Here is a 53079-nt window from a genome sequence, read left to right as displayed (position 1 = left end):
GGGAGGCCCGGAGCCACGGCTCCGGGCCTCCCGCCCCTCGGTGATTTCCGTCGTGCTATCCGACCGGAAGGAACGGCACCAGCAAGGTGGTGAGGAACAGGACGAAGGCTCCGCCGATGCGGGTGGACAAGGCGGCGAAGGGCATCAGGTGCATGCGCTCCGCGGCGCTGAGCACCGAGACATCGCCCGAGCCGCCGGTATCGGCCATGACCAGCCCCGGGGTGATCGCCGCTTCGACAAAGTTGAACTTCAGCAGCCACCCCACCAGGCCGGCGACTGCTCCGGCCACCATGACGGTGAAGACGACCAGCACCATGAACATCGGATCGCCCAGCGACGCGAGGACCTCGTTGATGTCGATGAAGGAGATGCTCACGCCCACCAGCAGGGCGGGAACCATGACCGCGGTGATCATCTCGCCCCAGTCGGTGGTGGCTTCCTCCAGATCCTTGGGCAATAGGCCGAAGATCTTCAGCGCCGAGGCGGCAATGATCATCCAGGCGTAAGGATGCAGGATCTCGAAGTAGGCGCCGAGCAACTCGCCGAGGACGAACAGCACCGCGGTCAGGGCCAGGCCCTTGCCCAGGGTCAGGAAGCTGGCGACGGTGCGCTTGGGAGGGGTGACCAGTTCCTTGCTCTTGCCCTTGAACCGCATCAACTCGCCGTTGCCGCTGAAGCCCACGAAGAGCTGCTTGCGCTTGCCCAAGCCGTTGAGGATGCCGGCGAAGAGGATGCAGAAGATGTTGGCGACGACCACTGCCGACATCAGGTCGCCCATGAAGGCCGAGGAATCCTGGCCCGTGCGGGCGGCGTACATCTCGCTCATCGGCACCGCGCCCAGGCCCAGGCCGCCAGCCATCACCGGTGCGGCGACGGTGAGCACCGAGGTCCAGAACCCGTAGCCGGTGGCGGCACCCACCACTCCGGTGAGGGTGAAGGCCAGCAGGATGCAGGCCAGCAGCGGAATGGCAAAGCGCGGCCCGGCCTTGATCAGCAAGGCGCGCGGCGCGCCCAGGATCGAGCCGGCGATCACCGCGGCCACGAAGAAGTCGAGGAATCCGTGCGTGGTGACGAAATCCGTCACGACGGTGATGATTGCCTCGGGCATGAATCCGTAGAAGATTACCAGGGCCGGGATGAACGTGCACAAGATGGTGGGAAGGCCGAAGTCGCGCACCACCGGGAAGAGGTTGCCGAACCAGATCAGCAATCCGCCCAGCAGCATCGAAACGGCGAAGCCCGGCAGCATGCCGCCTGGAAGATTGCCGGTAACCGCCGCGATGAGCACGACGGCGGCCATGATCACGTAGAGCCAGATGGGCATTCCCGCAATGGCGAAGTGCCGCGGGTTCGAGTGGTGGGAGCCTTTGGGCAGCTGGGCCTTTTCGTTCAGCCGCTGCAGGACGTCCTGGTCTTCGTCCTGGACAGGACGGGGAAGCTGGGCTTCCTGGTTGGTCTTTGACATCGTATTCTCCCGATGTTTCGTGGCTTGCAATGCTACCGGCTTCTTTGCGCGGAATGCAGTTGCTTTGCCTGCTGCGAGGGCAGGCCGAGTTGCCTAGTGGATGGAGAGGGAATCTGGTTGGACGGGTGGTGCACTGGAAATGGTTGCGCGGGCCAGATCGGTGGCCTTTGCGAGTCCTGCAGGATCAATCCCGGTCGTGTGCCCTTCGGCATGCAGGAAATCCACGAGTTCCCCGGTCGACAGGTTTCCTGCCGCGCCCGGAGCGAAAGGGCAGCCGCCGTAGCCGCCCAGTGCGGCATCGAAGCGGGCGATGCCCGCATCGATGGCCAGTTTCACGGTGTCCAGTGCTTGGCCGTGGGCATTGTGCAGGTGCAATGAGTAGGCCAGGTCGGGCTCGGCATCCTGGATGCGCTTCACGTTGCTGATCAGGCGTCGCGGCGGAGTGGTGCCGAGCGTGTCGGCCAGCCCGATGTCCGTGATGCCCATGGACTTGAACGCGCGCACCAGCCGCAGCAGCCGGGACGGGTCGATCTCCCCCTCAAATGGACAGGTAAAAGCGGTAGAGATCCCGGCAAAGAAGCCGGGCTGCGGGTGTGCGGCGACATCGGCGGCGAGCGAGTCCAGGACCTGCTCGATTCCGGCCCCGGCATTCGCATTGCTGTGCGCCTGGCTGGCCGAAGCGACCACCTGCACTTCGCTCGCGCCGGCGGCCACGGCCCGGGCGATGCCCCGCCCGTTCAGGGCCAGGACCGTGAAGCGGACTCCCGGTTCGCCGGACAGCGCGGTGACCACGTCGTCGGCGTCGGCCATTTGCGGCACGCGTTTCGGGTTGACGAAGGAGGCGATTTCCATGCGCCCGATCCCGGCGGCAGTCGCAGCCCGGGCGATCTGGACCTTGCCGGCAGTGGGAACGATGACCGGTTCGTCCTGCAGTCCGTCACGCAGGAACACGTCAGTGATCTCGATCTGCATTATTTCACCGCTTTGCTGCCCATGGCCGCAATCTGCCCGGCATCGAAGCCGGTCAGGCCCATGAGGACTTCCTCGGTATGCTCCCCCAGATCCGGGCCAACCCATTTGACCTCTCCCTGGTGACCGGGAATCTTTGGCACCACCCCCGGAAAGCGGATCAACTCCGGATTCCGGTCGACAACCACTTCATGGGTTTCGATCATCCCGCGAGCCTGGTAGTGCGCGTCCTGGGCAATGGAAGGAGCGTCGTAGACCGGTGCGGCAGGGACCCCCGCGGAGTCCAAAGCGGCGAGTACCTGCTGCAGCGGCAGGGACCCTGTGAAGGCTTCGATAGCTCCGTTGAGCTCTTCTTCGCGGGCACCGCGGGCCTCGGTGGTCATCAGGGACTGGTCACTGGCCAGGTCCTCGCGGCCGATGGCGCGCATCAGCCGGGTGAAGACCGAGTTGGAGTTTCCGCCGATGACCACTTCCAGGCCATCCTGGCACGTGTAAGAGCCGGTAGGCACGACGCCGGGAAGCCGTCCGCCGGTGCGCTCTCGCACCATGCCGTACGCATCGTAGTCCGGAACCAGTGATTCGAGCAGCGAGAATACGCCCTCGTAGAGCGCCACGTCGACGACGTTCTGTTCCTGGTTCCTTCCTCCCTTGGCCTTGTTGAGCATGAGCATCAAGGCGCCGATGACTCCGTATAGTCCTGCAACGGTATCGCCCAGGGATGCGGCGGCACGTCCTGCGGGACGATCGGGTTCGCCGGTGATGTAGCGCAGTCCGGCAAATGATTCTGCGGAGCTGCCGAATCCGGCACGGTCCTTATAGGGGCCAGTCTGCCCGTAGCCCGAGATCCGCACGAGAACAAGATCAGGGTTGATTCCGCTGAGCACTTCCGGACCCAGCCCCCACTTTTCCAGCGTGCCTGGGCGGAAATTCTCGATCAGCACATCTGTGGTCTTGATGATTTCCTTGATTGCCGTCGCACCAAGCTCGCTGCGCAAATCAAGTTCGACGGATTTCTTGTTGCGTGCGATGGTCCGGAAGAGCATGGAGGTTTGGCCGCGGGCCTTGCGCCAGTCGCGCAATTCGTCGCCGCCATCGGGCCGTTCAATTTTGATCACTTCGGCGCCAAAATCGCCGAAAATGCGGGCAGCGAAGGGCGCAGCGATGAAGTTTCCCAGTTCCAGCACGCGCACGCCGGCTAATGGCTGGTTGTTCTCGCCGAGGTTCAGCTGATTGGCCATCAGAATGACCCCTTTTCGTGTTAATTCAGAGATAGATTTTCCCACTGATTGGGATCTGTATCCCTTTCAGCGGTAAGACTGTAACAAGTGAGCCACAACACAGCAAGGGTCAATTGAAATAAAATGACTGCCCTCGACCTCCGGCGAGGCATGATATCCGTCTGGGATCGAAGCCAAGGCATGGTCCGCCAATTGCTGGCATGCCCAGTCGCAGGGTGAAGGCACCCCACCACTGCGCTCAGAATTTCAGCACCACACGGATGCCTGCTGCCCAACAGCGGCGCGTGGATCCCGACGACCGCATCTCAGCAATTGGTGCCGCGTTCCGATTCAGCGCCGCACACCGGCACCACTGGCTGGCGCCACGAGGCAAAGGCCAGTACCGTGCCGATCGCGCCGATCCCGACCAGAACCACGGCGACGCCCCACAAGCCGATTGACGCGCCGAGGACACCGGCCACCGGGTAGGTCAGCAAGAAGCAGGCATGGGACAAGGAAAATTGCGCGGCGAAAACCCCCGGGCGCGTCTGCTCTGTACTATTGCGGCGCAATAGCCTGGACGAGGGCGTGAGGATGCTTGCAGTCGCCGCACCCAAAGCCATCCATAAGCCAAGAAGCCCGGCCCATTGCCCGGCTCCCTGTGCCCAGCCGATGACCGTAGCACCAATGAGCAGCAGCAGCGGCATCATTACGGCGCCGGCGAGCATCACAGTGCTGTCCTCGAATCGCTCCAGCAACCCCGGCATGCCCAGTGCCACCGCCATCGAACCTGCACCATAGGCTCCGAGCAGCAAGGCAACATCCACCTGCGAACGGCCCAGCTCCCCCTTCACCAGCACCACCGTGTTGACGATGACCATGGCGGAGACCGCGGCAACGACCAGATTCAGCGCCATCAGGCTGCGCAGTTCGCGTGCCGACCAGAACGCCCGGGTTCCGCCGGTGAGTCGATGGAAGAACTGCATCCTCTGCGGCGGCGGGATCAACGGGAACCGGGTCGCGGCAACAAGCAGAGCCGATGCGGCAAAGCCGATCACGGTCCCGGCAAAGAGGTTGTGGTAGCTGGTGACAGTCAACAACGCGGCCGCCAGCATCGGACTGGCCAACGACTCCATGTCATAGGCCAGACGCGACAGGGACAGGGCCTTCGTATATTCCCGTTCTCCAGGCAGGATGGAGGGAATGACCGCCTGGAATGCGGGGGTAAAGGTCGCCGATGCCGATTGCAGGACAAATATCAGCACATAGATCTGCCACGCTTCACTGGCGAAGGGGAGGCAGAGCGCCACCAGTCCACGAATGACATTGGACCCGACAAGCACCGGTTTGCGCGGAATATGGGACACCAGGGCGTTGACCAATGGTGCAACCGCCACATAGGCGACCATCTTGACGGTCAAGGCCAGGCCGAGCACCAAGCCCGCGTCGTTGCCGGCGATATCGAAAGCCAAAAGGCCCAGCGCTACGGTGAGCAAGCCAGTGCCCAGAAGCGCAATCATCTGCGCGCCGAAGAGCTTGGCGTACGCCTGGTCCCTGAGAACTGAAAGCATCTTGGCCGCCCCCGTCTTCTTTAGTCCTAGGTGTTTGGCGCTTCGTGATGCAGCGGCAATTGGCCGTTGGATACAGAATGCTCTGCCTGCTTGATCGCTTCGCTGACCAGGCGTGCGGGGTGCTCATCGGTGAGGCTATACAGGACCTTGGTTCCGACTTGGCGCGTGGTCACCATGCGCGCCATGCGCAAGCGAGCCAGGTGCTGGGAAACCCCCGAAGGGCTCTTCTCGACGAGCTCTGCGAGCGCATTGACCGAAAGCTCTCCGGCACGGCGCAGATGCAGCACAATCCGGATTCGGGTGGCGTCGGAAAGCAGTCCGAAGACTTCCGCGGCCAGCTCCACGAAATCCGAGGAGGGATCCGGAGCATAAATCTTATTATGTGCATGCATGCTAATAGACTAATGCTTTTCCCTGGCACTGCCTAGAGCACACCGGAAGTATTCAGCCTTCGACTCGAACTAGAATTGGAACCATGACTGCAACGCTCGTGGCCAAGGACCTTGCCGGTGGCCACGCCCACCGAACCCTCTTCTCGAATCTGAACTTCACCGCCTCGCCCGGTGATGTCTATGGCGTGGTGGGCGCCAACGGCGCCGGCAAATCCACGTTGCTGTCGCTGCTAGCCGGGGCCGCAACCCCGCAGGCCGGAACCGTGAGCACTGCCCCGGATTCCGCGTTCATCGGCTGGATGCCGCAGGAGCACGAGCGCATTCCAGGTGAAACCATTGCCGCGTACTTGGCCCGCCGGACCGGTTGCGCCGCGGCCACCACCGCCATGGAGACGACCGCCGAAGAACTGGGCAGCGGCAAGCCGGGCGCAGATGATGCCTACAGCGCCGCCTTCGATCACTGGATGGCCTCTGGCGCCATGGATCTTGAAGACCGCATCCCCGAGGTGCTGGCCAAGCTCGGCTTCACCCTCCCGGTCGATACCGAGATGACTGCTCTGTCCGGCGGCCAAGTTGCCCGCGTTGCCCTGGCGGCCTTGCTGCTCTCCCGCTTCGATGCGGTATTGCTCGATGAGCCGACCAACGATCTTGATCTTGAAGGCCTGGAGCATCTGGAGAACTTCATCAAGTCCCTGCGCGCACCGGTGATCCTGGTGTCGCATGACCGCGAGTTCCTCGCCCGTTGCACCACCGGCATCATCGAACTGGACTTGGCCCAGAATCAGGTAGCCACCTATGAAGGCGGCTACGACGCGTATCTCGCCGAACGGGCCGTCAAGCGGACGCACGCGCGTGAAGCCTACGAGGAGTTCGAAAGCCAGAAGGCGGATCTCGTCTCCCGTGCCCGCACCCAGCGCGAGTGGTCCTCGCAAGGGGTGCGCAATGCCATGCGCAAGGCGCCGGACAACGACAAGATCCGCCGACGTGCCAACACCGAATCCTCGGAGAAGCAGGCAGCCAAGGTGCGCCAAATGGAATCGCGCATCGCCCGTCTTGAGGAAGTGGCCGAACCGCGCAAGGAATGGGTTCTGCAGTTCTCCATCGCGTCGGCCCCGCGCGGATCCTCGGTGATGTGCACGCTCAACGAAGCCTCGGTGTCCCACGGCGATTACACGTTCGGGCCGGTGTCGGTTCAGGTCAATGCCGGGGACCGGATTGGCATCACCGGCCCAAATGGAGCAGGCAAGTCGACCTTGCTGAACCTGCTGCTGGGCAAGCTGGCTCCGCACAGCGGCACCGCTTCCCTGGGCAGCTCGGTGAGCATCGGCGAAATCGACCAGGCGCGCACCCAGCTTCCCGGTGATCTGCCGTTGGGCGAAGCCTTCGAAAAGGAAGTTCCCGAGTACTCCGCTGCCGAGGTCCGCACCCTGCTGGCCAAGTTCGGCTTGAAGGCAGACCAGTCCTCTGCATTGGTCGATTCGCTGTCTCCCGGCGAGCGCACCCGCGCATCGATGGCATTGCTCCAGGCCCGTGGGGTGAACCTGCTGGTGCTCGACGAGCCGACCAATCACCTCGACGTGCCGGCCATCGAACAGCTCGAAGAAGCACTGGAAGCATACACTGGAGCGTTGCTGCTGGTCACCCATGATCGCCGGCTGCTGGAGAATGTCCGCCTGTCCGCCCACTGGGAAGTTGCCGAAGGGCAACTAACTGCCCATTTCTAGGGTCTGGCTTGGGCACGTCTTACATAGGCAATTTCACAGCAATCCAACGTAGGATTGGCATCATGGGAGCCGAGTTTTTCAGTTCTTTCGACTGCGAGGTCGACGCCTAGTACCCAAGGATATTTTCTTGAGAAGCACTGCAACACTCCATTCCCAAGGGCCTACACTCAAGCCGGGCGACCCCAAGAGCTTCTTCCACGTCAAGAAGCTGGTCACCGAAGCCGGATTGATTGGCCGCCGACGCGGGCACTATCTCGGCCTGGGCATCGTGCTGACGGTGCTGCTGGCTGGCACCGTTGCCGGATTCATCCTCCTTGGCGACAGCTGGTTCCAGTTGCTGATGGCAGGGGCCTTGGGCCTGCTGCTCACCCAGTTCGCTTTCCTGGCGCATGAGGCGGCACACCGCCAGATCCTCGCCTCGCACAAGCGCAATGACAAGCTGGGCCAGTTCCTGGCCAATATCGTCGTGGGCATCAGCTACCAGTGGTGGATGAACAAGCACAACAAGCATCATGCGACGCCCAATACCGTGGGCAAGGATCCTGATATCGAGTGGGACACCATTTCCTTTCAGACCGAGGATGCCAAGCGCCAGCGCGGGTTGCTCAAGTGGATCACCAACCGCCAGGGCTACCTGTTCTTCCCGCTGCTCACCCTTGAGGGCTTGAATTTGCACATGCACTCGATCATGTACTTGTTCAAGGCTGAGCGGGTCAAGAACCGCAAGCGCGAAATGACCGGTGTTGCACTGCGCATCGGAATCTACCTGGCCATCGTCTTCTACTTCCTGCCAGTAGGCATGGCTTTCGCCTTCCTGGGCGTGCAGCTGGCAGTTTTCGGCATCTACATGGGTGCATCCTTTGCCCCGAACCACAAGGGCATGCCGATGGTTCCCCAGGACGCCCGCATCGACTTCTTCTCCCGCCAAGTACTGACCGGACGCAACGTCATGGCCAAGTCCAGCTGGGGAAACCGCGTGCTATCCCACGTTTACGGCGGATTGAACTACCAGGTGGAGCACCACCTGTTCCCATCCATGCCGCGCGCCAACCTGGCCGGCGTCTCGCGCATCGTGCGCCAGTACTGCGAAGAGCATCAGGTGCCCTACACCGTGGCCAGTGTCCGTGAATCCTACGCACAGGTGATCACCTACCTGAACAAGGTAGGGCTATCGGCCCGGGATCCTTTCGAGTGCCCGATGATCTCCGGTTACCGCGTTAGCGCATAGCGTCTGCGCCAGGCGCATGAGCTAGGAATTGCTGCCACCATAGGCAAGGGTTCCCAGCTCTTCGCCGTTGGCGTCAAGAACAAGCATCTTGTTGCCCTCCTCCAGCTTGGCGGTGGCGGCACGCGAAAGCCAGTCATCCACGCCTTCGCAGTACATCTTGGTCGAAGCCAACGCGCCGAATTCCAGCTCTTCGGATCCGCTCCATGTGCCGGTAATGCGGTTGCAGCCATCACTGCCGGCGACCTTGCCGTCCGCTGAAAGTTCCAGCCACGGCTGGCCTTGTTCCTTGCTGCCCCACAAACCTGCCGGATCCTGCAGTATCACGCTGGTCTCGCTTTCAGTAGGCTGGCTGGCGCCAGACCCGCTCCCGGTAGATGCGCAGGCGGCAACGCCACAGGCCAGAGCTACTGCTGCGCTGCTCAGGAAGAATCGCTTCATGGTCCCAGCCTAGGTCCAGAATCCTCCGCTGACCAGCACCGAATTATGGCTGGGAGTCTACTGGCTGGGTTGGTTCCTTCGGCCCGGCGATCTCGATAGCCCCGGTCACCGTACGCTGCGCGCCGGTGCTGGCCGGAACTACTTCTTCAGCTTCAGGCTTGGCGTGCGCGGCATGGCCATGGCGCAGGTCGATGACGCCGACCACGAGGGTGGCCAAGACCAGCAACGAAATGGCAACAAAGGAGAGCGACATTGCCAGCGAATAGCCGGCAATATGATTCATGCCGTAGAAGACAGCGGTGATCACCGCAATGCCCACGGCCGTGCCCACGCGCTGGGAAGTCTGCATCAAGCCTCCGGCGCTGCCGGAGTTGGCCACGGGAACTTCCATCAGGGTCAGCGCCTGGTTAGGCGAAATAATGAAGCCCTGCGCCACTCCGATGAAGGCCAGCGAAAGCAGCATCCACCAGATGCCCAGCACCCCGCGCTCTTCCAATAGCACCACGGCAATAGTGGCCAGCAGGCCGAACAGTGCGCTGAGGATGCCGCCAATAACCAATTTCCGCCCCAAGGTCATCACGTAGCGTCCGGCAATATCGGAGCTGAAGGCCGACAGCAGTGCGGCCGGAAGGCAGATCAAACCTGCTTCCAGTGCGCTGAAGCCCTGGGATTGCTGGACATAGATGGCCACCAGCACCCAGACGCTGGAAACCCCCATGAAGTAAAGGCCTGCGATCAGCGTGCCATTGGTGAAGCTGCGGATCTTGAACAAAGCCAGTTCCACCATGGGTTCACGACCGCGCTTCTTGTACTTCTTCTCCCACTGGACCCAGAGCACCAGGAGCAGGACTGCCAATGCCAGAAGCGACCAGAGCCACGGGGTTTCGCGTCCCTGCACGAAGGGCAGCAGCAGGGCGAAAATGCCTACTGCCAGCAGCAAACCGCCAACTGGATCCAAATCCACCTTGCCCGTTGGCTTGCTGAACAGCGGCTTGGGCAGCCACAGCAACGCCAGGACGATGGCCAGCACTCCTACCGGTACGTTGATCAGGAAGGTGGAACGCCAGCCGGCGTCTTCGCCAAACCAGTTGATCAGCAGTCCGCCCAGCACCGGTCCGATGGCGACCGAGAAGCCAACAGCTGTGCCCAGCAGGCCGTAGGCCCGGCCGCGGGCAGCGCCACGGAAATGCTGCTGGATCATGCCCATCACCTGTGGGTTGAGCAGGCCGGAGCCAATGCCCATGATGAACCGGGCAATATTCAATACCAGCGGGTCAGCTGCCAATCCGGCCAGGACGCTGGCCGCCGTGAAGATCGCGACGCCTGCCACGAACATCACGCCGCGGCCCAGCAGGTCGCCGGCGCGTCCGGCGGCTACCAGCACCACGCCGAAGGTCAACGCATATCCGGCCAGCACCCACTGCAGGTCGGCCTCGGTGGCGTGCAGCGTGGAACCGATGGCTGGGAGAACCACGTTGACGATGCTGACCGACACCAGGGACATGAACATCGCGGCGAGCAGCACACCCAGCAATCGCCACCGGGCTCCGGCCGAGAGTTCTTCAGCAACTGGTGCCGCATGCGGCTTGCTCTGGGACATGGGCCAACTTTCACACGAATTCCAGGCCGCAGATTCCTGCGGCCCTGCACCCTACAGCGCCAGCCGGTTGGCTATTATTCCCTGTCGACGTGCTTTTTCACTGTTCGGGATTCTCGGCGGTGCGATTGAGCTCAAGCATCTGCGCAATGGCCAGCAACCTCAACTCGATAACTTCCTCGAAGAGGTCGTCGCTGTCTTGCTGAGGCAACTCGAGGGATTGGCGTGCCAGCGGCGTGGGAACTTCCGGGTAGGCGTCAAGCAATTGGAGCGGCACCAGCGAGCTCACGTAGTCCGGGCTGTCTTTCGAACGGCGGTCGTAGTAGTAATCCACATGCATCACGAAACCCAGGACGTCCCGTTCCAGCGCGCGGACCAGCGCTACAGCCTGCTTGAGCGTCAATCCGATATCCACGTAGAACGCTAGGATCCGTTCCATCAATTCGTTGCGGAATGGGCCGGGCTCGACCTTGAGCTTTTCGTCGAGCGCCATCTGCGATGCCCGGGGGTAGGCGCGGTAGGCCTTGCGCGTCGCATTGTAGGCTTCGGTCACACCACGCTTCCAGTCGTTGCAGTCGAATTCAATCAGCGGATTAATCGATATGAATCGCGATACAGCGAGGTTGATGACTTCCTGGCGGTCAGCCACGTAGTTGTACAACGCCCGCGGGGTGACATTGAATTCGGTCGCAAGACGATGCATGGTCAGCGCGTCATAGCCCTCGGCACCGGCTATTTCCAATGCCTTCTGGGCAATCTGATCCTTGCTCAGGGTCTGGAACTCGGAGTCCTTGCGCGGGCGCCCGCGACCTCGTTTTATAGGTTCAGGAGAGGATTTTTCCTTATTTTCGGCCATGCCAAGAGGATATACGCATTCCCTATGGAAAATCCCATAAAGCACCACAAGACCTGAAAACGCTAAAACAGGGCCAGCAACTTCCTGGCCCGCTCATGCCACATGCCCGCGGCTACCGCGAGATGGCCTACGGCGAAGCCCATCCCGCCAGCCAGCCATGGCCACGCTAGAACTGCGCCGTAGGTTCCGGGCAGCGCGGCGACGAATCCAGCAGCCATCACCAGCAGGCCGGCTGCCACCAGGGCAATATGGGCCAGCTTCCAGCGGAACGGCAGCAGCAGCGCCAGCACAGCCAGCAGCGCGGCCGGAGCCGCAATCAGCCACGGTGCACCGCTGAATCCAGCCAGCCCCTGGTAGCTGGCATACCCGACAACAAGGATCAGCAGCACGGCAGCGCAGATGAGCCAGGCTGGCCCTGGCCTGGCCATGGAACCACGCATCATCAGCAGCGGGGTGAATACCTGTGCCCAGAGCAGCACGGTGACCGGGACGAAGTAGAGAGCGAGCGTTCCGCCACCGGCCACGCAGATGGCGGTCATGATCACCGCCCCTAGGATCTGGATGATGGTGCCGGCAATATTCGGAAGCCACAACGGCACGAGGCTGAGGATGGCCGGAATGAAGGCCAGCCAAAGCAGCTGCGAGCCGATCAGCAATTCAAGTTCCCCCAGGAAGCCGCTTGCTCCCCCGGCAACAAATCCGAAGCCTTGTCCCCCGACCAAGGCGGTCTGGGGCGGGGCGAAGAGCACCACCATCAGGGTGAGCAAGGCAAGCGCGAAGATTGGCCATGCCAGGATGCGGGTGAGGAAGTGCTTGCCGCTGCTGACTTCCAGGGCTTCGGGCTCATGGCGTTCGAATTTGCGCGCACGCGATGCAGGCTCGCCAAGCAGGCGAACCAGATCGCGTTTGCGGCGTCCGCCGCCCGGCAGGCGCAGTATCTCCTGCTTGGTGGTTTCAATGACCTCGTTGCGTTCTTCCAGCGACAGGAAGTCCAAGGCCCGGCGAAGTTGCTCCAAATAGTTGCGGGCGGCGCGCGGCAGGTAGGGCTTCATGCCATTTACTCTACGTGCTCCGAGCGCTTGGCCAGCGCAGGAAAAGGGGGCAACGCCAGTGGCGTTGCCCCCTCTTCGAGCAGCGTAGAGGTGCTCGAGCGCTACTTGCCTGCGCCGGCGGTGAGCCCGCCGACAATGTACTTCTGCAGGAACAGGAACAGCGCCATCACCGGGATTGCTGCCAGCACCGCGCCGGCGGCGAAGACCGACCAGTTGGAAGTGAACTCCTCCGAGACGTAGGAGTACAGGCCCACGGCCAGCGTCTGGTTCTCCGGGGAGACCAGGATGACGGAGGCGATGACGAAGTCCGAGGTGCTGGAGATGAAGGACAGCAGGCCGACAACTGCCAGGATCGGCGCCACCAGGCGCAGGATCATGGTGAAGAAGATGCGGGCGTGGCCGGCACCATCGATCTTCGCCGCTTCATCGATTTCCACTGGAACGGTGTTGAAGAAGCCGTACATCAGGTAGGTGTTCACTCCCAGTGCGCCGCCCAGGTACACCATGATCAAGGCGATCTGGCTGTCGATGCCCAACACCGGGAAGACATCTCCCAGCGAGGTGAGCAGGATGAAGATCGCCACCACTGCCAGCAGCTGCGGGAAGATCTGCACGATCAGCAGGCTGACCAGGCCCACGCGGCGCCCGGTGAAGCGCATCCGCGAGAAGCTGTAGGCGGCCAGCGCCCCGAGGAACACGGAGGCGGCGGCGGTGGTCAGGCCGATGAACAAGGTGTTCACGAACCAAGCACCGAAGGGACGCTGCTCGTTCTGGAACAGCTCCACATAGCTGTTGAAGCCGACGGTGGTGAAGAAGCCGTTGGAGGACAGCAGGGTGCCGTTGGGGTTCAGCGATGCCGAAAGCACATAGAGCAACGGGAACGCCGCATAGATGCACAGGGCTACGCCGATCAGGTGGCGCCAACCGGTGGTGGCGAACCATTTGCCAAAGCCTCGCCGCGGTGCCCGTTCCCTGGACGCGCGTGCCGCGGGACGGCCGGTGATTTGGGTGCTCATTAGTTCAGCTCCTCCAGTGCCTTTGTCTGCTTGAAACTGATAATCGAGATGATCGCGACGATCACGAAGATGATGATGGAGAAGGCGCTGGCCAGGCCGTAGTCGCGTTGCGAGCCGACGAAGGCCACCTTGTAGACCATGGAGATCAGGATGTCGGTGGATCCCACGTTCAATCCTGCATCCTGCAGGCGCGGCCCGCCTTCGGTGAGCATGTAGATCACGTTGAAGTTGTTGAAGTTGAACGCGAAGGAGCTAATCAGCAGCGGAGCTACCGAGACCAGCAGCAGCGGCAGCTTGATCAAGCGGAAGATCTGAAATGGCTTCGCCCCATCGAGGGTGGCCGCTTCGGAGAGCTCATCCGGAATGGACTGCAGCGCGCCGGTGCAGACCAGGAACATGTACGGGAAGCCGAGCCACAAGTTCACCCAGAGCACCGAGAACTTCGCCAGCCACGGGTCGGTCAGCCACGGGATCTGCGCCCCGCCCAGCAGCACCTGGTTGATGAAACCGAAGTCGCGGTTGAGCATGCCGGCCCAGACCAGGCCGCCCAGGAACGCCGGGAAGGCGTACGGGAGGATCGAGATGACACGGTAGATCTTCCGCCCCTTCATGCGCATGTCGTTGAAGACGATTGCGAGGAACAGGCCCAGGAAGAAGGTGGTTGCCACCGACAAGAAGGCGAAGGCGAATGTCCATACGGTGACGGAGAACAGGGCGTTGCGGATCGAGGAGTCGGTGACCGCGCGGGTGAAGTTGTCGAAGCCCACGTTGATGGACCAGCCGGGCATCAGCTGCGTGCCATCTTCGGCGGTGTACGCGCCGACGCCGGTGTCCTGGTACACCACGCCGGTCTTCTGATCGGTCATGGTGTCGGCGGCTTCGTCGTACTTCAGGGACGAGGTGTACTGGTATGCGGTGCGCCCGTCGCTGGTGCGCAGGGTGCCATCGGCAGGGTTCTCGCTGACCGGAACGGTCAGCGAGGTGACCTCCTGCTGGCGACCCAGCAGATCGCCGAAGGCCAATTCGGAGTAGTCCCCCAGGGCTGCAGGATCGACCGGGGCGAACGGCTTATCCGCGTCGCCGAGCATTTGCTGGCCATCGCGCTCGATGAGCATCGCCAGCCCGTCCTGCCCGTCGAGGATGGACACCGGGTAGCCAGCGCTTCCCTCGACGCGGTTCTGGTTGGACTGCAGCAGCGCGGTGATCGCATCGTCCTTGTCCGAGTTGTGTCCCGACCCGTAGTTGGTGAAGGCGATGTATCCCGTGTAGCCGATCACGAAGACCTGGAAGATCAGCAGGAAGATGGTGCCCGGCAGCAGGTACTTGGCCGGCAGCCAGCCGCGCTTGAAGTAGATCACGTTGATCAGCACGGTGATCACGGCGATCGCCGAGGCGATCACCCAGGCTTCGCGTCCCAGCGCGGTGAAAACCGCGAAGATGGCTGTCGCATCGACGATTGCCACCAGGATGATCTTGGCGAGCATGGCGCCAACGGAGGTGCTGGTGGCGTTGGCGAAGCGCCTGGCCGCCGGTGACAGCTTGGGCTTCCTCTCCTCGGTGCTTGATTGCGGCCCCTGGTGGGCAGTCTTTGTCATCTTCCAGATGTCCCTGTCGATCAAGTGCAGCTAATGCTGCTGGATTGCAGGCGCTGGGGCCAGAAGGATCGCCTTCCGTCCCCAGCGCCATCGGTGTGCCTGGTGGCAGGCGGTACTACTTGGAGATGGCCTTCTCGATGTCCGAGGTCATCTGCTTCCAGCGCTTGGCCGGATCAGCCTTGCCGGAGATGATCTCGGCCTCGGCCACACCCCAGAACTCCCATACGGCCGCCATTTCAGGGATGTTCGGCATCGGAACGCCGTTAGCGCCGACCTCGCCGAAGGAGGCGATGGTCTCATCGGACTTGGCAGCTTCGAAGGCCGCCTTGTTGGCTGGCGGTCGGTTGCCTACCTCGTACAGCTCGGTCTGAACTTCCTCGGTGCCGATGTAGTTGGTCAGGAATTCGGTTGCTGCCAGCAGGTTCTCGGTCTTCGAGGAAACGAAGAAGCCCTGGACTGCGACGAAAGGCTGGGCTGGTTCGCCACCAGCCGATGGAATCGGATCGATTTCCAGATTGATGCCAGCGTCTTCGACAGCGTCCACGTTCCATGGACCGGTCAGGAAGAATGGCGAGTCGCCGGAGACGAACTTCTCCTTGGCAATGTCCCCGTCGATGCTGGTCTTCAGGTTGCCTTCTTCGCCCTCTTCAGCCAGCCACTTGGCGAATTCGATGCCGCCTTCGTTGCCGATCTGCAGGTCGGCCGGATCGTAGGCGCCCTTTTCATCGGTGCCGAACACCGGTGCGCCGAAGGAGGTCTGGAATGGGTAGGCGTGGAATGGATCGCCAACGTCAGAGACCTGCACCAGGAATGGGAATTCGGTGTCGGCCTTCTCGCCGGCGGCGATCATCTCATCGAACGTCGCAGGGGCTTCGTCGACCAGATCCGCGTTGCGCAGCAGGGCCAGGTTCTCGGTGGCGTACGGAACGCCGTAGGTGTTGCCCTCGTAGCTCATCGCGGTCACTGCCACATCCTGGAACTCGCCGGCCTTGCCGCCCAGTTCAACCGGCTGGACTACGCCGTTGTTGACCAGGTTGCCCAGCCAGTCGTGGGCACCGATGGTGATGTCCGGCCCCTTGCCGGTTGGCACCTGGCGCAGGAAGTCTTCCTGGATCTTGGAGAAGTCTTTGATCACCAGGTCCACCTTGACACCGGACTGCTTCTCGAAGTCTGCGGCGGCTTCCTTCAGCACTGGTTCGCGGTTGGCATCGACCCAGACGGTCAGCTTGCCGCCGGAAGCGGCTGCCGGGGAGGATTCCGCGGCGGCCGGGCTCGAAGATGCTGCTGGTTCGCTGGTGACGGACCCGCCGCAAGCGGTGAGCGAGAGTGCGGCAATCGCCGTCAACGCTCCGCCAAGAAGCCAAGGGTGTTTGTTCACCTTCATGGGATGTCCTTTCGTGACAACTGTGTCATCAGGGACCGGGCTGGCCGCGATATCAGCTATGGCTACCGGTCGGGTCTTGAGTGGTGCGAGTAACACCATATTTGTAAGCGTTTACAGCGTGGCATAGATCATCAACTTTGACAAGAGTAGCCATAAAATCAGTTTTAATCACTCTTACGTGGAATTACGGCAACTCAGGAGGCGTAATCCGTAGTTCATAATTGCAAGCGTTTACATTCTGCGTTCGATCATTTATCGTTACCGTCATGACTTCAATTCGTTCAGCAGCTGATTTCCCTGTGCAGGCCGAAAACGCGCAGTGGTGGCGCTCCTCGGTGATCTACCAGATCTACCCGCGCTCCTTCGCCGATTCCAATGGCGATGGCATGGGCGACCTGCGCGGAATTACCCAACGCCTGGAAAGCATCGCGCAGCTTTCGGTCGACGCGATCTGGCTTTCGCCATTCTTCACTTCCCCGCAGAAGGACGCCGGATACGACGTCTCGAATTACTGCGACGTGGATCCGCTGTTCGGAACCCTGGAAGACTACGACGCGATGGTGGCCAGGGCCCATGAATTGGGTCTGAAGGTCATCATCGATCTGGTCCCGAACCACTGCTCGGACCAGCACCCATGGTTCCAGGAGGCGCTCCAGGCAGCTCCCGGCTCCCCCGAACGCGACCGCTTCATCTTCAAGGACACCCCGGAAACCGGACACCCGAACAACTGGGGTTCGGTCTTCGGCGGCCCGATGTGGACCGCAACCAGGAACCCGGATGGCAGCACCGGCCAGTCCTACCTGCACATCTTCGATTCCTCGCAGCCTGACTTCAACTGGCACAACGAGGAAGTCCGCGCGATGTTCCGCGACGTCCTGCGCTTCTGGCTGGATCGGGGCACCGACGGCTTCCGCGTCGACGTGGCCCACGGCTTGATCAAGGCCGAAGGCCTGCCCGACTTCACGCCGGACCCCATGGCAGCTTCGATGGGCGGCACCGAAGAACTGGCTCCGTGGTGGGGCCAGGACGGCGTGCATGAAATCTACCGCGACTGGCGCAAGGTCATGGACGAGTACGAGGGCGACCGCGTGCTCTGCGCCGAGGCATGGGTCAATCCCCTGTCGCTGATGGCGAAGTGGGTGCGCAACGACGAGATGCACCAGGCATTCAACTTCCCGTACCTCTCCTGCGATTTCGATGCCAAGCAGATCCGCAAGACCATCGACGAGTCCCTTCAGGAGTTCGGCAAGGTCGGAGCACCGAGCACCTGGGTGCTCTCCAACCACGACGTGGTGCGCCATGCGACCCGCCTGGCGCTGACCGATGAGAATCCGCAGGGCGAGGGCATTGGCCCGAACACCCCGAACCTGCCAGAGCCTGCCGTCGGATTGCGCCGCGCACGCGCTTCCAGCACGCTGATGCTGGCCCTGCCGGGCGGCGCCTACCTCTACCAGGGCGAGGAACTGGGCCTGCCGGAAGCCATCGACCTGCCCGATGATGCGCGCCAGGATCCGACCTGGTTCCGCACCAATGGCGAACGCTATGGCCGCGATGGCTGCCGCGTCCCCTTGCCATGGGAGAGCGGCAAGCCGGCATTCGGCTTCAGCTCGACCGGCGAAAGCTGGCTGCCGCAGCCAGCCGGCTGGGATTCCTACGCCCGCGATGCGCAGCTCGAAGACCAGTCCTCCACGCTGAACCTGTACCGCCGCCTGCTGCAGCTGCGCCAGGACCACGCGCTGGGCACCGGCACCCTTCAATGGATCGACGGCACCGAGGACGAGGTCCTGGCCTTCGCCAACGGCAACGTGCTGGTCGTGGCCAACTACGCCGCAACCCCCCTGCCATTGCCGGTGCAGGCGCACAGCGCCACCGAGCTGGTGCGCAGCCAAATGGAGCAGTCCGCGGAACCGGGAATGATCCCGGGCGAAACCGCCATCTGGTTCCAGCTGGCATAGGTAGCAATCAAGTTTCCGGCAGCAGCCGCACCGGGTAACGTTAGGCAGTAGCCGTGGCCATGGGAAAGAGATTTCCCCAGCCGCGGCTACTGGCATGAAGGAAGGACATGAAGTGGCCGGAATCAAGGACGTCGCGCAAGCCGCTGGCGTATCCATTGCCACCGTCTCTCGCGCGCTATCTGGGCGGGGTTCGGTCTCTGCGGCCGCGCAGGAGGCGGTGCAGCGTGCCGCCGCGGAACTGGGCTACGTGGTCTCTTCCTCCGCGTCCGGGCTGGCATCGGGCCGCACTCGCAATATCGGCGTGCTCGTGCCGGTAATCAACCACTGGTTCTATGCCTGCGTGCTGGAAGGCATCTCCAGCCGCCTGATGGACGAGGGCTATGACACCACCCTCTACCAGCTGACCAAGGACCGCACCCATCGCGAGAAGATCTTCTCCGATTTCCTGCTGCGCCAGCGGGTAGATGCGGTCATCGCGGTCAATGTCGAGTTGGCCGAGGACGAGGTCCAGGCGCTGCTGGCGGTTGACAAGCCCTTGGTTGGCGTGGGCGGCCCATTGCCCGGCGTGCCCACCCTGCATGTCAACGACGAAGCGATCTCGGCCCTCGCGACCGGGCACCTGGTTTCCCTGGGCCATGAACGCATCGGCTTCATCGGCGGAAACGAGGAAACCGATGTGGACTTCCTCGTGCCCACGCACCGCCGCACCGGCTATGAGCGGGCCCTGGCCGAGGCTGGGTTTGAAGTGGATGAGTCGCTGATTGTGAGCGCCGACTTCACCCTGCCCCAGGGCTACGCAGTGGCCAAGCAGCTGCTGGGCAACCCGGCGTCCCGGCCCACCGGAATCTTCGCGGCCAGTGACGAAATGGCCATCGGCGCCATCCTGGCCGCGCGCGATCTCGGATTGCAGCTTCCGCAGGATCTCTCGGTGGTCGGCGTGGACAACCATGACCTTGCCGAACTTTTCGGCTTGACCACCGTCGAGCAGCGACCGCATGAGCAGGGTCAGCTGGCGGTCGCGATGCTGCTGCGGGCAATCCGCGGAGAGGAACCGGCACAGGCCCACGAATTGGAGCATCGGCTGGTCGTGCGCTCATCTACCACCCGACCGGCCTAGCAGCCTGGACAGGGATTCACCAGCCCGCTGATTCCATTGGCTGCCATCGATATCGCCGATCGCCGAACACGCAAATGCCCGCGCCGGCACCGGATCGCTTGATCCAGTGCCCGCGCGGGCATCGCGCTGCTGTGGAATTAGTGCGCCACAGTCGAGTCGGCCTGTTCGCCCTCGACTTCTTCCAGATGCAGGTTGCGTCCGCGAGTCTCGCCCACCCAGAGCACGGCCGCCACGGAGATGACGGTCAGCACCATGATGTAGACGGCAATCGAGACCGAAGCGCCGGTGGTCTCCAGCAGGATCTGCGCCACGGTGGCAGCGAAGGCACCACCGAGGATAGCACCGAGCGCATAGCCGATGGAGATGCCCGAGTAGCGGATCTGTGCAGGGAACATTTCCGCGTACATTGCCGACTGCGGGCCATAGGACAAGCCCAGGCCAACGGTCAGCACGAAGATGGCGATGGTGTACAGCACGATGTTGCCGGTATCGACCAGCATGAACATCGGGATCATCCAGACGAAGACCAGCGCGTAGCCGATCACGAAGGTCGCGCGGCGCCCGATCTTATCCGAGAGCCAGCCGCCGACCAGGGTGAAGATCAGCCAGCCCACCGAACCAATGGTGGTGGCCAAGAGGATTGGCGCAACCGGCATTTCCAGCACCTTGGTGGTGTAGGAGATGAAGAACGCGATGACCAGGTAGCCGGCGGCGTTGTTCGAGATGAAGATCAGCGCAGCCTGCAGGACCTGCTTGGTGTGGCCGGTCATCAGTTCGCGCAACGGCGTGTGCTCGGCGGCCTTGCGCTGGGAGAGCTGCTTGAAGACCGGGGATTCCTCGACCGCACGGCGGATCATGTAGCCCACGAAGATCAGCGCAATGGAGAGCAGGAACGGAATGCGCCAGCCCCAGGCGATAAAGTCTTCCGGGCTCATGGCAACACGCAGGATGTACAGCAGGCCGGTAGCCAGGATCATGCCGATAGGCACACCGATCTGCGGGTAGGCGCCGAAGTAGCCGCGTCGGTGGTTCGGTGCATGCTCTACCGCCATCAAGGCGGCGCCGCCCCATTCGCCGCCGGCCGAGAAGCCCTGGATCACGCGCAGCAGCACGAGCAGGATTGGCGCGGCCACGCCGATGGATGCGTAGGTTGGCAGCAGGCCGATGGCAGCGGTGGCAATGCCCATGAGGATCAGGGTGAGCACCAGGATGCGCTTGCGTCCGTAGCGGTCGCCCAGGTGCCCGGCAACTACTGCGCCGAGCGGACGGAAGAAGAAGGAGATGCCGATCATTGCGAAGGAAAGGATCTGCGCGATGCCCGGGTTCGACTCGCCCAGGGGCTCGAGGAACAGCGGGGTCAGCAGCGTCGCGGTGAGCTGGGCGAAGATGAAGAAGTCGTACCACTCAATGGTGGTGCCCACGAGGGTGCCGGCAAGTACCCGGCGCTCCTCCTGGGTGCGAGAGACAGTCGATGACATGTGAAGACCTTTTGCGAGTTGTATACCGACCGTTCGGACGGTTATGTGTCGCACACCATCATAAGCGCAGAGTGAAGCGGATCACAAGATCTGCCCCAAACGTGACCCATGCAGGCAGGCACTTTGCGACCTGCCTCGCCAGCGAATTCGGTGTTCTAATAGAGAACGACTAAAATCGAAGATAGATCACGGACCTTCCTGGTCCCCAGGCTCACTAAGCAGGCCTCGACGACGTTCCCGCAACGCCGCAGGCCAGATTGAAGATCAATGCCTACTTCCCAGACGCTTTCGCGTGGAATCCGCGTCCTTGAAATCGTCGCCAATTCCCCGGTGAACCTATCCATCGCGGAAATCGCCGCGAAGCTGGAAGTCCACCGATCCATCGCCTACCGGATCATCCGCACCCTGGAACAGCATCACCTGCTCAACCGCGATGAGGCCGGCCATATCCGCTCGGCCTCCGGCCTGGCCGTGCTCGCCCGCTCGGTCCAGCGCGATCTGCAGGCGGCCGCCGCTCCCGAGCTCAACGCACTGGCCAACGAGCTGTCCATGACCACCTTCGTGGCCGTCTGGGAACATGACCTGTGCACCACCTTGCAGTCGGTCTCCCCGCTGAACTCCCAGCGCGCGATTGTCCACCGCCCGGGTTCGGTGCACGGCATGGACGTGGGAGCCGCCGGCATCGCAATCCAGTCGCGCTACACCAAGGCCGAGTGGGATGCGCTGGACACGGGCATCGAATACCGTGACGCTGCCACCCAGGCACGGGTTGACGGCTATGCCACCAGCGAGAATGAAGTCATCCAGGGCGTGAAGTCCATTGCCGTTCCGATCCAGCATTCGGGGCAAACCCCGGCGGCGCTGGCCGTGGTCTTCGCGACCAGCACGGCCGGCAACTACGAGCGCATGATCGAGGAGCTCAAGCACGCGGCGGCACGCATCAGCGACAAGCTCGCGCACTAGGAATTCCCGGCACAGAACGAAATCCCGTGGCACTGCACCTTGATGGCTGCAGTGCCACGGGATTCTGCTCATCCGGCCATGGCGGCCGGATGCACGGTTCTTGGCGTTCGCTCCCTAGCGGACGCGGGCAAGCGACGGAGACTTCGCGACGATGAGCTTCATTGCCACAGCGGCCAGGAAGATCACCAGCGCGCCACCGGTGGAGACCCAGAAGGCGCCGAGATAGCCCAGGGTTTCGGCAAAAACGCCGGCCAGTCCGTTGCCGATCGCGGTTCCCACCACGATGCCGGCAGAGAGCATGGTCATCACGGTGGACAGGCGCTGCGGTGGAGCGACTTCACCGCCCAGGGTCATGACCGTGACAATCACCGGCCCCACGGCAAAGCCTGCGATGAACAGGGCCAGCAGCATCAGCGGCACATTGCCGGCCACGTGCATCCCGAAGCTGAGCACCGTCAGTGCCGCGCCGCACAGGATCCAGCGGTTGATCTGCTTGAAGGATTGCGGCCACGCTGCCACGGAGACTGCAGCAATCGCACTGGAGAAGCCCATGGCGCCATAAAGCAGGCCACCGGAGTTGGAGTCGCCCTGCGCGCCGGCAAAGGCCAGGGTACCGGCTGCCGAGGACCCGAAGACCGTGCCCAGCGCCACCATGCCCAGGATCAGGGCTCCGATCGAGGCAACCTGCGCGCCGCTGATCGAGACCTTCGGCGCGTGTTCGGTATTCTCCACCGGCTTCACGGCATGGCCTGTACGATGCGAGGCGAAGACCGGCACCAGCACGAGGGTCAACAGCGCGGCGAGGTAGAGCGGCAGCACCGGATCCACCAAGGAGGCCAGCAGGCCGACGGCCACCGGGCCGAAGACGAAGCCCAGTTCATCGAACATCGATTCAAGGCTCAGGGCCGCCGACAGCACCTTGTGATTCTTTTTCTGCTGGCGGGTGATGGAGATCCAGCGGACACGGGACATCGGACCGACCTGCGGGCCGGTGGCACCGGTGGCAAGGCACAGGATTGCGAGCAGCGCCGCGGACATGTCGGGGCCGGAATTGCCGAAGAGGGTCAGGGCCACCAGGAGGATCGTGTGGATGACGGCGACAGTGGTCAAGACCGGGCGCTGGCCGACGCGGTCGGCCAGATAGCCGATACTGGGGCCGCCCACGGCGGATCCCAGGCCAACCATGGCCGCGGCCATGCCGCCCATGGCATAGGAGCCGGTGGTTGCGGTCACCAGGGTCATGGACCCGATGGTGAGCATCGCGAGCGGGAGACGTGCAAGGAAAGTGAGTGGCAGGAACGGTGCTCCCACCAAAGGAACTAACGCGGAGTATCCGGACATTTTCTCGGATTCCTCACTGTTTTCCTTCGACAAAGTATGCTGAGTCAACAAAACTCCATGACGAAGCGTGCGTCGTCCCACACCCCCCGACGCACAAATTTCCCAAACATGCCTGATGGCACTACTTTCAAGATAGCTACTGCCCCAAGGCAAGTCCAATCTATCCAGCCAAGATCACAGCGCCTTCGCATTCAATGGTGGAACCATGCTGGGTCTTGACCACCGATATCCGGTTGGTGATCCGCTGCTTCATCTCTGCAACGTGCGAGACCAGGCCGATGGTCCGGCCCCCTGCACGCAGGTTTTCCAAGGCCAGCATGACTTCTTCCAGCGTCTCGGCATCCAGCGAACCGAAGCCTTCGTCCACGAAGAGCGTCTGCATGTCCACGGCGCCGGAGTGGTGGGAAATGACGTCCGCCAAGCCCAAGGCCAACGCCAGCGAGGCCATGAAGGTCTCGCCCCCGGAAAGCGTCTGGGTCTCGCGGCGCTTGCCTGTCCATGAATCGAGCACCTGCAGCCCCAGCCCGGATTTGGCGTTGCCCTGCTTGGAATCATCATGGTGCAGCGAGTAGCGTCCGCCGGACATCACGTCCAGGCGCTGCGTCGCGGCGATGGCCACTTCCTCAAGGCGAGCTGCCAGCACATAGGTGCTCAGCGTCATCTTGTAGAGGTTCTCGCCCCCGCCGCGCACCACTTCTGCCAGGGAACGCAGCCGGCGATAGGCTTCGATGACCGGACCTGCCTCGGACCGCTGCCGTTCAAGGTCGCTGGTGGCCTGCTCATGGCGAGCCAGCTGGGTCTGTGCCAGGACTTCCTGTTCCCGTGCCGCCTCGAAGCGTTCTTCGGTTTGGGTTGCCAGCACCTGCGCTTGGGCAAGATCTTCCTCGCTGGGTGCGGCGATGCCTTGCCCCGCAAGTTCCTGGGCTTTGATACAGTCCTGGGATGCTTGGAGCGTGGCGATGGCGCTGGCCAAATCCGCATCCGCACGCTGCAATTGGCGCAGGCGATCGCGTTCGGCGCTTTCCAGCAGGGCCGCCTCGAAGGCAGCCAGGTTCTCGAAGCCGGAGGCGGTGCGCTGGCTGTTCCAGGTGGCTTCCGCTTTCCGCACGGCCTCGGCGGCGTCGATCAGGCGGCGCAGGTGCTGCACCGCGCTGGCCAGCCCATTGGACTTCTTCGCCAGTTCCTCCACCAGCTCAGCCAGGTTCTTCCTGCCTTGGCGCAGTTGCGCCAGCTTGGCATCCAGTTCAGCCAGCTGGGATTCCAGGGACTGGGCCTGCTGCTTGGCCGTCGCGTGCTCCAGTGCGGCTTGGTTGGCCCGCGCAGCGTGCTTTTCAGTACGCTGGCGCACCGCATCCAGCTTGGCCACGCGGGCGGCGATCTCTGCCTGCTGCCTGCGCAGCTGTTCCAGTAGTCCCTGGGCCGTGGCGAGTTCTGCCCGCAGGTCAATGACCGAGGCCTCGCCGGCCGCTTCCTGGGCGGTCTGGAACTTGGCCACCAGCATGTCGCGCGCTTGCGCGGCCTGCTGCCCGGCGGTGCGTGCCGCAGCCTCCTCGGCCTCCAGCTCCTGGATCTGCGCATCGTCGATCAGCAGGGCGTCGGCATCGGCTTGTGCCGGGGCGGGATGCTCCTGCGCACCGCAGACGAGGCAGGGTTGCCCGTCTTCCAGTGCGGCGGCCAAGCGCAGGGCGCTTTGGGCCAGCTGTTCGGTGCGCAAGTCGAGCAGGGACTTGGCGGCACCGGCAATGACCAGTTCCTGCGCGCTGGCCTTCTCACGGGCGGCCAGCGCCTTGCGTTCCAGCGCGTCGCGCTCGGTGGCGTGCTTGATCCTGGTCTCCAGCTCCAGGACGCGTGCCTTGGCCTGCTGGAGCTTTTCATTGGCGGCCACCAGGTCCAGGTCCCCGGCTTCCAGCGTCTCGCGTTCTGCCTTGAGCAGGCCCACCTCGGTTTCGGCCTGGGCCCGGGTCTTCTCATGCTCGGCAGCCAATTCGGCGGCCTTGCGCGCCTGGCCGGCGAGCAGATCGCGGCGCTGCTCATCTTCCAGGGCGGCCTTGGCTACCGCCAGTTCCTCGGCAGCCTGCTGGGCGGGCAGACGCAGCTGTTCCAGGCCGTCGGCATCGGCACCGGGCTCCAGCCCCGTCTCGGTTTCGAGCCACTGCTGGCTGCGCAGCCAGGACTCATTGGCCTGCTCCTGCGCCGCGGTCGCCTCATGGAGCTGATTCAAATAGGCGCGCACCGCCCCGGCCTTGGCATCGGCCTCCAACCGGGTGCCAGCGGCCACGGCAGCCTCATGCTTTTCAGCGTAGCCTGCCTGCATCCCCTGCAGCTCGGCCAGGCGAGCGAAAATCCGTCGCCGCTCTTCCAGTGCCTGCGACTGCTCGCGGGTGCGGGTCTTCTCAGTGCGCAGGGCGGCCGCTTCGTCGGCCGAGCGCTGGAGGATCACCGCGATCCGGCGGCGATAACCGGCGAACTGCTCGGCCTGCGCCGCATCCTCGCCCGCCTCCGCCTGGCCAGTGCCCTCGGCGCCGTCCAACTCAGTGCCGTCCAGCTCGTCGGCGGTTTCGCGGCCGGCCAGGAATGACCGGGCAGCTGAGTGGATGGCTTCCTCGCTGGCACTCAGGCGCGCTTCCACGCTTTCGGTGTGCTTGCGCGCTTCAGCAAGGCGGGCAGCGAATTCATCTTCGATCCGCGCATAGCCGCTGGTGTCGAAGAGATTCGCCAGCAGCTCTTCGCGGTCCTTGGCCTTGGCCCGCAGGAAGTCGGCGAAGCCGCCCTGCGGCAGCATGACCACCTTGGTGAACTGCTCGCGGTCCAGGCCCAGCAGGCTGCCCAGGATGTGGCCCACCTCGTCATTGCGGGTGGACAGTTCCTGCCAGCCGGCATCGGTGAATTCGCGCAGGAAGCTGGCGGCCTTCTGCTCGGTGGTCTTGTTCTTGCCGCGCTTGGAGGGGCGCATCCACGCCGGGGAACGGGTGGCCTCGAACCGCCGGTCGCCGATGGTCAGCTCGCAGACCACTTCCGGTGCCAGGCCCGCCGGGGCGTGGTCGGAGCGGATCTGCCGGCTGCCCGCCCGGCTTCCGGGCAGCGCGCCGTACAGGGCATAGCAGATCGCGTCCAGGATGCTGGACTTGCCGGCCCCGGTGGGGCCATCGAGCAGGAACAGCCCGCCGTCGGCCAGTTCATCGAAATTGATTTCTTCGGTGCCGGCGAAGGGACCGAAAGCCTGGATTTGGAGTCGGTGGATTCTCACTGGCTGACCTGTGCCTCTCGGGTGGCTTGGATGACTGAGTCGATGACTTCGCGTTCGGGGTCATCGGCGGCGCGTTCGCGGACGTGCTCCACGAAGTCCCGCACCACCTGCTCGGTGCTGGTTGCCTTGGCCATGCGCTCGGCATAGCTGGCCGGCTGCTCCTTTTCCCCGGTTCCTTCGGGAGCGAAGTTCAGCACCACGGTGTCGGGGAAACGGGTTCGGATCGTTGCCATCGCGTCGGCGGGGCGCTCGCTGTCGGTCAGCGTGACCTGGCACCAGGCCCCCACGGCGGACTCCAGGTCCGGGTCGGCCAGCAGCTCGGCGAGCTTGCCCTTGAGGATGGCCAATTTCTTCGGCACCGGCAGCAGGATTTCTTCGATGGACTCGATGCCCGAGGCGCTGGTCTCGATGAGCCATACGCCCTTGCGCTGGGTGGCCTCGGAGAAGGAGTAGGCCAGCGGCGAGCCCGAATAGCGCACATGCTCCTTGACCTTCTGCCGTCCGTGCAGGTGCCCCAGGGCCGAGTAGTCGAAGTGCTCGAACAGCTCGGCCGGCACCACGTCGAGGTTGCCGGTGCTCAATTCGCGTTCCGAGTCGCTGCCGATGCCGCCGGCGGCGAACAGGTGCGCCATAGCGATGGAAACGACCGGCTTCTGACCCGCCCGCAGCTGCTCCAGATGCTCGTCGATCTGCGCGATGGCCGCCTGCACCACCGCTTCATGGCTGGCCTTGGCGACGCCCAAACGTTCCATCACCATGCGCGGTTCCAGGTACGGGATGCCATAGATGGCCACCTGGTGGTCGCCGGCATCGCGCAGCACCGGCTGCAGCATGCGCTGGGTATCGGCGATGATGTGTACCCCGGCGGAATCCAGCAGATCGGCGCCGAAGCCCAGGCGGGAGGCCGAGTCGTGGTTGCCGCTGGTGATGACGATACTGGCCCCGGTGGCGCGCAGCTCGCGCAGCACCCAGTTGCACAGCTGGACGGCATCCACATGCGGCAGTGCCCGGTCATAGATGTCCCCGGAGATCAGCACCACGTCAACCTGCTGGTTGATGGTGATGTCGATGATTTCCTGCAGCACTGCCCGCTGCGCTTCGATCAGGGAGGCTCCGTGGAAGGTGCGGCCCAAATGCCAGTCCGAGGTATGAAGCAATCGCATGTGTCCAACCTTATGCAATGCCGCGGACAACTTGGACATTAGAATGGGGGTTGTGAATGAAACCGGTGAAACTGCACTCCTGCCAGAGAACTACTCAGACAAGGTGTTTGCGATCCTCCTCGGCCTGGCCGATGGCGCAACCCACGCCCGTGACGACATTGATCCCGGAGCCACCGAAATCCTCCCGCTCTACCTGGCCGACGGCCTGCTCGAAGCGCTGGAATGGGCCCATGACGGTGTAGCCAGCGACGAAGCGGCCTGCATGTGGCTTGCCGCCCTGCGCGGCTACCGCAAGATCACCGGTTCTTTCCCGGAGCGCACCCCGGAACCGCTGGGCCGCTGGATCGACAAGGAATTTTCCAACGTCGAGATCTTCGAGAAGATCCACGACGGAGATCCGCAGAACCTGGCCGGCCTGGACAGCCCCGACATGGGGCAGCCCGGGCGTCCAACCGGTGCCGGCGCCGACTCCACCGGCGTGCTGCCGCGCGCCGCGGCGACCGCGCTGCTGGCCCGGGTCCCGCTGGGCACCACCGAAACCCTGGCCCGTTCGGCGGCCTTCCTGACCCACGACGCCCAGGCGGCCAAGACCGCCGTGGCCGCGGCGAAGATCATCCGCTCGGCCATGGAACGCTCCGAGGCGTCTGCCGGCGAATGGGCCGCGCTGCTCGATGGCCTCGAAGGACCGTCGGCCGATGCGCTGCGCGAGGTCGCCACCAAGATCGGCGAGAACATCTCGTTGTCCGGACAGGAAGCCTATGACGCCTACTTCGGCGAGCAGGCAGCCGAGCCAGCCGGAGATTCGGACGTGGAGGCCGCCCCGGCGGCCGCCGCCGAGGAAGCAGCCGTGAGGGATCCCGAGGTGGATGCCTACGCTGTTGCGCTGCTGGCCGCCGTCTACGGCACCGAAGCTGTCGGCGAGCGCCCCGCTAGCGCGCTGGATGACATCATCTCCGAGCTGCATGACCGCTGGATGGCGCTGCTCGTCTAGGCGCCCGAAGGGGAGCATGACAAACCTCCGGCCGGCACAGAGCGATCTGTGCCGGCCGGAGGTTTCTTTTCTGCTTTTCTTGGCTGCTAGGCAGTCAGCCCGAAGCCGCCCACCATCTGCATGAATTCTCCTTCGGAGATGATGCTGACCCGCTGGCCCTTTTCGCGCAGACGCAGCACGTGCTTGGCCTTGTTGGTCAGCCGCCCGGTGGCCAGGTCCTCCGGGACGAAGCCGTCGCCGACCACCAGCGCGGTGGTGGCGCGGGTCACCCGCGATGCGGTCTGCGCTCCGTGCTCGGCCGCCAGTTCCTTGGCCTTGGGGCGCGGCATGGACAGGTTGCCGGTGAACACCATGATCTGGCCGAACAGCGGGTGGCTCGGATCCGCGTTCTCGCTCGGCTTGGGGTTCGGGCCTTCTTGCGGCCAGTTGTTGAAGGCATCCTGCGGCGGCAGCGGGTTGCCTGCGGCCAGCCAGCCCTGCGCGTCGCGGGTGGCGCGGGACAGTTCGTCGCCTGGCTGCCAGGCCTGGGTCAGGCTCAGCCGGACGCCATAGTGGTCTGCCGTTTCCAGCACCGAGGGCTGTGCGCTGCGCAGGGACATGTCGATCATCGCCCACGCGCAGGCCTCGGCGTCGGCCAGCGCTTCGTGGTGGTTCTCGATCGGGTGCCCGGCTTCTTCGGCAACGAACGGCAGCGAGTAGCTGGGCAGGTCGTAGGCCTTGCGGGAGAGCTTGACGGTGCACAGGTGCGCGATTTCCGGCACGGCGACTTCGCCGGCCTCGCTGGCCGCGCGGATCACGCCCGAATCGAAAGATGAATTGTGAGCCACCAGCACATCGGATCCGATGAATTCCAGCAGCTGCGGAATCTTGTCGGTAACCCGTGGCGCCGCACTCACCATGTCGGGGGTGATGTGGTGGATCGAGACATTGCGCGGGTCGAAGTGGTCGAATCCGGCCGGCGGCTGCATGAGCCACTGCTCGGTTTCGACGATTTTCCCGGAGCGCACCTTGACCAGGCCCACCGAGCAGGCGGAGCCGATAAAACCGTTTGCTGTCTCAAAATCTACTGCTGTGAAGTCCAATGCCACGCCCAATAGCTTACTCGCTTTATCGCTGGCACTGGCATGGGTGTGACGCGCGCGCCGTGCCCGGCGGGGTTTTCGCAGGGCGATACCGTGGTGGCAATTCACTGCAGTCCCGGAATTGACCTGTGGATATCAAGTAATCGCCGGCCCGCGCGGCGCAAGCCCGAGGCCGGGCATCTCACATGCGAAACCGGCAACCTCGCTTTTGGTGTGCCCGGAAGTCAGCTGCGGAACAATTTCTCGTAGTACTCGCTGAGCGCCGGATAGTAATCGGGCTCGAAGACTACGCTCGCCACGTCGGTTCCGTCCACCGCCGCGGCCAGCCGATCAAGGTAGAACTCCCAGCCCGGCCCGATGGACCCGGCCTGCTGCGGGTCAAGCCCCGGCATTTGGAAGACCAGGCAGCTGCCCTGGCCCGATGCCTCTACCTTCAGCTCCAGCTGCCAACCCGAATCGCCGGTTCCAGTGCGCACCTGCAGCTGTCGCGTGCGCGGATCGCACTGCAAGATCTCCACGCGTTCGGCGGGCGCTTCCTCTTCGGCCAGCAGCACTACCTCGACGGCGCCGCTTTTTGGATCCCCGTGCCAGGATCCGAACCAGAGCGCCAAGTACTCGGAATCGGCCAGATAGCGCCAGATCCTGCCCGGGGATTCGGTGAACACGCGGCGCAATTCCAGCGCGCCGTGCGCGGTGCGGTTTCCGGTGGGCGTAGCGCTCATGGCTGTACTCCTGGGTTGCTCCACTGCCACCGCGGCACTGGCTATTCCAACGCCTTCGCCGGCAGTGATTGAAGAATAGCAAAAAGCGCTGGCTTCCCTCCCGAATGGAAAAGAAACCAGCGCTCATTTCATGGTCTTGGACCCGGCCAGCAGACGGGCTACGCGGTAGCCTTGCGCAAGGTGAGATAGGAGCCGCCAGCCATCAGCAGGGCGACAATACCGCCCCACAAGGTCACTCCAGCGGCGGTCCAGGTCAGTGCCCAGCTCCAGAACTCACCCCAGGAGTTGGTCAAGGTGATCAGGGCGATGATCCCCAGCACCAGCACACCCAAGCAGATGAAGAATGCCACCATGCCAGTGGTGCGCCACCTCATGTAGATGGTCGCTGCCAGGAATCCGATCATGAACAGCAGCACCATCAGCACAAAGTAGAACAGGATCTGGACCAGCCAGTTGTTATCCGCAATCCATTGCAGCGCAAAGAACTGTCCGCCCATGCCCCAACCATCGGTAGCAACTTCCAGCAGTCCCATCAGGTAGTAGAACACCGAGAGCGCCAGCGCGCATACGGAGAACAGTGCCACGGTGCCCAGATAGAAGGTACGCCGCGAAATGCTCATGGCCATGGAGAACGGGAAGGTCAACGTCAGCGACTGGATTCCCAGGGCCAAGAAGTACCACATGGGCGCTTGGGCGCCGCCGCTGTACATTGCCCCGTCTCCGCCGTTGCGCCGGACCAGCCACCAGATGGCCATGGTGAAGAGGAATGATGCACCCAGGATGATCAGCGGAATTCCGATGAAGGTGCCCTTGTTGATCAGTTGCATGCGGGCAACTTTGATGACGCGGTTCATTTTCTTGCCTCCGTCCGTTCTTCTGTCCTTTGTGCCGTGGTGCCGCTCAATGCGCTGCGCACCACCAGTTGCTGCAGCGACACGGGGCTCAGGTCCAGGCCCATGAGTTTCGCCTGCTCGCGCTGGTCCGCATCCAGCTTGGCCTTGATCGTGACGCTGGCCAGGGCGCCGAGCGCATCGCGATGCAATACCTGCGCGGCGCCGATGAATTCCTGGACCTTGGCGGCATCACCAGTGACAGTGACCGCCGTGCCGCGCAGCTCTTCGGCATCCGAGTCGATGACGATTTGCCCCTTGTCGATCACGATGACGTGTTCGAGAAGGTTGGCGACTTCGTCGATCAGGTGGCTGGAGAGCACGATGGTGCGTGGGTATTCAGCGAAGTCTTCGACAAGGCGGTCGTAGAAGATCTGCCGGGCTACCGCGTCCAGGCCGAGGTAGGGCTCATCGAAGAAGGTGATGTCGGCCCGCGAGGCCATGCCGATGATGACGCCAACGGCGGACAGCTGCCCGCGGGAGAGCTTCTTGATCCTCCGATTGATCGGCAGCGCGAATGCTTCGACGAGCTCCTGGGCCAAATCCTCATCCCAGTTCTCGAAGAACAGGGCTGCGGATTCGAATGCCTGGTGGACCTTGAAATCATCGGGATATTTCTGTGATTCGCGGATGAAGCAGATGCGCGAAAGCGTCGGATCATGCTCGAACGGGGCGTGGCCGAAGATTTCGGCGGTGCCGTGGTCTGCATAGTTCTGCCCGGTCAGGATGGACATCAGCGTGGTCTTGCCAGCTCCGTTGCGTCCAAGCAGCCCGTAGATCCGATCCGGCTCCAGATCCAGGGTGACGTTGTCGAGCGCTTTCACGTCCTTGTAGGTCTTGCTCAGTTCGCGTGTGGCGATTGCTGTCGTGCGTGGCATGTCGTTCCTCCCTGTGCTGTAGAGATGTTTCAAGATTCCGAGCCGGTCTTGATCATGGCGACCAGCTCATCCACGCCAATGCCCAGCTTGGAAGCTTCTGCGGTCAATGGCGCGATGAATTGCTGCTGGAATTTCTCGCGGCGTTGCGCTCTCAGCCGCTGCGGCGCTCCTTCGGTGACGAACATGCCGATTCCCCGTTTCTTGTAGAGCAGCCCATCTTCCACGAGCCGGTTGATTCCCTTGGCTGCTGTGGCCGGATTAATCCGGTAGAACGCTGCGAATTCATTGGTTGATGGAACTTGCGCTTCTTCCGCCAGAACACCAGAGATGATGTCGTTCTCAATCAGCTCAGCAATTTGCATGAAGATCGGTTTTGAATCATCAATCATGCTGGCTCCCTCCGTGCTCATCCCCACCAGGCTAGTTAGTGGGTTAGTTACTCATGCAACTAACCATAGAACCTCGGGAAGTTCTGCGCAAGTACGGAGCGGCAGAATTCCCGTGGAAATTAGGGGCTCCATACTGTCCGCCACGGCATCTAAGCTGGGACTTGCCAAGAAAGGTAGCCCTGCACGCGCACCATCGATGCTGCGTTCACAGTGGTGAAGCCCTGATTGGAAACGCCCAACCGGGAGAGTTGTACGCCCAGCCCGAAACCGTGGAACACGAGCGCGGGCAGCGAAAAAATTGGCCAGGTTCGGTTCGGAAAATTGCGATCGCCCACTTGGAGGCCAACAGCCCTCCTCGTGTTGCAGGCATTTATGGGAGGGACCATGCAAGAAGATTTCAACCGACTTGAGATACCAGATCAGCTTCTTGGAGCGCTGGACCGCCAAGTTCTGCTCGAGCTGTTCAAGGCGTGCTTCCCCGATTGCAGCGGTGAAGACATTGCGCGTATGAGCCGACGTGAACTGATCACCAGGATCCAGACCGAACGCGCTTATGCCGGGCACCGTCCCAGCTGCATCATCGACGACTATCCCCTGCGCCGTCCGAACCTTGGGGATGTGAAACCCGGATTGCTGGTCCGCGAACCAGGCCAGTCGGTCTACTGGTGCCGACAGGCCAAGCCCCTGGAATCAGCTGCAGCTCTGGGGCAGGTGGACCAGAATTACCTCTGGAATTTGCCCGAAACCATGCAAGCGGGAGATCTGATCCTGACGGCATTGAAGAGCACTCCGGCGTTGGTTGCCAGCTTGGAAATCGCCAGTTCGGAGGAACCCGGAAAGCTCACTTTCACTGCATTGGCGACCTTCACTGATCCCATTTCGGTGGCCGACATCGAGTCCACGATCGGCGAGAAGCTGCCACGGCGTTCGCAATATCTGGAAGATCCGCTGGCCGATAAGGTTCTGGAAAGCATCGCGGAGCTCGTCGAACGCCCGCGCCCGATCTTCGTCACCGCGGGCGCATGCTCGCCGTCGAAGCCGGCCAAGGCCAACCGGGTGCTGGGCGTTGCTGCCATTCTCCAGCGCAGCGCGCCGGGCCAGCCGCTGGCCTGCGAAATTTGCGAGCGGGACATCTCTGCCCGCCCACAGATCCACCTGCCGCAGGCGCACCAGGACAGCCTGCGCTGGGAGATCCAGGACCACGTGGATGAGCTGGTGCTGCTGTGCGGCGACTGCCACCAGATGGCCCACCAGCCAACCTTGCAGCAGCTGCGCAACTACGCGAAACCTGCCTGCCCCGCCTGCGGGGAGCGCAATCCGCGGAAAGTCGTCTGGGGCATGCCAGCTTTCGGACCAGATGATGATGAATTCGTGACCGCGGGATGCGTGATGCCTTTCGGGCCTCCATCGCAATGGGAGTGCCGCGCCTGCAAAACCCGGTACCTGGTGGCCGAATTCGATGACCGGCCGCACCAGGCCTGGGCAATATACGGGCAGAACCTGCAGCGCTGAGCACAAGAACGCCGGCACATCCTGAATTGGATGTGCCGGCGTTCTGCTGTCCTTGCCTTGGTGCTACTTGGCCAGGGCCTTGGTCACCTCGTCGATGATGCTAGGCAGCAAGGCGGCGAAGGCGCGAGCGCGATGCGAGATCGCGTTCTTTTCCTCCGGAGTGTGCTCGGCCATGGACTTGCCGGCCCCCGCAGGTTCGAAGATCGGATCATAGCCGAAGCCATGCTCTCCGGCCCGCTCGGTGCGCAGCACGCCCTCGACCGTGCCGAGTTCCACGTGCTCGGCTCCGCCTGGGGCAGCAAGCGCCGCGGCGCAGACGAACTGCGCTCCGCGATGCTCGGCGGCAATATCGCCAAGCTGGCCGAGCAGCAGATCGATATTCGCCTCGTCGTTGCCGTGCACTCCGGACCAGCGGGCCGAGAAGATGCCCGGCGCTCCCCCGAGCACATCAACGCTCAGGCCGGAATCATCGGCGAGCGCCACCAGTCCGGTGGATGCCGAGATCTCGCGGGCCTTCTTCAGCGCGTTGCCGGCGAAGCTGACCTGGTCTTCGACAGGATCGGGAGCTCCCGCGGTGGCGGCGTCGATGACCTGCGTATCGACGTCCAGGCCCGGCACCTTTCCGCGCAGCAGTTCGCGCAATTCGCGCAGCTTGCCCTGGTTGCGCGAGGCGAGGACAAGTACCGGCTTGCTCATTTGGTGCTGTTCAGGGTCTCGCGCTGGATTTCGGCCAGCTCGTTGGTGCCGCCCAGAGCCAGATCCAGCAGGGCGTCCAGTTCTTCGCGCTTGAAGGGCACGCCCTCGGCGGTGCCCTGGACCTCGACGAAGTCGCCGGATCCGGTGACCACGACGTTCATGTCGGTCTCGGCGCGGACATCTTCCTCGTAGGGCAGATCCAGCATCGGGATGCCGTCGATGATGCCCACCGAGATTGCTGCCACCGAGTCGGTCAGCACCTTGGCGCCGGGCTTCACGATGCCCTGCGAACGGGCCCAGGAGATTGCTTCCGCCAGCGCCACGTAGGCGCCGGTGATCGCTGCGGTGCGGGTGCCGCCGTCGGCCTGCAGGACATCGCAGTCCAGCACGATGGTGTTTTCGCCCAGCGCCTTGGTATCCACCACGGCACGCAGGGAGCGGCCGATCAGGCGGGAGATTTCGTGGGTGCGGCCGGAGAGCTTGCCCTTGACCGATTCACGGGAGTTGCGGGTGTTGGTGGCACGCGGGAGCATCGCGTATTCAGCGGTGACCCAGCCGGTGCCTTCGCCCTTGAGCCAGCGCGGCACACCCTCGGTGAAGGAAGCGGTGCACAGCACGCGGGTGTTGCCGAATTCGATCAGGGCCGAGCCTTCGGCCTGAGCGGACCAGCCGCGGGTGATGGTGATGTCTCGAAGTTGCGCGGCTCCTCGGCCGTCAGCGCGTAAAGTCATGGTTCCATCCTAACCACGTGCGCCCCGCGATCCGCACGGGCGGCGCCGCGCGTTACGGTGAAATGCACCTCGTGGGCCGTTCGCGGCCGCTAGTGCGGATGCACCACGACGCAGCACCGGCCAGATTGCGGGCTCAGCTCGGCCCTGCCGCAGTCCAGCTGGCAACCTTCCAGGGCGCCGGAAACCAGTTCGTAGTTCATCGAGCAGACCATTTCGGTTTGCTGCTGGGCGACCTGGTGGAATGGGCAGTTCCGCATGGATATTTCCCCGTGCTCATCCACTTCGGGCTCATAGCCCAGCTCATCGAGCAGCGGCACGAGCCCGTCGCCGCCCTGGCCGAGTTTCCTGCCTTCGCCGCGTGCTGCCTGATGCAGCGCAGTGAGCACGGCCCCCGAGGTGTCGGCGCTGGCCGCCTGGGCCAGCAAGCTGCCCAGCAGCCGGTAGTTGCGCGCTGGCAGGCTCACCGACACTTCGGATTGGGCGAGCGCGTAGAGCTTGGCCGTGCGCCCGGCGCCGGGCCCGGTTCTTCCTTCAGGCCGGGCGAAGGTCACGGCCAGCAATCCTGCGGTGGCCAGCCGGTCCAGGTGGTAGGCCGCCAGGGTCCGGCTGATTCCCGCGGCTTTGGCTGCCGCCTCGCGTCCTACCGGTTGCGTGCTTTGCGAAATGAACTCGAACAGCTGGCGCCGCACCGGATCGTTGAGCGATTTGATGACCGCATCTTGGTGCAAGTTCAGTTTTCTCGACATGGCCAAATTCTATCAACAATAGATCTTGACAAATAGGTCCGGGAGGCGAATTCTGGGTATACGTTCAAATCTTTGGAGGGTGATCGCCATGAGCGCCTCATGGAGCGAGAAGCATCCGCTCTCGCACATCCGGGCAACAACAGCTGAACGGGTCAGCACCGACCCGTCGTTGAGCGCATTCTGGATCCTGCGCATTGGATTTGTCGTCCTGCCCCTGCTCATGGGACTGGACAAGTTCGCGAACATGATGACCTACTGGCCGGACTACCTGGCCCCGTGGGTCATTGCCATCCTGCCGTTCTCCGCGCAAACCGCCATGCACGTGGTTGGCGTGGTGGAACTGGTTGCCGCCGCATCGATGATCATCAAGCCGCGCTATGCGAGCTATGTGCTCGCCCTGTGGCTGTTGGGCATCATCATCAATCTGGTCTCGATGGGCATCTTCCTCGATGTCGCCCTGCGCGACGTCGGCCTGCTCGTTGCCGCACTGGCGCTGACCCGGCTGGCCAGCAAGTACGACAAACCGTGGGGCGCCAAGCACGGCACCCGCTGATCCGCTGCAGTACAGAGCAAAGCACCGGGAACTGCTTGGCTTCAAACGGTCGTTGCAACAGCCTGATCAAGCAGGCGTTGCATCGGCCGTGTCCCATTAACCGCATGATATTGAGCTTGGAATCCCGCTTCCTGCCGAAGACCTTCTTCATTCGCCAGTGTTCACAGCGCTCCAAGCAACTACTGCTAGCGAACCACTGAGGGATTCACTGATCGCGTGCGCACGTGTAACGCCAGCGTCGCGCTCATCCCGAGGGCACAGAAGCCGCAGGTCATCACCCAGGAAGCCTGCCAACCGCCGACCTGCACCGCAATCCAGGCCAGCAGGAAAGGGCCGAGGAAGTTGCCCACATTAAACAGCTGCTGCATCAGCCCAATCACTGCGCTCACCGCCCCGCCAGGCGGTGCCAGATCCACGGCCACCCTGCTCAGTGCGGCCGGTGCGATCCCGCCAATGAGCGAGAACACCGAGGCGCAAGCCAGCGCCCCGACGATCCCGCGCGGCAGCTGCATCCACGGCACGGCGAAGAGCCCCACCGAAGAAACGGCCATGACCGCAAAGCACAAAAGCAGGATTCCGGTGGCGCCGCGTCCGCGCTGCAACCAGGCCGCCGAGATCCAGGCACCGATAATGTTGAGGCCACCCACAAGCGCCGAGAGCAACCCTGCCGGCAGTGCTTCCAATCCATGGCGGCATAAATGCGCGGCAAAAAGCCCATCACGGCCATCCACTGCACTGTGTAACAGGCAAAGGCCAGTCCTGCCATCCACGGCGGCAATACCTTGATGGTCAGCAGAATTTTGCGCAAGGAACCGCGCCCGTCAATGCCCCGCTCCACCGGGCCGGCCGGCACCCACCGAGCCAATGGCCACAGCATACCGACGGCCAGCAGCGCCATCAGCAGCCACAAAGCACGCCACTGCAGCACCTGCAAGGCCAAGATCCCGCCGCTGAAGGAGAGCATGATCGCGATGCCCTGGAAGGACCCCCAAGCACCCATGGCCCGATCAAGATCGGCCGGGCGGCAAATCACACGGATCAAGGCCGGGGCCAGCACCGTGCACAGCAGAAACCCGATGCCTTCGACCATGCGCGTGCCAAGCAATAATCCGGGGTTCGGTGACACCGCACCACCAGCCGAGCCAAGCGCCAGCAAAATCAATCCGAGCATCAGCAACCGGCGCAAGCCGAAACGCTCCCCACCCCAGGCAACCAGCAAGCCACCGAGCATGCTCGCCACCTGGATAACCCCCAAGAGAAGTCCGGAGAACACCAACCCAAAGCCCAGTTCGGCTTCCAATCGTTGCAGCGCCAACGGCAGTTTCCAGATGTTCATCGCTGCAACTACTCCCACACCGACCACGATCATCCAGCGCCCCGCCGCCACCCCTGGACCGCGTCCCTGAGCGTGCGGTGCATGCGCTTCGGTCGCTTCGACCGCGCCGGCGACGACTGTGGGACGTGGAACAGGACAAGACATATGCAATAGGGCTTTCTGAGCACGGCGCCAAACGCCGGAAGGTGGGTTAATGCTAATCACCAAGGCTTTCCCAGCTCGTTGGATTCTGCTCCTAGGATTTCATCCAATGGAAACACCGGGTCATCTATTGCCGAGGGTGACCGCCCAATGCCTATGCTGATGAGTCCGAAGAAGTCTTGAACCATGGAGCATTCCCATCGCCAATCCGAAACCACGGCTCAAACGTGACAGCACCACCAGCGCCCCAACAGGACAGTCGGTAACTTCGCGCGCTCTCGCACTCTTAGGCACTTTTGACTCCGAACACCCGCGACTCACCCTGAGCGACATGGCCTCTCGGGCCGGCCTGCCGGTGGCCACTGCACACCGTCTCACCGGCGAATTAGTCAGTTGGGGTGCGCTGCAGCGCTCCGGCCAGGATTACCTCATTGGCCACCGGATCTGGCAACTGGGACTGCTGGCACCTGCCCACCAAGGCTTCGCCGAATTGGCCGCGCCCTATATGCAAGATGTTCTATTCGTGACCCAGAACGTCGTGAACCTGTTCATATTGGACAACGATCAGGTTTTGCTTCTCGAACGCATGTCGGGCACCCGGGTGGGAGCCCCCATTCCGGCGCGTCGGTGAACACCTCCCTCTCCACGCCTCGGCCGCGGGCAAGGTCATGATGGCATTTGGCGAATCTGATGTATTAGAGGCAGGCATGGCCAGCCTCACCCAACTGACCGAGCACACCATCACGGCCCCCCAGCAGCTGCGCCGCGAAATCGCCAAGGTTCGCGAAGATGGCTACGCCACTACCAGCCAAGAGGCAGGCGCACAGAACTATGGGGTCGCAGTGCCGGTGATTTCGCTCAATGGCCGCTGCCTCGCGGCACTGGGAGTTGTGACTCTGGAGCGTCCGGCCTCCGTGGGTGCGGTGGTGCCCGTCTTGCGTATCGCGGCACGCAGTATTGCCCGCCGCCTAAGCATGTCCACCGAGAGCTAAGTAGACTGCACACCTTAGCCCACAGAGATTTCCATTGGATGGAAAACAATCGCTTAAGTGTGACCAGCTCCACCTACGCTGGATTCACGCACCGGCCCTGTGGGGTCGGCCACCTCGCAACCACTGCATTCAGGAGCGGTAGAGCATGACTATCACTGCGCCCATTCAGGCACCGGCCATCATCAATACGGTGATCGACGCCGTAGAGTATCCCGCGGACGGCGTCGCCTCCTTGGTGCTGCGTCGCGCCGATGGGCAGAACTTCCCCAGCTGGGCCCCAGGCTCGCACATCGACGTGCACCTCACCGACGATCTCACCCGGCAATATTCGCTGTGCTCGGACACCGAGGACCTGTCCACCCTGCGCATTGGCGTACTGCGCACCCCGGATTCCCGTGGCGGCTCCGCTTGGGTGCACGATCGCCTGAGCGCCGGTTCCGAACTGCGCATCTCCGCACCACGCAATAACTTTCCGCTTATTGATTCGCGCAAGTACCTCTTTCTTGCCGGCGGCATTGGCATCACCCCGATCATCCCGATGATGCGCGCTGCCGAGGCCGCAGGCCGCGAATGGGTACTCTACTACGGTGGCCGATCCCGCAACACCATGGCGTTCGCCCAAGCACTTGAAGCCGAATTCGGCAACAACAAGGTTCGCATTGTGGCCGAGGATGAATCGGGTCGTCTGGATTTGAGCCAGATCCTGGGTCTGCCCCGCGCCCATATGCTGGTCTACGCCTGCGGCCCAGGCGGCATGCTCGGTGCAGTGGAAGACTTCTGCATGGGCTGGCCTCCGGGTGCCCTGCACACCGAACGCTTCGCCGCCGACAGCCTCGGCGTGGGCGGCAGCTCCGAACCATTCGAGGTGGAACTGTCCCTCACCGGCACCACGCTCACCGTGGAGTCCGACCAGACCATCCTCGAAGCCGTCGAACAGGTCGGCGCCCGAGTCCTATCCAGCTGCCGGGCCGGACTCTGCGGCACCTGCGAAACCCGCATCATCTCTGGCGAGCCCGAACATCGCGACGCCGCCCTTTCCCAGGCCGATAAGGACGCTAACGAGGTCATGATGGTCTGCGTATCCCGCGCCGCTGCCGGTTGTTCCAAACTCGTCCTCGAACTCTAAGGAAGCCCACCATGTCTTTGCGCACTCAACCTATGGTCTTCCAGGAAGACCCCTTCGACGTTGCCGCCATCTCCGACCCCTACCCGTTTCTTGATCGACTACGCGAGGCCGGCCCGGTAAGCTATCTGGAAGCCACCGGCAGCTACGCCGTCACCGGATACGAGCAGGTCTACGAGGTCCTCACTGACTTCGAAACCTACTCCTCCGCCGGCGGCCTGGGTCCCCGGGATATCCGCAAGGATGAAGCCTGGCGTCCACCAAGCATCCTGGAATCCGACCCGCCGATCCACACCCTCATGCGCCGCGCGCTGACCGGGGTCATCAACCCGGGCACCGTGCGCGCGCTGCGCGGCCCCTTCACTCCCCCAGCTCTAGAACTGACCGATGAACTGGCTACCCGCAGTGGCTTCGACGCGGTCACCGACCTAGCTGAAAAGTATCCGATTAGGGTCTTCCCCGACGCGGTAGGCATCCCAGAGGAAGGGCGCGAGCATCTGCTGCCCTATGGGAACATGGTCTTCAACGCCTTCGGCCCGGAGAACTACATTTTCCAACAGGCCTTCGCCGAAGCCGATGTGCACTCCAAGGTGGTCATGGCTGCCTGCGAGCGCGAATCGCTGAACGACACAGGCTTTGGCAAACAGATCTGGGACCGCGTTGCCGACGGGCTGATCACCGAGCAGCAAGCCACCTTGCTGGTGCGCGCCTTGCTATCGGCCGGAGTGGACACCACCATCTTCGGCATTGGCAACACCCTCTCGGTACTCGCCAAGGAACCCGAAGCCTGGGCCGAACTACGCCGCCAACCAAACCTGGCCAAGTTCGCCATCGATGAGGCCCTGCGTTTGGAATCACCCTTCCAGAAGTTCCACCGCACCGTCTCGGTGGATACCGAACTGGGCGGGGTGCACCTGCCAGCCGGTACCAAGGTGCTGGTCTTCCTCGGTGCAGCCAACCGCGACCCGCAGAAGTGGGGACCGGACGCCGATAAGTTCAGTTTCGATCGCTCCTCCTCTGGCCACGTGGCCTTTGGTATGGGGCTGCACCAGTGCGTGGGCCAACCCATTGCCCGCCTGGAAATGGAAATCGTGCTCCAAGCACTGCTGGAACGGGTGGAAACCATCGCCCCTGCCGGCCCGGCCGTACCGATCATCCACAATGTGTTGCGCGGTTTCGAATCGCTTCCGGTAACTATTACTCCGGCACGCTAATACCGCCGTCGGCTCCCTGGAGTCGACACCTTGAAGCCCGCGAAACACCGCGCTTGTCAAGGAATTCTCCGCCCGCACCACCTGCTCGCCGGCGGAGAATTCCATCTAATGCACCCTGTCGCAACTACTTAGGGTGAACACACGCCACCTTCGGCACTCGTACCCGGCAATGACGCCGCCCGAAAACACCTGGGAATACCAATGACACAGACCACTCCGGCACCACCGGTGCCCAGCAAGTCTCAGCGTTCCAACCCCGCCACGTGGACCAGCCGCAAACGCACCGCCTACGGCTGGACAGTCACCATCATGCTGCTCATCTTGATGATGGTCAGCTGGGCCGACAAGGCCATCTTGGGTATCGTGGCCGTTCCGCTCATGGAGGATCTGGGCATTACCCCGGCCCAATTCGGTCTGCTTGGCAGCGCCGTGTTCGCCCTCTTCGGTGTCGCCCAGTTCGTGGCCGCACCGATCGCCAACCGCGTCCAAGCCAAGTGGATCCTGCTGGCGCTGTGCCTCGTCTGGTCCATCGCGCAGGTCCCGGTCATCGTCTTCGCGTCGCTTCCCGCACTGTGGTTCAGCCGCTTGCTGCTCGGCGCCGGCGAGGGCCCGCTGGCCCCGATCACCATGCACGCGGTCTACAAGTGGTTCCCGATGCGCCGTTCGGCCACCCCGGCTGCAGTGGCCTCGGCCGGGGTGACCCTCGGCGTGGTGGCTTTCGCCCCGGTCATCGCCTGGGTGACCTCCGAGTTCGGCTGGAAGTCAGCCTTCATCTTCGTCGCCTTGGTTGGTGTAGTCTGGTCCGTTCTGTGGCTGTTCATCGGCAAGGAAGGCCCCTACACCTCGGTGCAAGCCGAACACGAAATCGAAGGCACCAGCCCGTTGGAAGGCGCCACCGCCGTGGCGGCCGACTCCAAGGTTCCTTATCTGAAGTCATTCCTCACCCCCAGCTGGTTGCTGGCAGTGCTCTGCTCCTTCCTGGGCTACTGGACCTTCACCGTCGCAATGACCTGGCTGCCTGCCTACTTCGAGACTGTGATGGGCACCAGCACCCAGCAGGGCGGCTCGCTAATCGCCTTGCCGGCCATCTGGGGTGCGATCTCCACCGTGGGCCTGTCCTGGCTTACTCAGGTGCTCGGGAACCGTGGCCTGAACACCCGCATCTCCCGTGGTCTGGTTCTCGGCGGGTCGGCTGTGTTCTCCGGCGTGATGGTGCTGCTGGGTACCGCCGCCGACTCGCAGGGCGCGGCGCTGACCTTCTTCACCTTCGGTTTCGGTACCGCCCCGGCCTTGTTCGCTCTTACTTACCTGGTCGCCGCGGAAACCACCAACATCGCCCAGCGTGGGGCCCTGCTGCAGATTACCAACGCCTTCCTAACCGCTGGCGGCCTGTTCGCCCCGGCCGTGGTCGGTGCCATGGTCAGCGCCGCAGCGACCCCGGCAATCGGATACGAGCAGGCTTTCTGGCTTACCGGCATCATGATCACCATTGCCGGCATCATCGCCTGTTTCGGCATCAACCAGCAGCGCGACCGCAAGAAATTGGGGCTGCAGCTCTAAGCTGCACTCCGGCTTCGCGCCGCACAATGATGCCACTGGCGCTCCACCCTTGTCGGGTAGTGCGCCAGTGGTGTTTTTGTGCACTGACTCTTCCGCTTTGCGCTGGGGTTACTCCCTTTGGCGTAGCAGGTCGCATCCTGGAACGTATCCGAACGGCTTTATCGGGAGAAGCTGAAAATATTGGTGATGGAGCGCTAGAAAGTGGAGAAAATGGAAGAATATGGCACGCGTGCGATGGATCTCAGGGTTGTATGGTGCCCGGAATGCACGTCGTGAGAATACACCCGGAGCGCGCCCCTGAAAAAAACGACGGAGAGCCGGAGATCCGTGTTTGCAATGAGTGGCACGAATCGGAGCACGAGGCAATTTCTTATTGGCCTGCAAGCGAAGCCACGTATGCCAACCTCTGATTGACACCCATTGTTATGTAACGGTCGTTTTTCGCGTCCGCATACGGCACGTTCACCGGCCAGCTTTGCGGGCGGGTATACGGGATGCCTCTCTTGCTTATGAATATGGAAATGGCTTGCTAGCCAAGTCATTAGGGCGGATGTCCCGGTGAACGACCAAATTACAGACGAATATAACGTACATCTTGGATGACCGGCAGGGAAACGCCTCCAGAGTCAACATCTTCGCAGCAACTACTCGCCAGCCATGACGCGCGAGATAAATTGAGCTTTTCCGTTGTTGTAGTTAAGCCGGTGAGTGCCGAAACGGTCAGCGAGTCCGAGCTTAAGCGTGGCATATTCGGCGGCAAGCTTCGGATCGACTCGGAGCCTGTCCCGGAAACGCAGTACGCCGTGTTCCCAAACCGATCATTGTTCGCAGACGTGTACGTGCACGAGGCGAGGTTCACCGGCTGGTGGCCGAAAGAACCGGTGGTCAGGTTCGCGTTGCCGAAGCACGAGGCCTAAGGATTCAAGACCAGTACGGTAGGCCGCTTCATCGTTTAAATCTGGCACAGCTATTTGCAAGTCAAGTACGGGCTTGGCGATCAGGCCGGGGATCGATGTTGACCCTACATGTTCTACTCGCGCAAGCGTAGGAAGAATGTTGCTTTGGATTCGGTTGGTCCATTCAGCCGCTATCAATGGCCACAGCGGATCAGATTCATAGAGTTCCACCGGTTCCCCACCAGGCTTATCGAACCACTCACTTGGCATGATCCAATTCTCACCCAAATTGCCCGCTCAAACCGGGTCACAGCACACGTCGATGGGGTTCCGAGGGACAGAACAACGCCCCCGGGCTTCGATCCACAATATATTCGAGGATCAAATCCCGGGGGCTCAGAGAATTTCGACGGTTCCTAGCCGACGACGTCCGCTGCCAATGTGTTGAGCGCAAAACGCTGGCCACTGCTCGCCACGGTGACCTGACCGGCGAAGCTGGTTTCGGCACGTTGCTTCCATTCTTCCGGGGTTGCTACCCCGGCCAGATGCGAGAGCACCAAATGCTTCACCCCGGCAGCCTGCGCCACTCGGCCGGCACCTTCCGGCGGAGTGTGCGACTCCCGCTGGTGGTTGATGAAGGTAGGGCTGAAGCCCATGGCGGTAAAGAATTCCAGATTCACTGCCTCATGCACCAAAATGTCGCTGCCGCGTGCCAGCTCAATGAGCGCATCGCATTCTGCTGTATCCCCGGAGAAGGTCATCGACCCGTGGGCCGTATCAAAGCGGAAGGCGAAAGCCGGGAATACCGGTGGGTGCTCCACCAGAACCGCGCGCACGGTCACCCGGTCATCTTCGTAGATGATGAAGGGGCGGTTGCCGGAACCTTCGGCCGCTGCGGGCAGCGTGATCTCCTGGACGTCCAGCAACGTGTTCATCACCGGGCGTGCCTCATCCGTGACGCGGATATCCAGATCGTAGGAGAAGGCTTTGAGCGTATGATCCACCAGCTCGCGGGTGCCGGCCAGCTGCTGGCCACGCACATGGTTCGGGTCCTTCCCCGGACCATAGAGGCCCACCGGTGTGGTGAAGCCGTCCACAGGGGCACCCCAGTTCCACATGAGATAGGCCGGCAGTTCACCCACGTGGTCGGAGTGCAGGTGCGTGATGAACCCGGCGACTAGATCCTGGCCGCGCAGTCCTGCCTGGTGGGCGGCCCTCACGCAGCCCAATCCGAAGTCCACCAGATAATGCTTGCCATCGACGACGACGGCGCTGGCCATCCCATTTTCTTTACCACGGATGGCCGGTCCGGCCGCGGTACCGAGCGTGATGAGCTCAGTGCTCGACGAAATGTTCATTTCAATCCTTAAAGTTCTTGTGGCTTGCGGGGCTTAGCCGTGGCTTCGAGCATTGATAGTGCGTGGTTCAAGGTATTCCTCTAGGCCCCAGCGGCCGCGTTCGCGGCCCGTGCCCGAGGCCTTCCACCCGCCAAAGGGCGCATCGAGTTCTACCACGGTGTGCTGGTTAATCCACACCGTGCCCGCCTCTAGGTTCGAGGCCAGCGCTTCAGCGCGGTCCAGATCCGGAGTCCACAACGATGCGCCCAGACCAAAGGGCCCGGAATTCGCCTGCACCATGGCCTCATCGACGCTGTCGTATCCAATGATGGGTAGTGCGCTGCCAAATTGTTCTTGATCAACCAGCGCCATGCCCGCGGCCGCATTGGCGATGATCGTCGGATTCATGAAGTGGCCAGGCAAATCGCAACCGGTACCTCCCCCGGCAGCCAGCCGGGCTCCGGAATTCAACGCTGCATCGACCATCTCCTGCACGCTCTGGCGCTGTTTGGCGGTGTGCATCGGGCCCATGGTGGTGCCCTCGGCTACCCCGTGTCCCAAGCTCAGCTTGGCCGCTTCGGCCACCACAACCTCGGTGAATGCCCCCTGCATTGCACGCGGCACGTACACGCGCTTGACGGCCATGCAGACCTGTCCGGCATTGCGGAAGGCACTGCCCACGATGCCGCGGGCGGTGGCTTCCAAATCGGCGTCGTCCAGCACAATGGCCGGATCATTGCCACCCAGTTCCAGGGTAACCCGCTTGACACTCGACGTGGCCGCGGCGGCGACCGCTGCGCCCACCTCGGTAGAGCCAGTGAAGGAAATCTTGCGGATTTCTGGCAGCTCGGCCAGCGCCACGTTAACCGTGCGGCGGCTGCTGGTGCGTACCTGCAGCACGCCTTCGGGGAGCAGCTCGTTAGCCAGTTCCACCAGTGCGATAGTGGACAGCGGAGTGGTCGCCGAAGGCTTGGCAATCACCGTGCACCCAGCCACCAGGGCTGGGGCCAGTTTCACGCAGAGCAGTGATATCGGGAAATTCCATGGCGTGATGGTGCCAACCAGCCCGACCGGGCGGTACTGCACCTGCAGTTTGCGACCAGCACGTTCGGGCAGTGCCTCGGTCTCATCCCAGTCCATGTTTGCGTAGTATTCGAAGAGGTCCGCGGCCACTTGAAATTCGCCGATTGCTTCGCTCAGCACCTTGCCCTGTTCCAGGGACAGGATGCGGCCTAGTTGTGGGGCGCGGGTGCGGATACGGGCTGCCACTTCACGCAGCGTGGAGCGACGGGACTCACGGTCGGCGGCCCAGCCGGCGGCGGCGAGATTGGCCGTAGCAATGCTCTGGCGCACATCTTCTTCGGTGTGTTCCGGGGCCTGCCCAACGACCTCTAGGGTGGCCGGGTCGAGCACATCGTAGACTGGCACTTTCATCAGCACCCTCTCTTCACGGGAAATCTTAGCTAATGTCAGCTTGCCCGGTGTCCAGCCCCGACACCGGATCTGATTCCATTGGATGGAAAGTGTGTCGTGTACCACCTGGACAATGACGCAGGATTAACTATCAAGCACGGCCCGGCGACGCCCGGTGGCCCCCTACATCCTAGGAGAACCCCATGTCAGCATCTTCACTGCCCATTGCCTTGACCGGATGCGCCTCGGGCATTGGCGCGGCCACCGCGGCGCTACTGGCCTCCCGCGGCTACACAGTCATCGGCATCGACCGCACCGCGACCACTGGCTTCGCGGGTGACTTCATCCAAGCTGACTTGTCCACCCCTGCCGGCATTTCGGCAGTCATCGAGAAACTGACCACACTGGCCCCGCAGGGCTTGGCTGGCCTGGCAAATATTGCCGGGGTACCAGGCACCGCGCCGCTGCGCACCGTGCTGTCGGTCAATGTCTTTGCCGTGCGTGAACTGACCCGAGGCCTGGCCCCGCTGCTGGGCGAACGCGCCTCCGTGGTGAATCTGGCTTCCTCGGTGGCCTTTGGCTGGCGCAGTGTGGCCGAGGCCTGCCGCGACTTCGCGCTGGCCGAGGACCAGGACCAGGCGCTGGAGCAGGCCGCGGCCGATACCGCCATTGCGGAGAATAGCTACCTGTTCTCCAAGCAGTGCGTACGATTGCTGACCGAACAGTTGGCCGCCGAGTTTGTCGGCGCTCGGGTGCGGGTGAACTCGGTCAGCCCCGGCCCGGTGCAGACTCCGATCCTGGATGACTTCAAGAAGGACCACGGCCAGGATAAGGTCAATTCCGCCGCTGAACTGCTTGGCCGCTTTGCCGCCCCCGAGGACATTGCCGAGGTCATCGCCTACCTGCTCTCCAGCCAGCCGATATGGGTTAACGGTACCGATGTGCGCGTCGATGGCGGTCTGGTCGCCTACCGCAGCAGCTCGGTGCCCGCCACTCAGGCCTGAAACGCCTAGCTAGGCGGTAAGCCTTTAGCATCACGACCAAAGCCCAGCACGAAAGCTCTCGTGCTGGGCTATGTTATTTTCCGAAGCGGCCTAGCTGCGCCACAGAGTGCAAGGCCCGGCCTCGCAGCACCAAATGGTGCGGCGCGGCCGGGCCTGATAACCAAGGTACTCCAGCGGCTACTTCTTGCGCTTGAGCAGCGGGAACTTGCGGATCTTCTCGTACTTGATGGTCGGCATGGAGCCGGTACGGGTCTTCAGGTAGTCGGTACCGCGATCCCCCTTGAACAGGGCCGGGTCCTTGTCTTCCTTCAGGCTGCCGGAGTACACGCCGTAGGTTACGCCGGATACGGCCACAGCAATGCCGCCGCTGTAGGTTTCCTTGGCCTCTTCAACCACCTTGTTGATGTCGGTCCATACCGGAATGTGGGTGAGCAGCATGCGCTCGGCGCCGGCGGCGGCGGCCATTTCGCCGGCGCGCTTCCCGGTCAGGTGCACGCCGTCGATATGGTCATCGCGGCCTTCCTCGAAGGCCGCTTCGCACAGGAACATGTCGGCGCCGCGGGCGGCTTCCACGAGGCCATCGCAGCTGTCGGTATCCCCGGAATAGGTCAGCACGCTGGTCAGCAGCTCGCCGTCGGGGCCCGGTTCATGCGCTTCCACGCGCAGGGCATAGGCTTCCTTGATCGGGTGGCGCACCGGGTACGGGGTGATGGTGAACGGCCCGATATTCACCGGCTTCAGCGATTTCCAGACCTGGAAGTCGTAGTCCTTGGCCATGGTGTCGCCGTCAGGCAGCGAGTAGGCAGTCTCGATGCGCTCGGCGGTGTCTTCCGGGCCGTGCACGAGCATCCTCTCGCGGCCCCAGCCGTCAGGATCCCAGCGGATCGCCACATGCAAACCGCACAAATCCATGCAGTGGTCGGGATGCAGATGGGAAATCATGATCCCGTCGATGTCTTTCAAATCGGTGTAGCGCTGCAGCACGCCCAAAGCCCCGGACCCCAGATCCAGCAGGATCTTCCAGTCGCGGGTGCCATCAAAGGCCGTCACCAGGTAGCAGGACGCGGGCGATCCCGGCCCTGGGAATGACCCGGTGCATCCGATGATGGTCAGCTTCATTCGTTACTCGCTTTCGACGCGGCAATCATTTGCGGAGTAATCCGCGAGATGGCTCCGGTCGGATAGTGGGCGGCTACATGGTCCACGTGGCGCACCTGCAGCACCTCGGGTCCGAGGAAACGGCGAGCCAGTACACCAAAACTATCAGCGTTGCCTGTGGCGAGGAACTCATGACGCGCCGCGGCGCCGTCGTTGCGCACCAGCGAATGGCGGGTCAACGCCCGGAAAACGTCCTTCGCCGTTTCCTCTGCAGATGACACCAGGGTGACCGAATCCCCCATCACGTAGGAGAGGACGCCGGTGAGCAGCGGGTAGTGCGTGCATCCCAGCACCAGGGTGTCCACCTCGGCGGCCTGCAGCGGCGACAGGTATTCCTGCGCGATCTCCAGCAGCTCGGCTCCGGCGGTGATGCCGGATTCCACGAACTCCACGAAACGCGGGCAGGCCACGGTCGATACCTGCAGGTTCGGGGCAGCGGCAAAAGCATCCTCATAGGCGCGCGAGCCCACGGTCGCCTGGGTGCCGATGATGCCGATCCTGCCATTCTTGGTGCCGGCCACGGCACGGCGGACCGCCGGCTGGATGACTTCGACTACCGGGATGCCATAGCGCGCGGTGTAGCGTTCGCGGGCATCGCGCAGCACCGCGGCGGAGGCCGAATTGCAGGCAATGACCAGCAGCTTCACGCCGGAATCGACCAGTTCGTCCATCACGCCCAGGGCGTTGGCCCGCACCTGGGCGATGGGCAGCGGACCGTAGGGAGAGTTGGCGGTATCCCCTACATAGATCAGCGATTCGCCGGGCAGCTGGTCGATGATGGCGCGGGCCACGGTCAGCCCGCCAACTCCGGAGTCGAAGATCCCAATGGGGGTATTGGCGTCCGGGGCGGAGACCTGCTCGGTGGCAAAGTAGGAATTCATGGGCTCAGGACTCCGCATCCATCAGCGCGCCCATCAATGTATCGAGCACCCACGAGATCAGGTTGTACACCAGGGACATGTACTCCTCGGGGGTTTCCACCTCGGAAGCATCAAGCACCTCGGCGACCCGGGCCGAATCCTCTTCGCTGCGGATCTGAAGGCGTTCGGCGAGCACCAGGCGCACATCGTTCAGCGCCTGGGCGAAACGCGTCGCGGCGTCCTTGTCCAGCACGAGCCTGTCGGTTTCCAGCAGCAGCTGGGCTTCGCGCAGGCGGCCAACCTTCTGCGCGATCGAATCGGCTTCGGTCAGCCGGCGATGCTCCGCGGCCGCCACGGCGTCGTCGCTGGCATCGGGCAGCAGCCTGGCCAGTGCCGGATCGGCAATCGGAGGCAAGTCCATGGACTCGGGCCGCATGCCGGTCAGGGCGTAGAGCGGGTCTATGTCCTCGGGCAGCTGGTGCAGCCGGGCACGTTCTTCGAGCATTTCGATGAGATCGGAGAAGAGTTCGCGGATCAGCTTGCGTTCGGCCGAATGCAGCGTGCCGGTAATGCCCTTGGAACCGTTCTTGAAGGCCTTGGCCACGTTCAGGCTCCCTGGGTCATGGTTGCGTTCAGTCCGAACCCGTGCATGGCCTGCACATCGGATTCGATGGCTTCGCGGCTGCCGCTGCGCACGGTGCAGAAGCCGTCATGGTGCACCTGCAGCATGAGCTTCTCAGCTTTTTCCGGGCTGAAACCAAAGTAGGAACGGAACACGTAGGATACGTAGCTCATCAAGTTCACTGGATCATTCCACACAACCAAGCGCCATGGCTTGTCTTGGGATACCAGGGTTTCAAATTCGGAAAGTACATCGGGCATTGCGGTCATGGCTACCATTTTACGCGCGGAAGCTGAACGCAACACCGGACACGGCAAATATCACCTTGGGCGTGAGCCGTTATACAGTAAAACGGGTCTGCTTTCCCAAGCAGCACCGCACAAGGCCTTTTCCGATCATCAGGAGCGTCACATGCGCACCAGTCTCTTCACCGACCACTATGAGCTGACCATGCTCCAGGCAGCGCTTGAATCCGGTGCAGCTCACCGCCCATCCGTCTTCGAGGCATTCGCACGCCGCTTGCCCGAAGGCCGGCGTTACGGTGTGGTCGCAGGCACTGGCCGCGTGCTCGAAGGCCTGGCAGATTTCCGCTTCGATGACGAGCAGCTGCGTTTCCTCAGCGACAACAAGGTGGTCAACGCCGAGACCATCAAGTACCTGGAGAACTTCCGCTTCACCGGCAACATCTCCGGCTATGCCGAGGGCGAGCTGTACTTCCCGAACTCGCCGCTGCTGACCGTGGAGTCGACCTTCGCCGAAGCCTGCGTCATCGAGACGTTCGTGCTCTCGGCGATGAACCATGATTCGGCCATTGCCTCGGCCGCCTCGCGCATGATCGCTTCGGCCGGCGAGCGCCCCTGCATCGAGATGGGCTCGCGCCGCACCCATGAGGAATCAGCGGTGGCCGCCGCGCGCGCCGCCATGATTGCCGGATTCTCCTCGACCTCGAATCTGGAAGCCGGTGCACGCTACGGCCTGAAAACCGTTGGCACCTCGGCCCACTCCTTCACCCTGCTGCACGACACCGAGCGCGCCGCCTTCGAAGCGCAGGTTGCCTCGCTGGGCAAGGACACCATCTTGCTGGTCGACACCTACGACGTCGAGAACGGCGTACGCACCGCGGTCGAGGTGGCCGGTCCCGAGCTGGGCGGCGTCCGCCTCGACTCGGGCGACCTGGTGCAGCAGGCGGGCTGGGTCCGCGAGCTGCTCGATGATTTGGGCAACTGGAACACCAAGATCACCGTCACCTCGGACCTGGACGAGTACGCGATCGCTGCCTTGGCCAGCGCCCCGGTGGACTCCTACGGCGTGGGCACGGCCCTGGTCACCGGCTCCGGGCACCCGACCGCGTCCATGGTCTACAAGCTGGTGGCCCGCCAGGACGATGCGGGCGAATGGATTCCCGTGGCCAAGGCCGCGGCGAACAAGGCCAGCGTGGGCGGCCGCAAGTATGCGGTGCGCCAGCTCAACGAGCGCAACCGCGCCGTCGCCGAAATCGTCTCCACCTCCGAGTACACCACCGGCGGCCCCGAGCGCGACTTGGTTGTCCCGCTGGTGCGCAACGGCGAGATCGACCAGGCCCATGTCGGCGCTGCCGGCGTCAAGCGCGCCACCGAGCGCCACCACGCATCGGTCCAGGAGCTGCCGGGCGTGGCCCGCAAGATGCAGCGCGGCGAACCGGTCATCCCGACCGTCATGATCCAGGACTAGACAAACACACGAAAAACTCAGCTGCGGAACGTAGGATCCAGGTTCAAGGATCCTGCGGTCCGCAGTTGTCCAAGGTCTACATTCACTAGCCAGGGAGGCAGCGATGAGCAGAGCCCTATTGATCATTGATGTCCAGCCGGACTTCTGCGAAGGCGGTGCCCTCGCGGTAACCGGCGGCAATGCTGTAGCTACGGCCATTGCCGCGGACATTGCCGAACGCCGCGATTCCTACTCGGCCATCGTGACCACCCAGGATTGGCACATCGAGCCGGGCGATCATTTCTCTCAGAACCCGGACTTCATTGATTCCTGGCCGGTGCACTGTGTCGCCGGCACACCTGGCGCAGCGCTGCATCCGCAGCTCGCGCACGTGCCAGTCGACGCGCATTTCGCCAAGGGACGTTTCGCCGCGGCCTATTCCGGCTTCGAAGCCCGGAAACTGGATCCTTCGGCAGACAAGGCCGATGAAAGCGGAGAACTGCTCGGCGACTGGCTCAAGGCCAAGGGCATCACTTCGGTGGATGTCGTGGGACTTGCCGCTGACCACTGCGTGAAGGCCACCGCGTTCGATGCGGTGGAAGCCGGGTTCACCACCACCATCATTTCCCCGCTGACCGCAGCGGTCTCGCCGGAGAATCTGCCAGCGATCCGCGAGGAACTGCGCGCAGCCGGCGTCACGGTGCTGTCGCTGGGCTGATCCTTGCCTTGAAAACCACAACGGCTTGGCGCTGACCGAATTCTCCGGTCAGCGCCAA

At 63.0% G+C, this 53079-nt stretch carries 48 protein-coding genes and 2 pseudogenes; 17 read left to right on the top strand and 33 right to left on the bottom strand.

Going from position 1 to position 53079, the window contains the following annotated elements; all coding sequences use genetic code 11:
- Window positions 1–55: 55 nt before the first annotated feature.
- From ANI01nite_RS14595 to ANI01nite_RS14575, 5 genes are all read right to left on the bottom strand, one after another.
- The gene (locus ANI01nite_RS14595; protein WP_141358828.1) at window positions 56–1465 is read right to left on the bottom strand and encodes a 2-hydroxycarboxylate transporter family protein; all 1410 of its coding nucleotides are present in this window, start codon (window positions 1463–1465) and stop codon (window positions 56–58) included.
- A gap of 93 nt (window positions 1466–1558) precedes the next feature.
- Window positions 1559–2437: a hydroxymethylglutaryl-CoA lyase gene (locus tag ANI01nite_RS14590; protein WP_141358826.1), complete on the bottom strand. Its 879-nt coding sequence runs from the start codon at window positions 2435–2437 to the stop codon at window positions 1559–1561.
- Entirely contained in the window at window positions 2437–3672 is a 1236-nt protein-coding gene (locus tag ANI01nite_RS14585) for a CaiB/BaiF CoA transferase family protein (RefSeq protein WP_141358824.1), read from the bottom strand. The genes ANI01nite_RS14590 and ANI01nite_RS14585 overlap by 1 nt, the downstream gene beginning before the upstream one ends.
- A 305-nt stretch (window positions 3673–3977) precedes the next feature.
- Entirely contained in the window at window positions 3978–5222 is a 1245-nt protein-coding gene (locus ANI01nite_RS14580) for an MFS transporter (RefSeq protein WP_141358822.1), read from the bottom strand.
- Between the two features lie 26 nt (window positions 5223–5248).
- Entirely contained in the window at window positions 5249–5614 is a 366-nt protein-coding gene (locus tag ANI01nite_RS14575) for an ArsR/SmtB family transcription factor (protein ID WP_038992136.1), read from the bottom strand.
- Window positions 5615–5697: 83 nt separating this feature from the next.
- Between ANI01nite_RS14575 and ANI01nite_RS14570 the strand changes: the two genes are divergently transcribed.
- Both ANI01nite_RS14570 and ANI01nite_RS14565 read left to right on the top strand, forming a co-directional pair.
- Complete coding sequence (locus ANI01nite_RS14570) at window positions 5698–7338, top strand: ABC-F family ATP-binding cassette domain-containing protein (protein ID WP_141358820.1); 1641 nt, start codon at window positions 5698–5700, stop codon at window positions 7336–7338.
- Between the two features lie 127 nt (window positions 7339–7465).
- Entirely contained in the window at window positions 7466–8566 is a 1101-nt protein-coding gene (locus ANI01nite_RS14565) for a fatty acid desaturase family protein (RefSeq protein WP_141358818.1), read from the top strand.
- Window positions 8567–8587: 21 nt separating this feature from the next.
- Here the strand turns inward: ANI01nite_RS14565 and ANI01nite_RS14560 are convergent, their stop codons facing one another.
- The 6 genes from ANI01nite_RS14560 to ANI01nite_RS14535 all read right to left on the bottom strand — a co-directional run bounded on the left by ANI01nite_RS14560 (window position 8588) and on the right by ANI01nite_RS14535 (window position 15063).
- Window positions 8588–9004, bottom strand: a complete 417-nt coding sequence (locus ANI01nite_RS14560) for an META domain-containing protein (RefSeq protein ID WP_038992131.1) — start codon at window positions 9002–9004, stop codon at window positions 8588–8590.
- Window positions 9005–9047: 43 nt separating this feature from the next.
- The gene (locus ANI01nite_RS14555; protein WP_141358816.1) at window positions 9048–10604 is read right to left on the bottom strand and encodes an MFS transporter; all 1557 of its coding nucleotides are present in this window, start codon (window positions 10602–10604) and stop codon (window positions 9048–9050) included.
- Between the two features lie 97 nt (window positions 10605–10701).
- Window positions 10702–11457 carry a TetR/AcrR family transcriptional regulator gene (locus ANI01nite_RS14550; protein ID WP_083515389.1) on the bottom strand — a complete coding sequence of 252 codons (756 nt, stop codon included), beginning with the start codon at window positions 11455–11457 and terminating at the stop codon, window positions 10702–10704.
- 62 nt (window positions 11458–11519) lie between these two features.
- Window positions 11520–12509, bottom strand: a complete 990-nt coding sequence (locus tag ANI01nite_RS14545; RefSeq protein ID WP_141358814.1) for a DUF1700 domain-containing protein — start codon at window positions 12507–12509, stop codon at window positions 11520–11522.
- A gap of 101 nt (window positions 12510–12610) precedes the next feature.
- The gene (locus tag ANI01nite_RS14540; RefSeq protein WP_141358812.1) at window positions 12611–13525 is read right to left on the bottom strand and encodes a sugar ABC transporter permease; all 915 of its coding nucleotides are present in this window, start codon (window positions 13523–13525) and stop codon (window positions 12611–12613) included.
- A complete protein-coding gene (locus tag ANI01nite_RS14535) occupies window positions 13525–15063 on the bottom strand; it encodes an ABC transporter permease subunit (protein ID WP_255314563.1) in 1539 nt (512 codons plus the stop codon). Before ANI01nite_RS14535 ends, ANI01nite_RS14540 begins: the two co-directional genes overlap by 1 nt.
- Here ANI01nite_RS14535 and ANI01nite_RS17060 point away from each other — a divergent pair.
- On the top strand, window positions 15008–15154 hold the full coding sequence (locus ANI01nite_RS17060) for a hypothetical protein (RefSeq protein WP_255314564.1): 147 nt from the start codon (window positions 15008–15010) through the stop codon (window positions 15152–15154). The two genes, ANI01nite_RS14535 and ANI01nite_RS17060, sit on opposite strands and share 56 nt — an antisense overlap.
- An 81-nt stretch (window positions 15155–15235) precedes the next feature.
- Here the strand turns inward: ANI01nite_RS17060 and ANI01nite_RS14530 are convergent, their stop codons facing one another.
- On the bottom strand, window positions 15236–16504 hold the full coding sequence (locus ANI01nite_RS14530) for a sugar ABC transporter substrate-binding protein (protein WP_141358808.1): 1269 nt from the start codon (window positions 16502–16504) through the stop codon (window positions 15236–15238).
- Window positions 16505–16770: 266 nt separating this feature from the next.
- Between ANI01nite_RS14530 and ANI01nite_RS14525 the strand changes: the two genes are divergently transcribed.
- Together ANI01nite_RS14525 and ANI01nite_RS14520 are read left to right on the top strand one after the other, a co-directional pair.
- Window positions 16771–18459: a glycoside hydrolase family 13 protein gene (locus ANI01nite_RS14525; RefSeq protein ID WP_141358806.1), complete on the top strand. Its 1689-nt coding sequence runs from the start codon at window positions 16771–16773 to the stop codon at window positions 18457–18459.
- 112 nt (window positions 18460–18571) lie between these two features.
- Window positions 18572–19576 carry a LacI family DNA-binding transcriptional regulator gene (locus ANI01nite_RS14520; RefSeq protein WP_141358830.1) on the top strand — a complete coding sequence of 335 codons (1005 nt, stop codon included), beginning with the start codon at window positions 18572–18574 and terminating at the stop codon, window positions 19574–19576.
- Window positions 19577–19713: 137 nt separating this feature from the next.
- Here the strand turns inward: ANI01nite_RS14520 and ANI01nite_RS14515 are convergent, their stop codons facing one another.
- Window positions 19714–21054 (bottom strand): MFS transporter, encoded by a 1341-nt coding sequence (locus ANI01nite_RS14515; protein WP_073707616.1) that lies wholly within the window; start codon window positions 21052–21054, stop codon window positions 19714–19716.
- A gap of 267 nt (window positions 21055–21321) precedes the next feature.
- Here ANI01nite_RS14515 and ANI01nite_RS14510 point away from each other — a divergent pair, with 267 nt between their 5' ends.
- Window positions 21322–22017 (top strand): IclR family transcriptional regulator, encoded by a 696-nt coding sequence (locus ANI01nite_RS14510; protein ID WP_066137671.1) that lies wholly within the window; start codon window positions 21322–21324, stop codon window positions 22015–22017.
- A 114-nt stretch (window positions 22018–22131) separates the two neighbouring features.
- On the opposite strand, the gene ANI01nite_RS14505 is transcribed toward ANI01nite_RS14510, so the two are convergent.
- The 3 genes from ANI01nite_RS14505 to ANI01nite_RS14495 all read right to left on the bottom strand — a co-directional run bounded on the left by ANI01nite_RS14505 (window position 22132) and on the right by ANI01nite_RS14495 (window position 27768).
- Window positions 22132–23358: an MFS transporter gene (locus ANI01nite_RS14505; RefSeq protein WP_255314561.1), complete on the bottom strand. Its 1227-nt coding sequence runs from the start codon at window positions 23356–23358 to the stop codon at window positions 22132–22134.
- A 160-nt stretch (window positions 23359–23518) separates the two neighbouring features.
- The gene (locus tag ANI01nite_RS14500) at window positions 23519–26605 is read right to left on the bottom strand and encodes an AAA family ATPase (RefSeq protein WP_141358802.1); all 3087 of its coding nucleotides are present in this window, start codon (window positions 26603–26605) and stop codon (window positions 23519–23521) included.
- The gene (locus ANI01nite_RS14495) at window positions 26602–27768 is read right to left on the bottom strand and encodes an exonuclease SbcCD subunit D (RefSeq protein WP_141358800.1); all 1167 of its coding nucleotides are present in this window, start codon (window positions 27766–27768) and stop codon (window positions 26602–26604) included. Before ANI01nite_RS14495 ends, ANI01nite_RS14500 begins: the two co-directional genes overlap by 4 nt.
- A gap of 52 nt (window positions 27769–27820) precedes the next feature.
- On the opposite strand from ANI01nite_RS14495, the gene ANI01nite_RS14490 reads away from it, so the two are divergent.
- On the top strand, window positions 27821–28759 hold the full coding sequence (locus tag ANI01nite_RS14490) for a hypothetical protein (RefSeq protein WP_141358798.1): 939 nt from the start codon (window positions 27821–27823) through the stop codon (window positions 28757–28759).
- A gap of 86 nt (window positions 28760–28845) precedes the next feature.
- On the opposite strand, the gene ANI01nite_RS14485 is transcribed toward ANI01nite_RS14490, so the two are convergent.
- The 5 genes from ANI01nite_RS14485 to ANI01nite_RS14465 all read right to left on the bottom strand — a co-directional run bounded on the left by ANI01nite_RS14485 (window position 28846) and on the right by ANI01nite_RS14465 (window position 32720).
- Window positions 28846–29847 carry a 3'-5' exonuclease gene (locus tag ANI01nite_RS14485; RefSeq protein WP_121867786.1) on the bottom strand — a complete coding sequence of 334 codons (1002 nt, stop codon included), beginning with the start codon at window positions 29845–29847 and terminating at the stop codon, window positions 28846–28848.
- Window positions 29848–30065: 218 nt separating this feature from the next.
- Window positions 30066–30563 (bottom strand): SRPBCC domain-containing protein, encoded by a 498-nt coding sequence (locus tag ANI01nite_RS14480; RefSeq protein ID WP_141358796.1) that lies wholly within the window; start codon window positions 30561–30563, stop codon window positions 30066–30068.
- 158 nt (window positions 30564–30721) lie between these two features.
- Window positions 30722–31417: a hypothetical protein gene (locus tag ANI01nite_RS14475; RefSeq protein WP_141358794.1), complete on the bottom strand. Its 696-nt coding sequence runs from the start codon at window positions 31415–31417 to the stop codon at window positions 30722–30724.
- Complete coding sequence (locus tag ANI01nite_RS14470) at window positions 31414–32331, bottom strand: ABC transporter ATP-binding protein (protein ID WP_141358792.1); 918 nt, start codon at window positions 32329–32331, stop codon at window positions 31414–31416. Before ANI01nite_RS14470 ends, ANI01nite_RS14475 begins: the two co-directional genes overlap by 4 nt.
- Before the next feature lie 29 nt (window positions 32332–32360).
- The gene (locus tag ANI01nite_RS14465) at window positions 32361–32720 is read right to left on the bottom strand and encodes a GntR family transcriptional regulator (protein ID WP_038992147.1); all 360 of its coding nucleotides are present in this window, start codon (window positions 32718–32720) and stop codon (window positions 32361–32363) included.
- Window positions 32721–33227: 507 nt separating this feature from the next.
- Here ANI01nite_RS14465 and ANI01nite_RS14460 point away from each other — a divergent pair.
- Entirely contained in the window at window positions 33228–34232 is a 1005-nt protein-coding gene (locus ANI01nite_RS14460; RefSeq protein ID WP_141358790.1) for an HNH endonuclease signature motif containing protein, read from the top strand.
- A gap of 63 nt (window positions 34233–34295) precedes the next feature.
- Here the strand turns inward: ANI01nite_RS14460 and rdgB are convergent, their stop codons facing one another.
- The 3 genes from rdgB to ANI01nite_RS14445 all read right to left on the bottom strand — a co-directional run bounded on the left by rdgB (window position 34296) and on the right by ANI01nite_RS14445 (window position 36405).
- Entirely contained in the window at window positions 34296–34928 is a 633-nt protein-coding gene (gene rdgB / locus ANI01nite_RS14455; protein ID WP_073707622.1) for an RdgB/HAM1 family non-canonical purine NTP pyrophosphatase, read from the bottom strand.
- A complete protein-coding gene (gene rph / locus ANI01nite_RS14450; protein WP_141358788.1) occupies window positions 34925–35659 on the bottom strand; it encodes a ribonuclease PH in 735 nt (244 codons plus the stop codon). Before rph ends, rdgB begins: the two co-directional genes overlap by 4 nt.
- A gap of 89 nt (window positions 35660–35748) precedes the next feature.
- Window positions 35749–36405: a helix-turn-helix transcriptional regulator gene (locus ANI01nite_RS14445; RefSeq protein WP_141358786.1), complete on the bottom strand. Its 657-nt coding sequence runs from the start codon at window positions 36403–36405 to the stop codon at window positions 35749–35751.
- Between the two features lie 88 nt (window positions 36406–36493).
- On the opposite strand from ANI01nite_RS14445, the gene ANI01nite_RS14440 reads away from it, so the two are divergent.
- Window positions 36494–36958 carry a hypothetical protein gene (locus tag ANI01nite_RS14440; protein ID WP_052253860.1) on the top strand — a complete coding sequence of 155 codons (465 nt, stop codon included), beginning with the start codon at window positions 36494–36496 and terminating at the stop codon, window positions 36956–36958.
- A 185-nt stretch (window positions 36959–37143) separates the two neighbouring features.
- Here ANI01nite_RS14440 and ANI01nite_RS14435 read toward each other — a convergent pair whose 3' ends face one another.
- A complete protein-coding gene (locus tag ANI01nite_RS14435; protein ID WP_141358784.1) occupies window positions 37144–37374 on the bottom strand; it encodes a hypothetical protein in 231 nt (76 codons plus the stop codon).
- A gap of 11 nt (window positions 37375–37385) precedes the next feature.
- On the bottom strand, window positions 37386–38327 hold the full coding sequence (locus ANI01nite_RS14430; RefSeq protein WP_255314559.1) for an MFS transporter: 942 nt from the start codon (window positions 38325–38327) through the stop codon (window positions 37386–37388).
- A 301-nt stretch (window positions 38328–38628) separates the two neighbouring features.
- Here ANI01nite_RS14430 and ANI01nite_RS17055 point away from each other — a divergent pair, with 301 nt between their 5' ends.
- The 5 genes from ANI01nite_RS17055 (at window position 38629) to ANI01nite_RS14410 (ending at window position 43324) form a co-directional block, all read left to right on the top strand.
- The gene (locus ANI01nite_RS17055; RefSeq protein ID WP_307723216.1) at window positions 38629–39066 is read left to right on the top strand and encodes a helix-turn-helix domain-containing protein; all 438 of its coding nucleotides are present in this window, start codon (window positions 38629–38631) and stop codon (window positions 39064–39066) included.
- Between the two features lie 37 nt (window positions 39067–39103).
- A complete protein-coding gene (locus ANI01nite_RS17050) occupies window positions 39104–39427 on the top strand; it encodes an IclR family transcriptional regulator domain-containing protein (RefSeq protein WP_255314558.1) in 324 nt (107 codons plus the stop codon).
- Between the two features lie 145 nt (window positions 39428–39572).
- The gene (locus tag ANI01nite_RS14420; RefSeq protein ID WP_083586907.1) at window positions 39573–40553 is read left to right on the top strand and encodes a PDR/VanB family oxidoreductase; all 981 of its coding nucleotides are present in this window, start codon (window positions 39573–39575) and stop codon (window positions 40551–40553) included.
- A gap of 11 nt (window positions 40554–40564) precedes the next feature.
- Window positions 40565–41764 carry a cytochrome P450 gene (locus tag ANI01nite_RS14415; RefSeq protein ID WP_141358780.1) on the top strand — a complete coding sequence of 400 codons (1200 nt, stop codon included), beginning with the start codon at window positions 40565–40567 and terminating at the stop codon, window positions 41762–41764.
- 201 nt (window positions 41765–41965) lie between these two features.
- Complete coding sequence (locus ANI01nite_RS14410; protein ID WP_038992087.1) at window positions 41966–43324, top strand: MFS transporter; 1359 nt, start codon at window positions 41966–41968, stop codon at window positions 43322–43324.
- 644 nt (window positions 43325–43968) lie between these two features.
- On the opposite strand, the pseudogene ANI01nite_RS17230 reads toward ANI01nite_RS14410, so the two are convergent.
- From ANI01nite_RS17230 to ANI01nite_RS14390, 3 genes and pseudogenes are all read right to left on the bottom strand, one after another.
- Window positions 43969–44490 (bottom strand): annotated as a pseudogene (locus tag ANI01nite_RS17230) (GrpB family protein).
- 146 nt (window positions 44491–44636) lie between these two features.
- Window positions 44637–45578 (bottom strand): MBL fold metallo-hydrolase, encoded by a 942-nt coding sequence (locus tag ANI01nite_RS14395; protein WP_141358776.1) that lies wholly within the window; start codon window positions 45576–45578, stop codon window positions 44637–44639.
- A gap of 33 nt (window positions 45579–45611) precedes the next feature.
- A complete protein-coding gene (locus ANI01nite_RS14390; protein WP_141358774.1) occupies window positions 45612–46991 on the bottom strand; it encodes an aldehyde dehydrogenase family protein in 1380 nt (459 codons plus the stop codon).
- Window positions 46992–47173: 182 nt separating this feature from the next.
- Here ANI01nite_RS14390 and ANI01nite_RS14385 point away from each other — a divergent pair, with 182 nt between their 5' ends.
- Window positions 47174–47974 (top strand): SDR family oxidoreductase, encoded by an 801-nt coding sequence (locus ANI01nite_RS14385; protein WP_073707629.1) that lies wholly within the window; start codon window positions 47174–47176, stop codon window positions 47972–47974.
- Window positions 47975–48298: 324 nt separating this feature from the next.
- On the opposite strand, the pseudogene ANI01nite_RS14380 reads toward ANI01nite_RS14385, so the two are convergent.
- From ANI01nite_RS14380 to clpS, 4 genes and pseudogenes are all read right to left on the bottom strand, one after another.
- A pseudogene (locus ANI01nite_RS14380) lies at window positions 48299–49093 on the bottom strand (MBL fold metallo-hydrolase); the annotation flags it as partial.
- Window positions 49090–50013 carry a glutamate racemase gene (murI, locus tag ANI01nite_RS14375; protein ID WP_141358772.1) on the bottom strand — a complete coding sequence of 308 codons (924 nt, stop codon included), beginning with the start codon at window positions 50011–50013 and terminating at the stop codon, window positions 49090–49092. The pseudogene ANI01nite_RS14380 and the gene murI, both read right to left, overlap by 4 nt.
- A gap of 4 nt (window positions 50014–50017) precedes the next feature.
- Window positions 50018–50596 (bottom strand): DUF2017 domain-containing protein, encoded by a 579-nt coding sequence (locus tag ANI01nite_RS14370; protein ID WP_141358770.1) that lies wholly within the window; start codon window positions 50594–50596, stop codon window positions 50018–50020.
- Window positions 50597–50598: 2 nt separating this feature from the next.
- A complete protein-coding gene (clpS, locus tag ANI01nite_RS14365) occupies window positions 50599–50883 on the bottom strand; it encodes an ATP-dependent Clp protease adapter ClpS (RefSeq protein WP_038992076.1) in 285 nt (94 codons plus the stop codon).
- A gap of 142 nt (window positions 50884–51025) precedes the next feature.
- Between clpS and ANI01nite_RS14360 the strand changes: the two genes are divergently transcribed.
- Both ANI01nite_RS14360 and ANI01nite_RS14355 read left to right on the top strand, forming a co-directional pair.
- Window positions 51026–52324: a nicotinate phosphoribosyltransferase gene (locus ANI01nite_RS14360; protein WP_038992074.1), complete on the top strand. Its 1299-nt coding sequence runs from the start codon at window positions 51026–51028 to the stop codon at window positions 52322–52324.
- 103 nt (window positions 52325–52427) lie between these two features.
- Window positions 52428–53021, top strand: a complete 594-nt coding sequence (locus tag ANI01nite_RS14355; RefSeq protein ID WP_038992073.1) for an isochorismatase family protein — start codon at window positions 52428–52430, stop codon at window positions 53019–53021.
- Window positions 53022–53079: the final 58 nt, after the last annotated feature.

The sequence above is a fragment of the Glutamicibacter nicotianae genome, assembly GCF_006539525.1.
GTDB classification, from domain to species: domain Bacteria; phylum Actinomycetota; class Actinomycetes; order Actinomycetales; family Micrococcaceae; genus Glutamicibacter; species Glutamicibacter nicotianae.
This window is presented reverse-complemented; position numbering and strand designations above follow the sequence as displayed.

Bases quoted from the DNA above. Each gene is read 5' to 3' on its own strand.
- ANI01nite_RS14595 (WP_141358828.1), bottom strand. From the start codon at position 1,465: ATGTCAAAGACCAACCAGGAAGCCCAGCTTCCCCGTCCTGTCCAGGAC.
- ANI01nite_RS14590 (WP_141358826.1), bottom strand. From the start codon at position 2,437: ATGCAGATCGAGATCACTGACGTGTTCCTGCGTGACGGACTGCAGGAC.
- ANI01nite_RS14585 (WP_141358824.1), bottom strand. From the start codon at position 3,672: ATGGCCAATCAGCTGAACCTCGGCGAGAACAACCAGCCATTAGCCGGC.
- ANI01nite_RS14580 (WP_141358822.1), bottom strand. From the start codon at position 5,222: ATGCTTTCAGTTCTCAGGGACCAGGCGTACGCCAAGCTCTTCGGCGCG.
- ANI01nite_RS14575 (WP_038992136.1), bottom strand. From the start codon at position 5,614: ATGCATGCACATAATAAGATTTATGCTCCGGATCCCTCCTCGGATTTC.
- ANI01nite_RS14570 (WP_141358820.1), top strand. From the start codon at position 5,698: ATGACTGCAACGCTCGTGGCCAAGGACCTTGCCGGTGGCCACGCCCAC.
- ANI01nite_RS14560 (WP_038992131.1), bottom strand. From the start codon at position 9,004: ATGAAGCGATTCTTCCTGAGCAGCGCAGCAGTAGCTCTGGCCTGTGGC.
- ANI01nite_RS14555 (WP_141358816.1), bottom strand. From the start codon at position 10,604: ATGTCCCAGAGCAAGCCGCATGCGGCACCAGTTGCTGAAGAACTCTCG.
- ANI01nite_RS14550 (WP_083515389.1), bottom strand. From the start codon at position 11,457: ATGGCCGAAAATAAGGAAAAATCCTCTCCTGAACCTATAAAACGAGGT.
- ANI01nite_RS14545 (WP_141358814.1), bottom strand. From the start codon at position 12,509: ATGAAGCCCTACCTGCCGCGCGCCGCCCGCAACTATTTGGAGCAACTT.
- ANI01nite_RS14540 (WP_141358812.1), bottom strand. From the start codon at position 13,525: ATGAGCACCCAAATCACCGGCCGTCCCGCGGCACGCGCGTCCAGGGAA.
- ANI01nite_RS17060 (WP_255314564.1), top strand. From the start codon at position 15,008: ATGGCGCCAACGGAGGTGCTGGTGGCGTTGGCGAAGCGCCTGGCCGCC.
- ANI01nite_RS14530 (WP_141358808.1), bottom strand. From the start codon at position 16,504: ATGAAGGTGAACAAACACCCTTGGCTTCTTGGCGGAGCGTTGACGGCG.
- ANI01nite_RS14525 (WP_141358806.1), top strand. From the start codon at position 16,771: ATGACTTCAATTCGTTCAGCAGCTGATTTCCCTGTGCAGGCCGAAAAC.
- ANI01nite_RS14515 (WP_073707616.1), bottom strand. From the start codon at position 21,054: ATGTCATCGACTGTCTCTCGCACCCAGGAGGAGCGCCGGGTACTTGCC.
- ANI01nite_RS14510 (WP_066137671.1), top strand. From the start codon at position 21,322: ATGCCTACTTCCCAGACGCTTTCGCGTGGAATCCGCGTCCTTGAAATC.
- ANI01nite_RS14505 (WP_255314561.1), bottom strand. From the start codon at position 23,358: ATGTCCGGATACTCCGCGTTAGTTCCTTTGGTGGGAGCACCGTTCCTG.
- ANI01nite_RS14495 (WP_141358800.1), bottom strand. From the start codon at position 27,768: ATGCGATTGCTTCATACCTCGGACTGGCATTTGGGCCGCACCTTCCAC.
- ANI01nite_RS14480 (WP_141358796.1), bottom strand. From the start codon at position 30,563: ATGAGCGCTACGCCCACCGGAAACCGCACCGCGCACGGCGCGCTGGAA.
- ANI01nite_RS14475 (WP_141358794.1), bottom strand. From the start codon at position 31,417: ATGAACCGCGTCATCAAAGTTGCCCGCATGCAACTGATCAACAAGGGC.
- ANI01nite_RS14470 (WP_141358792.1), bottom strand. From the start codon at position 32,331: ATGCCACGCACGACAGCAATCGCCACACGCGAACTGAGCAAGACCTAC.
- ANI01nite_RS14465 (WP_038992147.1), bottom strand. From the start codon at position 32,720: ATGATTGATGATTCAAAACCGATCTTCATGCAAATTGCTGAGCTGATT.
- ANI01nite_RS14460 (WP_141358790.1), top strand. From the start codon at position 33,228: ATGAGCCGACGTGAACTGATCACCAGGATCCAGACCGAACGCGCTTAT.
- rdgB (WP_073707622.1), bottom strand. From the start codon at position 34,928: ATGAGCAAGCCGGTACTTGTCCTCGCCTCGCGCAACCAGGGCAAGCTG.
- rph (WP_141358788.1), bottom strand. From the start codon at position 35,659: ATGACTTTACGCGCTGACGGCCGAGGAGCCGCGCAACTTCGAGACATC.
- ANI01nite_RS14445 (WP_141358786.1), bottom strand. From the start codon at position 36,405: ATGTCGAGAAAACTGAACTTGCACCAAGATGCGGTCATCAAATCGCTC.
- ANI01nite_RS14440 (WP_052253860.1), top strand. From the start codon at position 36,494: ATGAGCGCCTCATGGAGCGAGAAGCATCCGCTCTCGCACATCCGGGCA.
- ANI01nite_RS14430 (WP_255314559.1), bottom strand. From the start codon at position 38,327: ATGATCGTGGTCGGTGTGGGAGTAGTTGCAGCGATGAACATCTGGAAA.
- ANI01nite_RS17050 (WP_255314558.1), top strand. From the start codon at position 39,104: ATGATGGCATTTGGCGAATCTGATGTATTAGAGGCAGGCATGGCCAGC.
- ANI01nite_RS14420 (WP_083586907.1), top strand. From the start codon at position 39,573: ATGACTATCACTGCGCCCATTCAGGCACCGGCCATCATCAATACGGTG.
- ANI01nite_RS14415 (WP_141358780.1), top strand. From the start codon at position 40,565: ATGTCTTTGCGCACTCAACCTATGGTCTTCCAGGAAGACCCCTTCGAC.
- ANI01nite_RS14410 (WP_038992087.1), top strand. From the start codon at position 41,966: ATGACACAGACCACTCCGGCACCACCGGTGCCCAGCAAGTCTCAGCGT.
- ANI01nite_RS14395 (WP_141358776.1), bottom strand. From the start codon at position 45,578: ATGAACATTTCGTCGAGCACTGAGCTCATCACGCTCGGTACCGCGGCC.
- ANI01nite_RS14390 (WP_141358774.1), bottom strand. From the start codon at position 46,991: ATGAAAGTGCCAGTCTACGATGTGCTCGACCCGGCCACCCTAGAGGTC.
- ANI01nite_RS14385 (WP_073707629.1), top strand. From the start codon at position 47,174: ATGTCAGCATCTTCACTGCCCATTGCCTTGACCGGATGCGCCTCGGGC.
- murI (WP_141358772.1), bottom strand. From the start codon at position 50,013: ATGAATTCCTACTTTGCCACCGAGCAGGTCTCCGCCCCGGACGCCAAT.
- clpS (WP_038992076.1), bottom strand. From the start codon at position 50,883: ATGACCGCAATGCCCGATGTACTTTCCGAATTTGAAACCCTGGTATCC.
- ANI01nite_RS14360 (WP_038992074.1), top strand. From the start codon at position 51,026: ATGCGCACCAGTCTCTTCACCGACCACTATGAGCTGACCATGCTCCAG.
- ANI01nite_RS14355 (WP_038992073.1), top strand. From the start codon at position 52,428: ATGAGCAGAGCCCTATTGATCATTGATGTCCAGCCGGACTTCTGCGAA.